The sequence below is a fragment of the Pseudomonas sp. HY7a-MNA-CIBAN-0227 genome, assembly GCF_040310325.1.
GTDB lineage: Bacteria > Pseudomonadota > Gammaproteobacteria > Pseudomonadales > Pseudomonadaceae > Aquipseudomonas.
In genome coordinates this window covers 230,687-284,261 of sequence record NZ_JBEOPT010000001.1, presented here as the reverse complement: position 1 = coordinate 284,261, position 53,575 = coordinate 230,687, and the positions used below count along the sequence as shown (strand labels likewise).

The window sequence follows — 53,575 nt, the reverse complement described above, 5'->3', positions numbered from 1 at the left end:
GATGATCGAACAGATCATGCAACTGGCCGAAACCCGCTTGAAGAAGCTCGACCTGCGCCGCCGGGAAACCGTGCCGGCGTCGGAGTTGATCCTCGGCATGCAGTGCGGCGGCAGCGATGCGTTTTCCGGCATCACCGCCAACCCGGCCCTGGGTTACGCCTCGGACCTGCTGTTGCGGGCGGGGGCGACGGTGATGTTTTCCGAAGTCACCGAAGTGCGCGACGCCATCTACTTGTTGACCTCCCGCGCCGAAAGCCAGGACGTAGCCCTGGAGTTGGTGCGGGAAATGGACTGGTACGACCGTTACCTGGCCAAAGGCGAGGCCGACCGCAGTGCCAACACCACGCCGGGCAACAAGAAGGGCGGGTTGTCGAATATTGTCGAGAAGTCTTTGGGCTCCATCGTCAAGTCCGGCAGCAGCGCCATCAACGGCGTGCTCGGCCCGGGGGAGCGCTTTAAGCGCCGTGGGCTGATCTTTTGCGCGACGCCGGCCAGTGACTTTGTCTGTGGCACCTTGCAACTGGCGGCGGGGATGAACCTGCATGTGTTTACCACTGGTCGCGGCACGCCCTATGGGCTGGCGATGGCGCCGGTGGTGAAGGTTTCGACCCGTACCGAACTGGCTCAGCGCTGGCCGGACTTGATCGATATCGATGCGGGGCGGATTGCTACTGGTCGCGCGACGATTGAGGAATTGGGCTGGGAGTTGTTCCACTTCTATCTGGACGTGGCCAGCGGCAAGAAGCAGACCTGGGCCGAGCGGCACAAACTGTATAACGACATTACCTTGTTCAATCCAGCGCCTATTACCTGACGATTGTTCCCACGCAGGGCGTGGGAACATCAGGGTGAAAGTGGCTTATCATTAGCCACCTACTGACGCTCGCTTAAGGTTCTCCCCGGCATGCTGGCTATCTTCTTCGCAACCCTCGCCATCACCGCGCCGGTGTTTGCCATGCTGTTCCTCGGTGTGCTGCTCAAGCGCATTAACTGGATCAATGACAACTTTATCCATACGGCCTCGTCCCTGGTGTTCAACGTCACCATGCCTGCGTTGCTGTTCCTCGGTATTCTCCATGCCGACCTGCACTCGGCGCTTAAACCCGGATTGTTGATTTACTTCGCCATCGCCACCGTGTTGAGTTTTGCCTTGGCCTGGAGCTGGGCGATCTTTCGTTGCCCACGGGAAGACCGTGGCATCTATGCCCAGGGCGCGTTTCGTGGCAACAACGGAGTAATTGGCCTGGCACTGGCAGCCAGCATGTACGGTGACTACGGGATTTCCCTAGGGGCGATCCTCGCGGCACTGGTGATCTTGTTCTACAACACCTTGTCCACCATCGTCCTGGCGGTCTACAGCCCGGTGATCAAATCCGACCCGTGGAGCATCTGCAAGAGCGTGGTGGCCAATCCCTTGATCATCAGCGTGATCGTCGCGGCTCCCTTTGCCTACTTCCAGATCGGCTTGCCCGGCTGGCTGGAAACCTCCGGCCAATACCTGGCAGACATGACCTTGCCTCTGGCATTGATCTGCATTGGCGGTACCTTGTCGTTGGCGGCTCTGCGCAAAAGCGGTGACATGGCGTTGAGCGCCAGCCTGCTGAAGATGATCGTCCTGCCAGTGCTGGCAACCCTCGGTGCCTGGCTGTGCGGGTTCCGTGGGCCGGAGCTGGGGATTCTGTTCCTGTACTTCGGTGCCCCGACGGCGGCGGCCAGCTTTGTTATGGCCCGCGCAGCGCAGGGCAATCATGAACTGGCAGCGGCGATTATTGTGATCACCACGCTGATGGCGGCGGTGACCACCAATATCGGAATCTTCGTGTTGCAGGCGGGTGGCTGGGTGTAGGCGCGAGCTTGCGCGCACCTACACTGGATTTTGCTGGTAACTGTCGATCACTTCCTGCGCCGCCCGAAACGCATCAACCGCCGCCGGTACGCCGGCATACACCGCGCAATGCAGCAGCGCCTCGCGAATCTCTTCTACCGTGCAGCCATTGTTCAGCGCGCCACGTACGTGGCCTTTAAGTTCTTGCGGGCACTTGAGGGCAGTCAGGGCGGCGAGAGTGATCAGGCTGCGGGTTTTCAGCGGCAAGCCTTCGCGATTCCAGACGCTGCCCCAGGCGTGTTCGTTGACGAAGTCCTGCAGCGGCTGAGTGAAGTCGGTGGCATTGCCCAGGGCGCGGTCGACGAAGGCATCGCCCATCACCTGACGGCGCATTTCCACGCCTGGTTTTTTTTGATCGGTCATTACGATTCCCTCTTGTGTTGGCGGCGCCAGGCTCGCAGCGAGGTGAAAAACACAAAGGCCACCAGCGCCGGCAGGACGTAATACAGCATCAGTTGTTCCAGCTTATTGGCCAGGGGCATGCCGGTAGTGAACGACACCATATGCAGCCCATACGCCAGGTACAGCGCGAGTAGCAGCAAACCTTCGGCCCGGGTGATCCGGTAGCCGGAATAGAATACTGGAAGGCACAATACGACGACGCCGAGCATCACTGGCAGGTCGAAGTCCAGGGCATTGGGTGAGACCGATAGGGCAGAGGGTGCGACGAGGGCGGTAAAGCCCAGCACGCCCAGCAGGTTGAACAGGTTGCTGCCGATCACGTTGCCCACCGCAATTTCACGTTCACCGCGCAGGGCGGCAATCAGCGAAGTTGCCAGGCAGGGCAACGAGGTGCTGACGCCGACGATGGTCAGGCCGATGACCCGCTCGGAGAGGCCAAGGTCGCTGGCCACATCTACTGCCGCGCGCAGCAGAAGGTGCCCGGCGAACACCAGCAACACGAGCCCGCCGATCATCCACAGCAAGCTGCTCAGCCACGGTGCCTGTACCACCGTGTCACGGGTGCGAGGGCGGCGTGAATGGCGGGTCTGGTACAGCAACAGGCCAAGGTAGGCCACCAGCGCCGTCAGCAGCATCAGGCCATCAACAGGTGTCAGCTCTTCATTGGCGGCGAGGACGAACACCAGCAGTCCAGCAAAGATCATCACCGGGATGTCCAGGCGCACCAGTTGCCGGGACACTCGCAGGGGAATGATTAGCGCCGAGAGGCCGAGGGTGACGAGGATGTTGAAGATGCTGCTGCCGATCACGCTGCCCACGGCGATGTCGGTGTTGCCAGCCAGGGTGGCTTGCAGGCTGACGGCCATTTGCGGCGCGCTGCTGCCGAAAGCGACGATGCTCAAGCCGATGATCAGCGGTCGCACCTTGAGGCCGGCAGCCAGCCGCACGGAAGTGCGCACCAGGATTTCGGCACCGGCAATCAGCAGCACCAGGCCGCTGATGAGTTCGATCATGCTTAAGGACGAGAGAGCGGTTAATCCGGAAATGGTCAGGGCTCCCTCGGTCAGTCGTTCAGGGCTTGCACGCGAACGCGCGCGGTCCCGCTGCGCAGCATACCCAACTGCTCGGCGGCTTTGCGTGAAAGATCAATCAGGCGGCCACGGGTGTGTGGGCCACGGTCGTTGATGCGGACCACGACGCTTTTATCGTTACTGAGGTTGGTGACCTGCACCCGCGTGCCAAAGGGCAGGCGAGGATGGGCAGCAGTCAGGGCATTCTGGTTGAAGGGTTCACCGCTGGCGGTGCGTTTGCCGTGGTGTTTGGCGCCGTAATAGGAGGCGGTGCCGGTTTCGTCGTAGCCGTTGGGGTCGATGAGGCCGCTGGCGCAACCGGTGAGCAGAGAGAACAGGGCCCAGAGGCCGAGTAGACGCTTCATTCAAGATGTCCCCGAAATTAATGCGGGAACCGACTTGTGTGGGATCTGGCTTGCCTGCGATAGCATCACCTCAGTGTCTTTGACAGACCGAGGCGTTTGCATCGCGGGCAAGCCAGATCCCACACAAGCCGGTTCCTACAGAGAGGCCGCCGCTATCAGCCTTCGAGTTTGCTTTTCAGCAGTTCGTTGACCTGTTGCGGGTTGGCCTTGCCTTTGGAGGCTTTCATCGCCTGGCCGACAAAGAAGCCGAACATTTTGCCGCGCTTGGCTTCATCCGCCGCACGGTATTGTTCGACCTGTTCGGTGTTGGCTGCCAGCATCTCGTCGAGCACCGCCGAGATCGCGCCGCTGTCAGTCACTTGCTTGAGGCCGCGCTTATCGATGATCTCGTCAGCGCTGCCTTCGCCTGCGGCCATGGCTTCAAACACGGTCTTGGCGATTTTGCCGGAGATGGTGTTGTCCTTTATCCGCAGCAACATGCCGCCCAATTGCTCGGCTGAGACTGGAGCTTCGTCGATTTCCAGGCCCTGTTTGTTCAACAGGCTGCCCAGCTCAACCATCACCCAGTTAGCCGCCAGCTTGGCGTCGCTGGCGATGCTTACCACTTTCTCGAAGTAGTTCGCTTGCTCGCGGCTTGAAGCCAGCACGCTGGCGTCGTAGACCGACAGGCCGAACTGTTCCTGGAAGCGCTCGCGTTTTTGCGGTGGCAACTCCGGCAGGGTCGCGCGGATGTCCGTGAGGAATGAATCCTCGATGATCACCGGCAACAGGTCTGGATCGGGGAAGTAACGGTAGTCGTTGGCTTCCTCCTTGCTGCGCATGGAGCGGGTTTCGTCTTTGCTCGGGTCGTACAGGCGGGTCTGCTGGATCACCTTGCCGCCGTCTTCGATCAGTTCGATCTGACGACGTACTTCGGTGTTGATCGCCTTCTCGATGAAACGGAACGAGTTGACGTTCTTGATCTCGCAGCGGGTGCCGTACTCGGCCTGACCTTTTGGACGGATCGACACGTTGCAGTCACAACGCAACGAGCCTTCGGCCATGTTGCCGTCGCAGATGCCCAGGTAGCGCACCAGTGCGTGGACCGCCTTGACGTATGCCACGGCTTCCTTGGCGCTGCGCATGTCTGGCTCGGAGACGATTTCCAGCAGTGGCGTGCCAGCACGGTTCAGGTCGATGCCGGTAGCGCCATTGAACTCTTCATGCAGGCTTTTGCCGGCATCTTCTTCCAGGTGCGCGCGCGTGATGCCGACGCGTTTGACTGTGCCGTCTTCCATCGGGATGTCCAGGTGGCCCTTGCCGACAATCGGCAATTCCATCTGGCTGATCTGGTAGCCCTTGGGCAGGTCCGGGTAGAAGTAGTTCTTGCGGGCGAATACGTTGTGCTGACCGATCTCGGCATCAATTGCCAGGCCGAACATCACCGCCATGCGCACCGCTTCCTGGTTCAGCACCGGCAACACGCCGGGCATGCCCAGGTCTACCAGGCTGGCCTGGGTATTGGGCCCTGCGCCGAACGTGGTGGCGCTGCCGGAGAAAATCTTTGATTGGGTGGCGAGCTGGGTATGAATCTCCAGCCCGATCACGACTTCCCATTGCATAGTGTTCTCCTCAGAAGCCAGTAGGGGTGCGAGTGTGCCAGTCAGTGTTCAACTGGTACTGGTGCGCCACATTGAGCAGGCGGCCTTCCTGGAAATACGGGGCGAGCAATTGCACGCCGACCGGCAGACCGTCGACGAAACCTGCTGGCATGGACAAGCCCGGCAGACCCGCGAGGTTGGCAGTGATGGTGTAGAAGTCTTCCAGATACGCGGCAATTGGGTCGTCGTTCTTGGCGCCGATCTTCCATGCCGGGTTGGGCGTGGTTGGGCCGAGAATCACATCGACTTCTTCAAACGCAGCCATGAAATCGTTCTTGACCAGGCGGCGGATTTTTTGCGCCTTGAGGTAGTACGCGTCGTAGTAGCCGGCTGACAGAGCGTAGGCGCCGACCATGATCCGGCGCTGTACTTCGGCGCCGAAACCTTCGCCACGGGAGCGCTTATAAAGGTCGGTGAGGTCTTTCGGGTCTTCGCAGCGATAACCGAAGCGTACGCCGTCGAACCGCGACAGGTTGGAGGAAGCTTCTGCCGGGGCAATCACGTAATAAGCAGCAATCGCATGCTGGTTGTTAGGCAGGCTGATTTCCTTGATCACTGCGCCGAGCTTTTCCAGCTCCTTGACGCTGTTGTGCACCAGTTCAGCGATGCGCGGGTCGAGGCCGGCGCTGAAATACTCTTTCGGCACGCCAATGCGCAGGCCTTTGATCGAGGTATTGAGGCTGGCACTGTAGTCCGGCACCGGTTCATCGATGCTGGTGGAGTCCTGCGCATCGAAGCCTGCCATGCCTTGTAACAATATTGCGCAGTCTTCGGCAGTGCGCGCCAAAGGACCGCCCTGATCGAGACTGGAGGCGTAGGCAATCATGCCCCAGCGGGAAACACGACCGTAGGTCGGTTTCAGTCCGGTGAGGTTGGTGAACGCTGCCGGCTGGCGGATCGATCCGCCGGTATCGGTGGCCGTGGCGGCAGGTATCAGACGAGCTGCAACTGCCGCAGCCGAACCACCGGATGAACCACCGGGCACGTGTTCCAGGTTCCACGGGTTTTTCACCGCGCCGTAGTAGCTCGACTCGTTGGCCGAACCCATGGCGAATTCGTCCATGTTGGTCTTGCCCAGGGTTACAGACCCGGCAGCGGCCAGCTTGGCGACCACGGTGGCGTCGTAGGGCGCCTTGAAGTTGTCGAGCATCTTGGAGCCGCAGCTGGTGCGAATACCCAAGGTGCAGAACAAGTCCTTGTGGGCAATCGGTGCGCCCAGCAGGGCGCCATTTTCACCGTTGGCGCGACGGGCGTCGGCGGCTTTGGCCTGGCTCAGGGCCAGTTCTTCGGTGAGGCTGATGAAGCTGTTGACCTTTGGATCGAGCTCGGCGATACGGGCCAGTAGGGTCTTGGTCAGCTCTTCGGATGAAAACTTTTTATCGGCGAGACCGCGGGCGATCTCGGCCAGAGTCAATTGATGCATTGCAGGCTCTTTCCCTTTAGTCGATGACTTTCGGAACCAGATACAGGCCGTTTTCGACCGCTGGTGCGATGGACTGGTAGGCCTCGCGATGATTGCATTCGGTCACGACGTCAGCGCGCAGGCGCTGGCTGGCTTCCAGTGGGTGAGCCAGGGGCTCGATGCCGTCGGTATTGACGGCCTGCATTTGGTCAACCAGCCCGAGAATGCTGTTCAGGGCTGCGGTGGTCTGTGGAAGATCGGCTTCATTAAGGCCCAGGCAGGCCAAATGAGCGATTTTTTCCACGTCGGAGCGTTCAAGCGCCATGGGATTCTCCAGTGGAAAACAGAACGGAAGCTATCCGTGTGTTAGATTGTCGGAACACTACCGCATTTCTACGGTCATATGGCCGCGATTGTGGGGGTTGGTGCACAGAAAGTCGGCTAATTTAACATATTGGCGCCTTGCCCAAAATCCCTGTCGTTGTTAGAGTTTGCCGCACTTTTTTACCCACGCGTTGCCTAGGGTCCCTTTCCCATGTTCAAGAAACTGCGTGGCATGTTTTCCAGCGATCTTTCCATCGACCTGGGCACTGCCAACACCCTTATTTACGTGCGCGAGCGCGGTATCGTCCTGAATGAGCCATCGGTTGTGGCCATTCGGACCCATGGTAATCAGAAAAGTGTCGTTGCCGTCGGCACCGAGGCCAAGCGCATGCTCGGCCGTACACCAGGCAATATTGCTGCCATTCGTCCTATGAAGGATGGTGTGATTGCCGACTTCAGCGTCTGCGAGAAGATGCTGCAGTACTTCATTAACAAGGTTCACGAAAACAGCTTTCTGCAGCCCAGCCCTCGTGTGCTGATCTGCGTTCCGTGCAAATCCACCCAGGTGGAGCGTCGTGCCATCCGTGAATCGGCCCTTGGTGCCGGTGCTCGTGAAGTGTTCTTGATCGAAGAGCCTATGGCTGCTGCGATCGGTGCCGGCCTGCCGGTTGAAGAAGCTCGCGGTTCGATGGTGGTGGATATCGGTGGCGGCACCACTGAAATCGCCCTGATTTCCCTCAATGGTGTGGTGTATGCCGAATCCGTGCGGGTTGGCGGCGATCGCTTCGACGAAGCGATCATCACCTACGTGCGTCGCAACTACGGCAGCCTGATCGGCGAATCGACCGCCGAGCGCATCAAACAGGAAATCGGCACCGCTTATCCGGGCGGCGAAGTTCGCGAAGTTGATGTTCGCGGTCGCAACCTGGCCGAAGGCGTTCCACGTGCCTTCACCCTGAACTCCAATGAAGTGCTGGAGGCTCTGCAAGAGTCCCTGGCCACCATCGTTCAGGCTGTGAAGAGCGCCCTGGAGCAATCGCCGCCGGAACTGGCTTCCGATATCGCCGAGCGTGGCCTGGTACTGACCGGTGGTGGCGCCTTGTTGCGCGACCTCGACAAGTTGCTGGCCCAGGAAACCGGTTTGCCGGTGATCGTCGCCGAAGACCCGTTGACCTGCGTCGCTCGTGGCGGTGGCCGTGCACTGGAAATGATGGATAAACACACCATGGACCTGCTCTCCAGCGAATAAGATTCCCTGGATCGTTCATGCTTCGCCCGCAGGCAGCACTTTGCAGTGCTGCCTGTTGGCGTTTATCTTCTTCAATCTGCATCCAGGCCGGTTTGATGCCGTATGAATAAAGTAAACATTTGCCTGGGAGGAGCGGCCTATTAAACCGCTTTTCGCCAAGGGTCCCTCGTTGGGCGTGCGCCTGTTGGTGCTGGTCGTGCTATCGGTCGCGCTGATGGTGGTCGATGCCCGCTTCACACTGCTCAAGCCAGTGCGTAGTCAGATGTCGCTGGTTTTGATGCAGTCCTACTGGATCACTGACCTGCCGCAACGGCTATGGCAAGGTGTGGCCAGCCAGTTTGGCAGCCGGACCGAACTGGTCGCCGAGAACGAAAAACTCAAAACTGAAAACCTGCTGCTGCAAGGGCGCATGCAAAAGCTCGCGGCTCTGACGGAGCAGAACGTTCGGCTGCGCGAGTTGCTCAACTCTTCCGCGCTGGTCAACGAGAAGGTCGAAGTGGCCGAGTTGATCGGCATGGACCCCAACCCCTTCACCCATCGCATCATCATCAACAAGGGTGAGCGCGACGGCGTGGTTCTTGGCCAGCCGGTGCTCGATGCCCGTGGTTTGATGGGCCAGGTGGTGGAGTTGATGCCGTACACCTCCCGGGTACTTTTGCTCACAGATACGACCCACAGCATTCCGGTACAAGTTAACCGCAATGGCCTGCGGGCGATTGCCAGCGGTACCGGTAACCCGGAACGCCTGGAATTGCGTCATGTAGCGGATACCGCCGATATCAAGGAAGGCGACCTGTTGGTCAGTTCCGGCCTGGGTCAGCGTTTCCCTGCGGGCTATCCCGTGGCGACGGTCAAGGAAGTGATCCACGACTCCGGCCAGCCGTTCGCCATTGTCCGCGCCGTGCCCACAGCCGCGTTGAACCGCAGCCGCTACCTGCTGCTGGTGTTCAGCGACAACCGCACCGCGGAAGAGCGCGCTAACGAGGCCGCCCAGGCTCAGGAAGCGCAAGACAAGCAAAACGCTGTCACGCCGATCATTCCTGCGACGGTGCCTAAACCGGCTGTGCCTGGCACGCCTGCGGCGATACCGGCTGCTGCCGCGCCAGTGGCAACCCCGGCCAACCCCGTGGTTCCCGGTTCGCGTCCCGCCAAGCCACCTGTGACACCCCCCGCAGCCAAACCACCGGCTGCGGCTCCTGCAACCACTCGGCAGAGGGCACAATAATGGCCGGCACTCACTCTAGTAATGGCTGGATCGTCTGGCTGACCTTCGCCGTTGGCCTGTTGCTCAGCGTTTCACCGCTGCCGCAATTCATGGAAATCCTGCGCCCGCTATGGTTGGCATTGCTGCTGGCATTCTGGTCGCTGGCGATGCCTCACAAGGTTGGCATGGTCACGGCAATGTGCCTGGGGCTGGCGGAAGACGTACTGTATGGCACGCTGCTCGGCCAGAACGCCCTGATCCTGACCCTGATTACCTTCCTGGTGTTGTCGTTGCAGCAGCGCTTGCGAATGTTCCCGATGTGGCAGCAGTGCCTGGTGATCCTGGTGATCTTCGGCCTGGCCCAACTGGTGCAATTGTGGCTCAGCGCCCTGACCGGCAACCGCCAACCAACGCTGGCGCTGGTGCTGCCGGCCTTGGTCAGTGCCTTGCTCTGGCCCTGGATCAGCTTTGGCCTGCGTGGCTTGAGTCGCCGCTATAAAATCAATTGAACGGATCGCGAGGCTCTGCCTGGTTATCGAACCCTACAGGGAGAGTCTGGAATGAACTCGCTTTATCTGGCATCCGGCTCACCTCGGCGGCGTGAACTGCTGGCACAAATCGGTGTGCCTTTCACTGTAGTCAGTGCCGCTATTGATGAAACTCCCCTGACAGATGAATTGCCTGCGTCCTACGTCGAACGCTTGGCTCGTGGCAAGGCTGCGGCGGGCTTGGCTGCGTTGGCGGATGCTTCGGGCGCCTGTGTACTGGGTGCCGATACGGCAGTGGTCCTCGACGGCCGGATACTCGGCAAACCGCTGGATCAGGCCGACGCCCTGGCCATGTTGCTGGCTCTTTCTGATCGTGAACATGAAGTCCTCACCGCCATCGCCCTGCTGGATGATCAGTGTTGCGAAACGCGGCTGGTCAGCAGTCGCGTGCGCTTTCGCCAGATCTCAGCGCAGGAAGCCACCACTTACTGGCACAGCGGCGAACCTCAGGACAAGGCCGGCGGCTATGCTATCCAAGGGTTGGCGGCTGTGTTTGTGGCTGGACTCAATGGCAGTTATTCCGCCGTCGTCGGTTTGCCCGTATGCGAAACCTTCGAGGTGCTGGGCCATTTCGGCATACCCTGTTGGCAAAATCTTAGCGCGTGCTAAACGCCTACCCCAGCGCCAAACCCAAGCGATCGGCCACTATTGTGAAAACGCCTGAACGAGACCCAGCCATGAGTGAAGAGATTCTGATCAATATCACGCCGATGGAATCGCGCGTGGCGGTGGTAGAAAACGGTGTTCTGCAAGAAGTGCATGTCGAGCGCACCCAGAAGCGCGGGATCGTTGGCAATATCTATAAAGGCAAGGTCGTGCGGGTGTTGCCGGGCATGCAGGCGGCGTTCGTCGACATCGGCCTGGACCGTGCGGCGTTTATCCATGCCTCGGAAATCTCTCTGCGCGAAGGCCCGGCTGTCGAAAGCATCAGCGCCTTGGTGCATGAAGGGCAAAGCCTGGTGGTACAAGTCACCAAGGACCCGATCGGCTCCAAGGGCGCGCGCCTGACCACCCAGTTGTCGATTCCCTCACGTTATCTGGTGTACATGCCACGCACTGCCCACGTGGGAATCTCCCTGAAAATCGAAGATGAAGGCGAGCGTGAGCGTCTGAAAAGGGTCGTCAGCGACTGCGTTGCCCTGGAAGGTATCAAGGAGGCTGGTGGCTTTATCCTGCGTACCGCTGCGGAGGGTGCCGGTGCTGATGAAATTCTCATGGATATCCGCTACCTGCGCCGTCTTTGGGATCAGATCGCTGCCCAGATCAAGACGATTGGCGCGCCGAGTGTCATCTATGAAGACCTCGGCCTGGCGCTGCGTACTCTGCGAGATTTGGTCAGCCCAAAGATCGAGAAAATTCGGATCGATTCGCGGGAAACCTTCCAGCGCACCACGCAATTTGTCGCTGAGTTGATGCCGGAAATTGCCGACCGCCTGGAGCACTACCCAGGCGAGCGGCCGATTTTCGACCTGTATGGCGTCGAGGACGAAATCCAGAAAGCCCTGGAACGCAAGGTGCCGCTCAAGTCTGGGGGCTACCTGGTGGTAGACCCGGCGGAAGCCATGAGCACCATCGACGTCAACACTGGGGCTTTTGTCGGCCATCGCAACCTTGAAGAAACCATCTTTAAGACCAACCTCGAAGCGGCCACCGCCATCGCCCGCCAACTGCGTCTGCGCAATCTTGGCGGGATCATCATCATCGACTTCATCGACATGGAAGATGAAGAGCATCAGCGCCAAGTATTGCGCACTCTGGAAAAACAGCTGGAGCGCGACCACGCCAAGACCAACATCATCGGTATCACCGAGTTGGGCCTGGTGCAGATGACCCGCAAGCGCACCCGCGAAAGCCTTGAACAAGTGCTGTGTGAGCCGTGCAGCAGTTGCCAGGGGCGCGGCAAGTTGAAAACCCCGGAAACGGTTTGCTACGAGATTTTTCGGGAAATCTTACGAGAGGCGCGGGCCTATCAGGCCGAAGGCTATAGAGTTCTGGCTAACCAGAAGGTGGTTGATCGGCTGCTGGACGAAGAGTCAGGCAACGTTGCGGAGCTGGAAGGCTTTATTGGCCGCACGATTCGCTTTCAGGTTGAAACCATGTACTCCCAGGAACAATACGACGTGGTGTTGCTCTGATCCGCTGTGCTGCTTTTCCATTTGATCGTTTTTTACGAGACCGACAGACCTTGATCTGTCGTCCGACTATTGTCTTGAGGGTCGCCTGACATGGAGCGTCTGATACGCTTTTTTGCCGCATTGACCCGCTGGGGCCTCGGCCTGTGTGCCTTGCTGCTGGTACTGGCGGCGGTCTACGTCAGCCTGGGCCGTGAATTGACGCCCCTGGTGGCCGAATACCGTGGCGAAATCGAAGCCAAGGCCCGTGCCGCCGTTGATATGCCCTTGAGCATCGGCAGCCTGGAAGGGCGCTGGAGCGGCTTTGCGCCGGTATTGTTCGCCCATGACGTGATGGTTGGCGAAGGCAGCAGTGCCTTGCGCCTGGATCAGGTGCAAGTGGTACCCGACCTCTGGGCCAGCCTGTTGGCGCGGGAAGTGCGCATCGCCAACCTGGAAGTCAGCGGCCTGCAGGTCAGCGTGAAAGAGGACAAGGACGGCCACTGGGCACTGCAAGGCTTGCCGATGCAGGACGGTCAGCCTCTGGAACCAGAGCAACTGCTCAAACGTATGCAGGTGGTAGCGCAAGTGTCACTGCTCGACAGCCAGGTGACCTTGCAGCCCTTCGATCAGGCGCCGTTGACCCTGACTTACGTTGGTGTGAGCCTGAAAACTGGCGCTACGCGACAACGCTTGGAAGCCCGTTTGACGTTACCGGACGGTCAGCCTCTGGCGCTAAGTTTGCGTACCCGAATCCGGGCCAGCCAATGGAAGGACGGTGAAGTCCAGGCTTACTTGAGTTTGCCGCAAAGTGATTGGGCTCGCTGGATTCCGGCCAAACTGACCCAGCAATGGAAACTCAGTGAGTTGAAGGCAGGTGGCGAGTTCTGGCTGACCTGGAACAAGGGCACCATACAAAGCGCAGTCGCGCGCCTCAATGCTCCGCAACTAAAGGGTCGTTACGCCGAGCGCAAGCCCGCCCATATTGAGAACCTTGCGCTCACAGCTTACCTGCAGCGTAGTGACAGTGGCCTCAAGGTGGTCTTCGATTCGCTGGCGATGAACCTGGGGGACACCCGCTGGGAAACCCGCCTGAAATTGCAGCAGACATTGGCCTCTGGCAGCGCCCAGGAAGTCTGGAACCTGCAGGCAGATCGCCTGGACCTTACGCCTATTACCCCTTTGCTCAATGCCCTGGTACCGTTACCGGAGGGTGTGGCCGCAGCGGTCGAACACCTGAAGGCTACCGGGATGCTGCGCAATGTCCTGGCAGATTATCGACCCCAGGACACCACTGATCAGCAGGTCAGTTTTGCCGCCAACCTTGATCGAGTCGGTTTCGATGCCTATTTCGGCGCGCCGGCTGCCCGCAACGTCACCGGTAGCATCAGCGGCGATTTGGGGAAGGGCGAGTTACGCATGGACAGCAAGGACTTTTCCCTGCACCTGTTTCCGATTTTTGCCAAGCCCTGGCAGTACATTCAGGCCAACGCTCGCCTGACCTGGACGCTGGATAAAGACGGCTTCACCCTGATTGCGCCGTACATCAAGGTGCTGGGGGAAGAAGGCAAGGTTGCCGCCGACTTCCTGATTCGCCTGCGTTTCGACCACAGCCAGGAAGACTATATGGACCTGCGGGTCGGCATGGTCGATGGCGACGGGCGTTTCACACCCAAGTACTTGCCAGCTGTGTTGAGTCCGGCCCTGGATGAATGGCTGCGTACGGCGATTCTCAAGGGCGCGGTGGACGAAGGTTTCTTCCAGTATCAAGGCTCGCTGGACCACGATGCCTTGGCCGCCTCGCGCAATATCAGTTTGTTCTTCAAGGTGCACGACGCCGAACTGGCGTTCCAGCCGGGCTGGCCCCATGTCGGCAAGGTTGCTGGTGAAGTGTTTGTCGAGGAGACCGGTGTTCGCATCCTGGCCAGCAAGGGCCAGTTGCTCGACACCAAGGTCAAGGATATCTACGTCAATATTCCCCATGCCCCCAGCGGCCAGGACAGTCATCTGCTGCTCACCGGCGGGTTTGCCGGTGGCTTGGGCGATGGCCTGAAAATCCTCCAGGAAGCGCCAATCGGCACGGCTTCGACTTTTGCTGGCTGGAAAGGCGACGGTGACCTGCAGGGCAAGCTGGACCTGGATATTCCCCTGGCCAAGGGTGCAGAGCCGAAAATCGTAGTGGACTTCAAAACTGACAAGGCGCGCCTGCAGCTGGCCGAGCCAGTCCTGGATCTGAGCCAGCTCAAGGGGGATTTCCGCTTTGACAGCGCCAAGGGTTTGAGCGGCCAGAACATCACTGCTCAAGCCTTCGACCGGCCGATCACTGCGCAAATTTTTGCCGATGGCAAGCCGGGGAACATCAGCACCCGGGTAACAGCCAAGGGACAGGTGACGGTGAAGAGGCTCGCCGACTGGCTGAAGGTCAGTCAGCCGCTGCCGGTTTCCGGTGATATCCCTTATCAACTGCAACTCAACCTGGACGGTGCTGACAGTCAACTGATGGTCAGCTCCAATCTCAAGGGGGTGGCGGTGGAATTGCCGGCCCCGTTCGGCATGCCCGCCAGCCAGGGCCGTGACAGTGCGTTCCGCATGACTTTGCAGGGGGCGGAGCGTCGTTACTGGTTTGATTATGGCGAGCTGGCGAACTTTACCTTTGCCGCGCCGGCCGACAAGTTTGTCGAAGGTCGTGGCGAATTGTTCCTTGGCGATGGTGATGCGCTGTTGCCCGGCGGCAAAGGGTTGCGCATTCGGGGAGTGTTGTCGGAGCTGGATATCGACCCCTGGAAAAAACTGGTGGACCGCTACGCCGGCAATGATCCAGGCGGCAGCGCCAAGCAGTTGTTGAACGGGGCAGACTTCAAGATCGGCAAGTTGACCGGTTTTGGCACCCAGTTCGATCAGGTCAATTTGCAGTTGGACCGCAACCCAGCCACCTGGGCCATGCGGTTCGACAGCCAGCAAGCCAAAGGCACCGTGGGTCTGCCGGATGCCAAGGGTGCGCCGATTGCGATTAATCTGCAGTACGTGCGCTTGCCTGCGGTCGATCCCTCAGTGCAGGCCGATGAAAACGCACCAGATCCGCTGGCGGACGTTGATCCCAAGAACATCCCGGCGCTGGATATCGCCATCGATCAGTTGTTCCAGGGCCCGGATTTGATTGGTGCCTGGTCGTTGAAGATTCGCCCGACCGCCAAAGGCATGGCGTTCAACAGCCTGGACCTTGGCCTCAAGGGCATGCAGCTCAAAGGTGCCGGTGGTTGGGAAGGCGCGGCTGGCGCCAGCAGCAGTTGGTACAAGGGCCGGCTGGACGGCAAGAACATTGCCGATGTACTCAAGGGTTGGGGCTTTGCGCCGACCGTGACCAGCGAGGATTTCCATCTGGACGTCGATGGCCGCTGGCCAGGCTCACCCGCCTGGGTCGGCCCCAAGCGTTTCTCCGGCAGCCTGGACGCGAGCTTTCGCAAAGGCCAGTTCGTTGAAGTGGAGGGCGGCGCGCAGGCGCTGCGGGTGTTTGGTCTGTTGAACTTCAACTCGATTGGCCGGCGTTTGCGCCTGGACTTCTCGGACTTGCTCGGCAAGGGCCTGAGCTACGACCGGGTCAAAGGTTTGTTGGCCGCCAGTGACGGTGTTTTTGTCACCCGTGAGCCGATCATCCTGACCGGCCCTTCAAGCAACCTGGAGCTCAACGGCACCCTGGACCTGGTGTCGGATCGCGTCGCTGCCAAGCTGCTGGTGACCTTGCCGGTGACCAACAACCTGCCGATTGCCGCATTGATCGTCGGCGCGCCGGCCATTGGCGGCGCGCTGTTCCTGATCGACAAGCTGATTGGTGATCGGGTCTCACGTTTTGCCAGTGTGCAATACAAGGTCGAAGGCCCTTGGAAGGACCCGAAAATCAGCTTCGACAAGCCATTTGAAAAACCAAACTGAGTACCCGTGGAGTAGCATGGCCCCATGCTTTTTATGGAGTGTCGGTCCATGTCCCTTGCGGTAATTCAAATGGTCAGCCAGAGCGACATACTGGTCAACCTGGCCCAGGCCCGGCGTCTGCTGGAGCAGGCGGCGGCTGGCGGTGCACGGCTCGCGGTGTTGCCGGAGAACTTTGCCGCCATGGGCCGTCGCGATGTCGCCGATATCGGCCGCGCCGAAGCCTTGGGCGAAGGTCCTATCCTGCCATGGTTGAAACAGGCCGCCCGTGACCTCACCTTATGGATAGTGGCTGGCACTTTACCGTTGCCGCCGCTGGATCAGCCGGGCGCCAAGTCCAATGCCTGCTCGTTGCTGATCGATGATCACGGCGAGATCATAGCCCGCTATGACAAGCTGCACCTGTTCGATGTTGACGTGGCGGATGCCCGTGGACGTTATCGCGAATCCGATGACTATGCTTACGGTGGCCAGGTGGTGGTGGCGGATACGCCAGTGGGGCGCCTGGGATTGACGGTTTGCTATGACTTGCGTTTCCCGGAGCTGTACAGCGAATTGCGTGCAGCGGGCGCTGAGTTGATTACTGCACCGTCGGCATTTACTGCGGTGACCGGTGCGGCACACTGGGATGTGCTGATTCGCGCCCGAGCCATTGAAACCCAGTGCTACCTGCTGGCGGCGGCGCAGGGCGGCGTGCATCCAGGACCACGGGAAACCTTTGGCCACGCAGCAATTGTCGACCCTTGGGGGCGAGTGCTGACGCAACAAAATCAAGGCGAAGCGGTGTTGTTGGCCGAACGCGATAGCAGTGAACAGGCGTCGATACGGGCGCGCATGCCGGTGGCGGGCCACCGGCGCTTTTTCTCGCAGGGCGCGCAGCGACCTGCTTCAGAACGATGAATTTAAGGCCAAACCTATGAGCGAGTTGTTGTCCTCAGTCAGTGAACACCTCCTGGCGCCCGGTGGCGTGACCATCGAAAGCTTGCAAACCGTGCTGGGCGACCTGGCAGGTCCTGGTATCGATGCCGCCGACCTGTATTTCCAGGGCCAGATCTCCGAGTCCTGGGCCCTGGAAGATGGCATCGTCAAGGACGGCAGCTTCAGCCTCGACCAAGGTGTGGGCGTGCGTGCGCAATCGGGCGAGAAAACCGGGTTTGCCTACAGCAACGCTATCACCCTTGAAGCCCTCGGCCTTGCCGCCCGCGCCGCGCGTTCGATCTCCCGCGCCGGCCAGAACGGGACCGTTCAGGCATTCAGCACCCAGGACGTGACGCAACTGTATGGCCCGGATAACCCGCTGGAAGTGATCAGCCGCGCAGAAAAGGTTGAGTTGCTCAAGCGTGTAGATGCCGCGACCCGTGCCCTGGACCCGCGTATCCAGCAAGTGACCGTGAGCATGGCCGGTGTCTGGGAACGGATTCTGGTGGCTTCCACCGACGGCAGCCTGGCGGCGGATGTGCGGCCGCTGGTGCGTTTCAACGTCAGTGTGATCGTCGAGCAGAACGGTCGTCGCGAGCGCGGCGGACATGGCGGCGGCGGGCGTACGGATTATCGTTATTTTCTCACTGAAGACCGCGCCATGGGCTATGCCCGTGAAGCGCTGCGTCAGGCGCTGGTCAATCTGGAAGCTATTCCGGCACCCGCCGGCACCTTGCCGGTGGTACTGGGTTCCGGCTGGTCGGGAGTGTTGCTTCACGAAGCGGTGGGCCACGGCCTGGAAGGTGACTTCAACCGCAAGGGCAGTTCGGCCTACAGCGGGCGTATGGGCGAGATGGTTGCGTCCAAGCTTTGCACTATCGTCGATGACGGCACACTAGCCGGGCGTCGCGGTTCGCTGAGCATCGACGACGAAGGCACGCCTACCCAATGCACCACGTTGATCGAAAACGGTGTGCTCAAGGGCTATATGCAAGACAAGCTCAATGCCCGCCTGATGGGCGTGGCCCGCACCGGCAACGGCCGTCGCGAGTCCTACGCGCACTTGCCAATGCCGCGCATGACCAATACCTACATGCTCGCTGGCGAAAGCGACCCGGCGGAAATCATCGCCTCGGTGAAGCGCGGTATTTACTGCGCTAACCTCGGCGGCGGTCAGGTGGACATCACCAGCGGCAAGTTTGTGTTCTCCACCAGCGAGGCGTACTTGATCGAAAACGGCAAGATCACCGTGCCGGTCAAGGGTGCAACGTTGATTGGTAACGGTCCGGAAGCCATGAGCAAGGTGTCGATGGTCGGTAATGACTTGGCGCTGGACAGCGGGGTAGGGACGTGCGGCAAGGATGGGCAGTCGGTGCCGGTGGGTGTTGGCCAGCCAACCCTGAAGATTGATGCGATCACCGTGGGTGGCACGGGGTCGTAAGAAGGGAGCTTCGGGTGGCGAAGGCCGCCACCCGGGGAAGAGGATCAGCGCAGGCCGCGTTGAGTCTCGTCCAGCTCACGGATGTACTTGAAGATTTTACGGCCGGAAGCCGGTGGCTTGCTTTGCGCCAATTCGTGCTGGGCCTGACGGATCAGGGAGCGCAGTTGCTGACGGTCCGCATCGGGATACTCGATGACGAACTTCTCCAGGACACCGTCATCGCCTGCGATCAGGCGATCACGCCAGCGTTCCAGGTTGTGGAAGCGTTCGTTGTACTGGCGAGTGGAGTTATCCAGTTGATCGAGCAAGCTCAGAATGGCGTCAGTGTCCTGGTCGCGCATCAGTTTGCCGATGAACATAAGGTGCCGTTTACGCGCGATATTCGCGGTGTGCTTGGGCGCATCGGTCAAAGCCCGGCGCAGAGCGTCGGTCAATGGCAGTTTTGCCAGCAAGTCAGGCTTGAGTGTTGTAAGGCGCTCGCCGAGGCCAACCAGAGCATGCAGCTCACGTTTGACCTGGGTTTTGCTTTTCTCCCCATCGAGGGAGTCGTCGTAAGAATCAACCATGGTGGCAGTCCGCAAAGAAACGCCGCCATGATAACCAGTCGGGGGCCGCTTGTCCGGCCCGGTCGCTCGAAGGCCTTAACCGAAAGCAGAATTTGAGTGGAGAAAACCATGAGTGCAGCCCAAAGCGTCGGTCCACAAGCATTACCGGCACTGCAGGAACAAGTCGAGCAGATCATTGCCGAGGCCAAGCGCCAGGGCGCCAGTGCCTGTGAAGTGGCGGTGTCCCTGGAGCAGGGGCTGTCGACGTCGGTGCGTCAGCGGGAAGTGGAAACCGTTGAATTCAATCGCGACCAAGGGTTTGGCATCACCTTGTATGTGGGCCAGCGCAAAGGCTCGGCCAGTACATCCGCCAGCGGCCCGGAGGCGATTCGCGAAACCGTTGCGGCTGCCCTGGCCATCGCCAAACACACTTCGGAAGACGAAGCCTCGGGCCTGGCCGATGCTGCCTTGATGGCTCGGGACCTGAAAGATTTCGATCTGTTTCACGCCTGGGACATCACCCCGGAGCAGGCCATTGAGCAGGCGTTGACCTGCGAAGCGGCGGCGTTTGATACCGACAGCCGGATCAAGAACGCCGACGGTACTACCTTGAGTACCCACCAAGGCTGCCGTGTGTATGGCAATAGTCATGGTTTTATCGGTGGTTATGCGTCCACGCGCCACAGTCTTAGCTGCGTGATGATCGCAGAAGCCGATGGTCAGATGCAGCGCGACTACTGGTACGACGTGAACCGTCGGGGCGAGTTGCTGGCTGATCCGGCAAGCATCGGCCAGCGTGCAGCACAGCGGGCCGCGAGTCGTCTGGGCGCACGTCCGGTGCCGACTTGCGAAGTGCCGGTGCTGTTTTCCGCAGAATTGGCTGGCGGTTTGTTCGGCAGCTTTCTGGGGGCGATTTCCGGTGGCAACTTGTATCGCAAGTCGTCGTTTCTTGAAGGCGCGATTGGCCAGAAGCTGTTCCCGGAATGGTTGACCCTGGATGAGCGTCCTCATTTGATGGGCGCCATGGGCAGTTCAGCGTTCGATGGCGATGGCCTGGCCACCTATGCCAAGCCATTCGTCGAGAAAGGTGAGTTGGTCTCCTACGTGTTGGGTACTTACGGCGGGCGCAAGCTTGGCCTGCCAAGCACGGCCAACTCCGGAGGAGTTCACAATCTGTTTGTGACCCATGGCGACGAAGACCAGGCTGCGCTGTTGCGGCGCATGGGACGTGGACTGTTGGTCACTGAATTGATGGGCCATGGTTTGAATATGGTCACCGGCGATTACTCCCGTGGCGCGGCGGGTTTCTGGGTAGAAAACGGCGAAATTCAATTCGCCGTCCAGGAAGTGACCATTGCCGGCAATATGCGCGACATGTTCAAGCAGATTGTCGCGGTGGGAAATGATCTGGAACTGCGCAGCAACATTCGCACGGGCTCGGTGTTGATCGAGCGGATGACGGTCGCCGGCAGCTAAGCCTGCGACGCTTGAAAAAAGCGCGCCCCCATTGGGAGGCGCGCTTTTTTTGTGCCTGCAATACGGAAGGATTAGACGCTGCGCTTGTTTTGATTCTCGATATCATTTAATAATAAATATCATTACCGAATGAGCGTGGATCATGATTTCTGTCCTGCATGAGGATCCCTACCTGGAAAGCTGGCGCTGGATGAGTCGTCAGATTCGTTGCGGTCTCGATCCTGATGAGCCGCGCCTGATCGAACACTATCTGAACGAAGGCCGATACCTGGCCTGTTGTACGGCGACTCATCCCTGGACCATTGCTGAAACCTCATTGCGCCTGCTGCTGGACACCGCCGCCGACATCGCCTTGCCCTGGCACTGGCGATCCATGTGCCTGGATCAGGCCTGGCGCCCGCTGCGTGACCTGGAAAACCTTTCTCACTGTGCCTGCCGCCTCAAGCGCTGGCAGACCTTTGCCTGGCAATTGGCGACCTGCGAGTTGCTGCCGTCTATTTCTCACTCCGACTTGGTGCAAGGATCTTCCGATGAGTAACACCCGTATCGAACGTGACAGCATGGGCGAACTGCAAGTCCCGGCCGAGGCGTTGTATGGCGCGCAAACCCAGCGTGCGGTAAACAACTTCCCTATCAGCCACCAACGCATGCCTGCGCAGTTTATTCGCGCGCTCATCCTGGCCAAGGCCGCTGCCGCCAGGGCCAACGTTGATCTCAAGCAGATAAGCGAATCCCAAGGCAAGGCCATCGTCGATGCTGCCCTTGGCTTGCTCGAGGGTGACTTCATGCAGCACTTCCCGGTGGATATTTTTCAGACCGGCTCCGGCACCAGCTCCAATATGAATGCCAACGAAGTGATCGCGACCCTTGCCAGCCGCCTGCTCGGCGAGCCGGTCAATCCCAATGATCACGTCAACTGTGGGCAAAGCAGCAACGACATCATCCCCACTACCATTCACGTCAGCGCAGCCCTGGTGTTGCATGAACAAACGCTGCCGGCGCTGCTGCACCTGGTGCAAGTGATCGAGCACAAGGCCCAGGAGGTCCATCCCTTCGTCAAGACCGGCCGTACCCACCTGATGGACGCCATGCCGGTGCGCATGAGCCAGGTGCTCAATGGTTGGGCGCAGCAGCTCAAGGCGAATGTCGGCCACTTGCAGGATTTGCTGCCGAGTTTGCAGGCACTGGCCCAAGGCGGCACCGCAGTGGGCACCGGAATCAACGCGCACCCTGAGTTTGCTGCACGCTTCAGCCAGCAACTTAGCCGTTTGACTGAAGTTCAGTTCACTCCCGGCAAGAACTTGTTTGCCTTGATTGGCTCCCAAGACACCGCCGTCGCCGTCTCCGGACAACTGAAAACCACCGCCGTGTCGCTGATGAAGATCGCCAACGACCTGCGCTGGATGAACTCCGGCCCCTTGGCCGGCCTCGGCGAAATCGAGCTGGAAGGCCTGCAGCCAGGCTCCTCGATTATGCCGGGCAAGGTCAACCCGGTGATCCCTGAGGCCACGGCAATGGTTGCCGCCCAAGTGATCGGTAACGACATGGTTATTACGGTCGCCGGCCAGTCCGGCAATTTCGAACTGAACGTGATGTTGCCGATCATCGCCCAGAACCTGCTCAGCAGCCTTGAGCTGTTGGCCAACGCCAGCCGTCTGCTAGCGGACAAGGCCATCGCCAGCTTCAAGGTCAACGAGGCCAAGCTCAAGGAAGCGCTGTCGCGCAACCCGATTCTGGTCACGGCACTCAACCCGATCATTGGTTACCAAAAAGCCGCTGAAATTGCCAAGAAGGCCTATCAACAAGGCCGGCCGGTGATTGACGTGGCGCTCGAACACACCGATTTGCCTCGCAGCCAACTGGAAATCCTCTTGGATCCGGAAAAGCTCACGGCCGGCGGCGTGTAATTACCGACTCTGCTTTGGAGGCTCTCCATGGAGCACTGGAAACGCACGATCGAAAGGGCTAATCACTGCTTTATGCAAGGCGAACTGGTGGATGCTCGCGAGCATTACCTGCAAGCCCTGGCCTTGGCCCAAGTGTTGTTCGAGCGCTGGGGCGATGCCGACGAAGCGGTGGCGGCTTGTGTCATTTCCCATCACAACCTGGCGGATCTGCACCTGCGCCTGAACCAGCCGGAGGAGAGCGCGGAGTACCTCTGCGCGATCCATCAGCGCCTGTTGCAGGCCATGCAGGACACTCGCCTGACCCCGCAGTTGCGGGAAGCGGCGCTACGTCAGAGCAGCAAAACCTACGTCGAACTGTTGAATTTCATCAGCGATCACGGCGAGTACCCACGTACCCATCGTTTGCTGGGCAGCAATACGGCGCAACCGGATGCGTCGACCCGCAACAGCCCTTTTTATGGAGCACATTGATATGTCCTACACCTTGCCTGCCTTGCCTTACGCCTACGATGCCCTGGAACCGCATATCGATGCGCAAACCATGGAGATTCACTACACCAAACACCACCAGACCTACATCAATAATCTCAATGCCGCAGTTGAGGGCACTGAGTGGGCGGGCTGGCCAGTGGAAAAACTGGTCTCCAGCGTCCAGCAATTGCCGGAAAAGTTGCGTGCTGCCGTGATCAATCAGGGCGGGGGACATGCTAACCACTCGCTGTTCTGGGCGGTGATGTCGCCCAAGGGCGGCGGTAAGCCAGGCGGCGCGCTGGGCAAGGCCATCGATGAGCAGTTGGGTGGTTTTGACAGTTTCAAGGAGGCGTTTACCAAGGCTGCGTTGACCCGTTTCGGCAGTGGCTGGGCCTGGTTGAGCGTGACTCCGCAAAAGACCCTGGTAGTGGAAAGCAGCGGCAACCAGGACAGCCCGCTGATGAATGGCAATACGCCGATCCTCGGCCTGGACGTTTGGGAGCACGCTTACTACTTGCTGTACCAAAACCGCCGTCCCGAATATATCAACGCCTTCTATAGTGTTATCAACTGGCCGGAAGTTTCTGAGCGTTACCAGGCTGCGCTTGCTTAACGCTCTTTTCATAACAGGATCTAGATCTAAGGCCGACTATGGGCACTGAAACACTGGCGATCAGCAGCGTGCGAATGTTCCGTTATGCGTTTGGCTCGCTGTTGCTGTTGGCGGGAATTGCATTGCTGGTGGCTCAAGGGCTGGCCTGGCTGGATCTGGAACCGCGTATCCTGCGCGCCCTGCAAGGCGGGGCCATCTGTGCCCTGGGCACGGCGCTGGGCGCGGTGCCGGTATTGGTGATCCGTCGGATGCCGCTGGCGGTGAGTGATACGTTGCTGGGTTTCGGCGCCGGCGTGATGTTGGCCGCGACGGCGTTCTCGCTGATCGTGCCCGGCATCGCTGCTGCCGAAAACCTCGGGCTGACACCTTGGGCCGCCAGTGGTCTGATCAGCTTTGGCATCATGCTGGGCGCTTTCGGGCTGTTTCTGGTGGATCGCAAGGTTTCCGGTACCAGCGCGGAAACGCTGGTGGGCACGCCGGAAAAACCGGTAATCGCGCCGCGTATCTGGCTGTTCGTATTCGCCATCATCGCCCATAACATTCCCGAAGGCATGGCGGTGGGGGTTTCGGCAGGTGGCGGCATGCCAGACGCCGACAGCCTGGCCATGGGCATCGCCCTGCAGGACGTACCGGAAGGGCTGGTGATTGCACTGGTGCTGGCCGGGGCAGGGATGTCGCGGGTCAAGGCGTTCCTGATTGGTGCGGCATCCGGGTTGGTAGAGCCGGTATTCGCGGTGCTCTGCGCTTGGCTGGTGAGCCTGGCTGAGGTGCTATTGCCGTTGGGCTTGGCGCTGGCCGCGGGGGCGATGCTATTGGTGGTGACTCACGAAGTGATTCCCGAATCGCGGCGCAATGGCCATGACAAGCTCGCCAGTTTGGGGCTGTGTATTGGGTTTTGTTTGATGATGGTGATGGATACAGCGTTGGGGTGAAGTGAGGATCTGTGGCGAGGGAGCTTGCCCCCTCGTCAGTGGGGCTTACTCGCCCTCGTCAAAGTAGTTATTGATCAACTTCACCAGCGCATCCAGAGCTTCTTGCTCCTGCTCGCCTTGCGTCTTCAGATGAATCATGGTGCCTTTGCCCGCAGCCAGCATCATCATCGCCATGATGCTTTTGCCGTCGACCGTGGATTCCGGGGTACGCCCGACCCTGATCTGGCAGGGAAACTGCCCCGCGACGCCGACGAACTTGGCCGAGGCCCGGGCGTGTAAGCCCAGTTTGTTGATGATTTCAATTTCCAGAGCGGGCATCGCGGGGGTGTTCCTTTCAGCTAAGGTCGCGGTGGCGAACCTGGACGTTCTTGAGGGTTTGCTGCAAAACCTGGCCGAGGCGCTCGGTCAGGTACACAGAGCGGTGGTGCCCGCCGGTGCAGCCAATGGCGATGGTGACATAGGCTCGGTTGCTGGCGGCAAAGCGCGGCAGCCATTTGAGCAGGTAGCTGGAAATGTCCTGGAACATATCCTCGACATCCGGTTGCGCCGCCAGATACTCGGCTACGGGTTGGTCGAGTCCCGACTGATCACGTAGTTCCGGCTTCCAGTACGGGTTGGGCAGGCAGCGCACGTCGAACACCAGGTCGGCGTCCACTGGCATGCCCCGCTTGAAGCCAAAAGACTCCACTAGGAACGCCGTGCCAGGTTCTGGCTGGTTCAACAGGCGCAACTTGATGGTATCGCGCAGTTGATACAGGTTCAGGCTGGTGGTGTTGATCTTCAGGTCGGCCAGGTCAATGATCGGCCCCAGCAGCTTGGTTTCGTCTTCGATGGCTTCTGCCAGCGAGCGGTTGGCGCTGCTCAGAGGGTGACGACGACGAGTTTCTGAAAAACGCTTGAGTAGGGTTTCTTCGTCTGCATCCAGGTACAACACGTCGCAATGAATGTGTTTGCCGCGCACCTCCTCAAGCAATTCCGGGAATCGCGTTAGGTGGCTGGGCAGGTTGCGGGCGTCGATGGATACAGCGACCAGCGGCTGTGCCAGTTCGGTGTGGATCAACGCGCGCTCAGCCAGTTCAGGCAGCAAACCGGCCGGCAGGTTGTCGATGCAATAGAAGCCATTGTCCTCAAGCACATTGAGGGCAGTACTTTTACCTGAGCCGGAGCGGCCGCTGACGATGATCAAACGCATGATTACTGCCCGTTCTGCTCTTCCAGGACGACCTGATACAACGCTTCATTACTGGAGGCGCTACGCAGTTTTTCGCGTACTTCTTTGCGGTCGAGCATGCTGGCGATCTGCCGGAGCAGTTCCAGGTGCGCATCGGTGGCCGCTTCCGGGACCAGCAGAACGAACAGCAGGTCTACCGGGGCACCGTCGATGGCGTCGAAATCGATAGGAGCGTCCAGGTGCAGCAAGGCGCTGACTGGAGACTCGCAACCTTTAAGGCGGCAATGGGGGATGGCGATGCCGTTACCAAAACCGGTCGAACCCAGTTTTTCACGGGCAATCAGCGCCTCAAAGACATCTTGCGTCTTCAGATTAGGCACTTCGCGGCCGATCAGATTGGCAATTTGTTCGAGGGCGCGCTTTTTACTGCCGCCCGGCACGTTCATGAGGGAACGGCCGGGGGTCAGGATATTTTCGAGTCGGATCATGGGTTGGGAGTGTTAACGACCGGTTGCGCCCTGGAGGAGGCTCTGGGTCTTTTCCTTATGCTTTTTGAGTTGGCGATCCAGCTTGTCAGTCAGCAGGTCAATGGCGGCATACATGTCTGAATGCTCGGCATTGGCGACGACTTCCCCGCCGGGGATATGCAGGGTGGCTTCGATTTTCTGCAGCAGCTTCTCGACGGTCATCGTGACTTGCACGTTGGTTATCTTGTCGAAATGCCGTTCCAATCGGTCGAGTTTTTCGCCGATGTAGGTGCGCAGGGGGTCGGTAACTTCCAGTTGGTGTCCACTGATGTTGACTTGCATACAGCTTCTCCTTCGTTGCCAGTGCATAAAGCGGCAGGCAGAAATGCCTGCCACTGGAACGCTGTGGCTAGCCCGTCACATCAAACGCTTACGCTCGCTGGAAGGCGCGATCCCAAGGGACTCGCGGTACTTGGCGACGGTTCGACGGGCTACCTGAATGCCTTGTGCCTCCAGTAAACCAGCGATCTTGCTGTCACTCAACGGCTTTTTCTGATTTTCCGCGGCAACCAGTTTTTTGATGATCGCGCGGATCGCCGTGGACGAGCATTCGCCGCCTTCGGAAGTACTTACATGACTGGAGAAAAAGTATTTCAGCTCATAAATACCCCGTGGGGTATGCATAAACTTCTGCGTGGTCACCCGGGAAATCGTCGATTCATGCATGCCTACTGCCTCGGCAATGTCATGCAGGACCAGCGGTTTCATCGCTTCATCGCCATATTCCAGGAAGCCGCGCTGGTGCTCGACGATCTGGGTGGCGACTTTCATCAGGGTTTCATTACGGCTTTGCAGGCTCTTGATGAACCAGCGGGCTTCCTGTAACTGGTTGCGCATGAAGGTGTTATCGGCGCTGGTGTCGGCCCGACGGACAAAACCTGCGTATTGCGGGTTGACCCGCAGGCGTGGCACCGATTCCTGGTTCAGCTCCACCAGCCAGCGCTCGTTGTCCTTGCGCACGATCACATCGGGAACGACGTATTCGGCTTCGCCGGACTCGATTTGCGAGCCAGGGCGAGGGTTGAGGCTTTGCACCAGCTCGATGATCTGGCGCAGGTCATCTTCCTTGAGCTTCATGCGCCGCATCAGCTGGCTGTAGTCGCGGCTGCCCAGCAGGTCTATGTAGTCGGTGACCAGGCGTTGTGCCTCGGTCAGCCACGGCGTCTTGGTGGGCAACTGACGCAGTTGCAGCAGCAGGCATTCGCTGAGGGTGCGGGCGCCGATACCGGCCGGTTCGAACTGCTGGATACGGTGCAGGACGGCTTCGATTTCGTCCAGTTCGATATCCAGTTCCGGGTCGAAGGCCTCAAGGATTTCCTCAAGTGTCTCGTCCAGGTAGCCCTGATTGTTGATGCAGTCGATCAGGGTCACGGCGATCAGTCGATCGGTGTCGGACATCGGCGCCAAGTTCAGTTGCCACAGCAAGTGGCTCTGCAGGCTCTCGCCGACGGAGGTGCGGGTGGTGAAGTCCCACTCGTCATCGTCATTGCTGGGCAGGCTGCTGGTGCTGGTCTGGTAGACGTCTTCCCAAGCGGTGTCCACCGGAAGTTCATTGGGAATGCGCTCATTCCACTCGCCTTCCTCAAGGTTATCCACCGTAGGGGCGGTTTCCTGGTAGGACGGCTCCTGGACATCGGCGTTGGGTTTTTGCTCGGTGTTGTCGGTCGGCAGGTCGGCATTATCGAAGTCGTCGCCTTCTTCCTGGCGTTCGAGCATCGGATTGGACTCCAGGGCCTCCTGGATTTCCTGTTGCAGGTCCAGGGTTGACAATTGGAGCAGGCGGATGGCCTGTTGCAGCTGCGGTGTCATCGTCAGCTGCTGGCCCATTCTCAGAACTAGCGATGGTTTCATGGCAGGGGCTTAACACCTTATTCGCCGGCGCAATGCGCCATCCACGACAGGGCGCGTGAGCGCCAAACATAAGCAAATTATATGCCTGATATCGGGGGCTTTGCCTAGAGCGCGGTAACAATAAAAATATTGAGATTTTTATTGACGCTCGCGCTCCTTGGCGAATGGCCAGGTATCACAGTACTTACAGGCGGAATTCGTGGCCCAGGTAAACTTCCTTGACCAGTTCGTTGGCCAGGATAGTTGCGGAGTCACCTTCGGCAATCAGTTGCCCGTCGTTGACGATATAGGCGGTTTCGCAGATATCGAGGGTTTCGCGCACGTTGTGGTCGGTGATCAATACACCGATCCCTTTGGCCTTGAGGTGGTGGATGATCTGCTTGATGTCGCCGACCGAGATCGGGTCGACACCGGCGAAGGGTTCGTCCAGCAGGATGAACTTCGGCGCAGTGGCCAGGGCGCGGGCGATTTCCACACGACGACGTTCGCCACCGGACAGGCTCATGCCAAGGTTGTCGCGAATGTGGTTGATGTGGAATTCCTGCAGCAGGCTTTCCAGCTCTTTCTTGCGTGCGGCGCGGTCGAGTTCCTTGCGGGTTTCGAGGATCGCCATGATGTTGTCGGCTACCGACAGTTTGCGGAAGATCGACGCCTCCTGGGGGAGATAGCCGATACCAGCCTGGGCACGGCCGTGCATGGGCTGGTGGCTGACGTCCAGGTCGTCGATCAGTACGCGACCCTGATCCGCCTGGACCAGCCCGACAATCATGTAGAAACAGGTGGTCTTGCCGGCACCGTTGGGGCCAAGCAGGCCGACGATCTGGCCGCTGTCGATCGATAGGCTGACATCGCGCACGACCTGACGGCCTTTATAGGCCTTGGCCAGATGCTGGGCTTTCAGGGTTGCCATTACTCGGCCTTCTTCTTCGGCTGGATAACCATGTCGATGCGTGGACGTGGCGTAGTGACCTTGCTGCCATTGGCGCGACCAGCTTGAGCGATCTGGGTCTTGGTGTCGTAGATGATTTTCTCGCCTTCGGTAGAGTTGCCGTCGCTGCTCAGAACCTTGGCGCGGTCGATCAATACGATGCGATTTTGTTGGGCGTGATATTGGATCGTCACGCCGTAGCCCTTGATGGGGGCCGGGTCCGTAGCTTTCTGTTGTTGCTCGAAATAGGCCAGGTTGCCCACCGAAGTCACTACGTCTATCTCACCAGCAGGGTTGCGGGTCAGCGTCACGGTGTTGCCGGTGATTTTCATCGAGCCTTGAGTGATGATCACATCACCCTTGTAGGTTGCGACACCTTGCTTGTCATCCAACTGAGCGTCGTCAGCCTGAATGTGGATTGGCTGTTCGCTATCGTTCGGCAGAGCCCAGGCGCTCACGCTTCCCAGTGCTGCGCCCAGACCGAGCAAAATAGGGAGGGTTTTAACGAGCCTCATACTGTCCTCTTACGTTCGATAGCAGGTGTATCCTGCTTTCTTTCAAATACGCTTTCATTCCCTTGCCAGTCGATACACCGCCAGCGCCGTCGATTCTAACGTCTTGCTCGGTCTGCGCATATTGCTTCTGAGGGAATACGGTCATGCGACTGCTGGTAATAATGGTCTCGCGGTCCTTGGCGTCGGTGCGAGCTACGCGCACCGAGTCGATCAGTTCGACTTCGGTACCGTCAGGATTGACTTCGCCGCGCTTGCTGGTGACGTGCCAGGGGAATTCGGTGCCGCGATACAGGTTCAGGTCCGGGTTGGTCAACAATGTGACCTCGGTGGCCTTCAGGTGTTCGACCTTGTCCGAGGTCATCTCGTACTGCACCTTGCCATCGGGCAGGAACTGCACGCTGTGGGCGTTGATGGCGTAATAGTCGATAGCGCCCTCGTCGACCTGCGCTGCAGGCTGGTCGAGGAAGCGCTCCGGGCTGATATTCCAGTAGCCGACCGCCAGGAACAGCGCGGTGATGGCTGCGAATACCAGGAGATTTCGAATCTTTTTGCTCAGCATAGATAGCTCTATAGGTAGGCGGCGTGGGCCGCTTCAAGGCTGCCCTGGGCGCGCAGGATCAACTCGCAGAACTCGCGTGCGGCGCCTTCGCCACCGCGGGCCTGGGTGACGCCATGGGCATGCTCGCGAACAAATGCTGCGGCATTGGCCACCGCCATGCCCAGGCCGACCCGACGAATCACCGGCAGGTCAGGCAAGTCGTCGCCCAAGTAGGCAACCTGCTCATAGCTTAGGTTGAGTTGGCCAAGAAGTTCGTCCAAGACCACCAGTTTATCCTCACGGCCTTGATAGAGGTGAGGAATACCCAGGTTTTGTGCGCGGCGTTCCACAACGGGCGTCTTGCGACCACTAATAATGGCTGTTTGCACGCCTGCTGCCATCAGCATCTTGATGCCCTGGCCGTCGAGGGTGTTGAACGTCTTGAATTCGCTGCCGTCTTCGAGGAAATAAAGGCGGCCATCGGTCAGCACGCCGTCGACGTCGAAAATTGCCAGCTTGATGGCTTTGCCCCGTTGCAAAAGGTCGGTGCTCATTTACATCACTCCTGCGCGCAGCAAATCATGCATGTTCAAGGCGCCAACCGGGTGATCGTCGCCATCGACCACCACCAGGGCGCCAATCTTGTGGTCTTCCATGATCTTCAGGGCTTCGGCTGCGAGCATTTCGGCGCGGGCGGTCTTGCCATGAGGAGTCATTACCTCGTCGATGGTCGCGGTGTGGATATCAATGGTGCGGTCCAGGGTGCGGCGCAGGTCGCCGTCGGTGAAAATCCCGGCCAGGCGTCCATCGACTTCCAGGATGACGGTCATGCCCAGGCCCTTGCGGGTCATTTCCATCAGCGCGTCCTTGAGCAAGGTACCGCGCGGCACATTTGGCAACTCGTCGCCGGCGTGCATGACGTTTTCCACTTTCAGCAGCAGGCGACGGCCCAGCGCACCACCTGGATGGGAAAATGCGAAGTCTTCGGCGGTAAAGCCGCGCGCTTCCAACAGTGCCACGGCCAGTGCATCACCCATGACCAGGGCGGCGGTGGTGGACGACGTCGGCGCCAGGTTCAGCGGGCAGGCTTCGTGGGTGACGTGTACGTTCAGGTTTACCTCGGCAGCCTTGGCCAGCGTCGAATCCGGGTTGCCGGTAACGCTGATCAGCTTGATACCCAGGCGCTTGATCAGCGGCAGCAAGGTGACGATTTCGTTGGTGGTGCCGGAATTGGACAGGGCCAGGATGATGTCGTCCCGGGTGATCATGCCCATGTCGCCATGGCTGGCTTCGGCCGGGTGCACGAAAAATGAGGTGGTCCCGGTACTCGCCAGGGTCGCGGCGATCTTGTTGCCGACGTGGCCTGACTTGCCCATGCCAACCACGACAACGCGGCCTTTGCTGGCCAGAATCATCTCGCAGGCGCGTACGAAATCTGCGTCGATATGGGTCAGCAAGCCTTCTACGGCTTCCAGTTCGAGACGGATGGTGCGTTGTGCGGATTGAATAAGGTCGCTGGATTGGCTCATGTCTGAAATCGTATAGCCTGACGAAAAGTCGGCGATTATAGCGGGAATGCGCAATTCCCTCACGCAAGTTCGTTAGGCTTTGTTCCGGCCGGGATGTGTGGCCGCTCTCAAATACGTTTTTTTAGCTGTCCTGTTTCTGAACAAGCTCTGTTCCGGCCTTGGGCGCTCTGTGTCAGCAGTGATATAGTTCGCCGCCAGTTCGGTCCGCACAGCCCATGTGTCTATCTGTCGCAAGCAGTTGTCCCAAACATGGCGTCTGAGTGAGAGGCTGCATTCCAAGGAGTTTAGATGAGTGCCGATAACGCTTACGCGGTCGAGCTGAAGGGCCTTTCCTTCAAGCGCGGTACGCGCAGCATCTTCAATAACGTAGATATTCGCATTCCCCGCGGCAAAGTCACGGGCATCATGGGGCCTTCCGGTTGCGGCAAGACCACCTTGCTGCGCCTGATGGGTATGCAATTACGACCCAGCGCAGGCGAGGTCTGGGTCAATGGCCAGAACCTGCCGACGTTGTCGCGCAGCGATCTGTTCGATGCCCGCAAGCACATGGGCGTGTTGTTTCAGAGCGGCGCGTTATTCACCGACCTGGATGTATTCGAAAACGTCGCGTTCCCGCTGCGGGTGCATACCCAGCTGTCCGATGAAATGATTCGTGACATTGTGTTGCTGAAACTGCAGGCCGTTGGGCTGCGCGGTGCTATCGACCTAATGCCCGACGAGCTCTCCGGCGGTATGAAGCGTCGGGTCGCCCTGGCTCGCGCCATTGCGCTGGACCCGCAGATTCTCATGTACGACGAACCATTCGTCGGCCAGGACCCGATTGCCATGGGTGTGCTGGTACGCCTGATCCGCTTGCTTAACGATGCCCTGGGTATCACCAGCATCGTTGTGTCCCACGATCTGGCCGAAACCGCGAGTATTGCCGACTATCTTTATGTAGTAGGCGATGGCCAGGTGCTGGGGCAGGGCACGCCTGAAGAGCTGATGAACGCTGACAACCCGCGTATTCGCCAATTCATGACCGGCGATCCCGATGGCCCGGTGGCTTTTCATTTTCCGGCAGCGGACTACCGCTCAGATCTTCTGGGGAAGCGCTGATGCGCAAGACATCTTTAACCGAAAAGGTTCGCCTTTTCGGCCGTTCCGGCATCGACATTGTCGAAGTACTCGGCCGTTCGACGATTTTTCTGTTTCACTCCTTGCTCGGTCGCGGCGGTATCGGCGGCAGCTTTGGCCTGTTGATCAAGCAACTGCACTCCGTGGGCGTGATGTCCCTGGTGATCATTGTGGTCTCCGGCATGTTCATCGGCATGGTGCTGGCATTGCAAGGCTTCAGCATTCTTTCCAGCTACGGTTCCGAACAGGCGGTGGGGCAGATGGTTGCCCTGACATTGTTGCGTGAGCTGGGGCCGGTGGTCACTGCGCTGCTGTTTGCCGGTCGCGCCGGTTCTGCGCTGACCGCAGAAATCGGCAACATGAAAGCCACCGAGCAGCTGTCCAGCCTGGAAATGATCGGCGTGGACCCCCTCAAATACATTGTTGCCCCGCGCCTGTGGGCTGGCTTCATTTCCCTACCTCTGCTGGCAATGATTTTCAGCGTGGTCGGCATCTGGGGCGGTTCGTGGGTGGCGGTGGACTGGCTGGGAGTCTATGAGGGCTCCTACTGGGCCAACATGCAAAACAGCGTGACCTTCAGCGGTGACGTGCTCAATGGGCTAATCAAGAGCATCGTCTTCGCCTTTGTTGTGACCTGGATCGCCGTATTCCAAGGCTACGACTGTGAGCCCACTTCAGAAGGGATCAGTCGCGCCACCACCAAGACTGTTGTGTACGCCTCGCTGGCGGTACTGGGCCTTGACTTCATTTTGACTGCTTTGATGTTTGGAGATTTCTGATGCAAAACCGCACTGTGGAGATCGGTGTCGGCCTTTTCTTGCTGGCTGGCATCCTGGCTTTACTGCTGCTCGCCCTGCGAGTCAGCGGCCTTTCGGCTAGCCCTGCTGCCGATACCTATAAACTTTACGCCTACTTCGACAATATCGCCGGTTTGACTGTCAGATCTAAAGTGACCATGGCCGGGGTGACCATCGGCAAGGTCACGGCTATCGATCTGGACCGCGACAGCTTCACCGGCCGCGTGACGATGCAACTGGAAAAGCGCGTAGATAATCTACCGACTGACTCCACTGCCTCTATTCTCACGGCGGGTCTGCTGGGCGAAAAGTACATCGGTATCAGCGTGGGCGGGGAAGAAGCCTTGCTCAAGAATGGTTCGACCATTCACGACACACAGTCGTCGCTGGTGCTGGAGGACTTGATCGGTAAATTCCTGCTTAATACGGTTAGTAAAGACGCCAAATGAGGAGTTTGTTCATGATCTCTACCTTGCGACGTGGCCTGTTAGTGCTGCTGGCAGCCTTGCCGTTGATGGCTGGTGCCGCTGTGGCTGCGCCTTCCGCGCACGACATCGTCCTGGACACCACCACCCGTTTGCTGGCAGACCTTGCCACCAACAAAGAAAAGTACAAGCAAAGCCCAAGCGAGTTCTACGACGCCCTCAACGGCATCGTCGGCCCGGTGGTGGACGCCGACGGCATCTCCCGCAGCATCATGACGGTCAAGTACTCGCGCAAGGCCACGCCCGCGCAAATGCAGACCTTCCAGGACAACTTCAAGCGCAGCCTGATGCAGTTCTACGGCAACGCATTGCTGGAATATAACAACCAGGGCATCGTTGTTTCCCCGGCCAAGGATGAGTCCGGTAACCGTACCAGCGTGGACATGCAGGTCAAGGGCAACAACGGTTCGGTCTACCCGGTTTCCTACACTCTTGAGAAGATCAACGGTGAATGGAAAGTGCGCAACGTGATCATCAACGGCATCAACATCGGCAAACTGTTCCGTGACCAGTTCGCGGACGCGATGCAGCGCAATGGCAACGACCTGGACAAAACCATCAATGGTTGGGCCGGTGAAGTGGCCAAGGCCAAGGAAGTGACCGAAAAAGCCTCTGAAGAGAAGGCCCAATGAGCGAGTCGGCTGTCCGTCTCGGCGAGGCCGGCGAGCTGCTCTTGAGCGGCGTACTGGATTACCTCACTGGGCCTGGCCTGCGCAAGCAGGGCCAGGCGCTGATCAATGCCAGCACCGCGTCTGCATTGGTGCTGGATTGCTCGTCAGTGGTGAAGTCCAGCAGCGTTGGTCTGTCGTTGCTGCTGTGCTTCATACGTGATGCCGCCGCGGTCAACAAAGCTGTCAGTATTCGTGCATTGCCCGAAGATATGCGTGAAATTGCTCAGGTTTCGGGTTTGACTGAGCTGTTGGCGCATCCTTAATACACATTATTAAAGAAGCCCCCCGTCAGAGTCCTGCTATGCGGGGTTCGCAGGCGCGGGGCTTTTTTGTATGATGTCCGACCCGCGCGCACTGGGCGCCGATAGAGGTTGAGCATGCAGGCCGTAGAAGTGAAGAGCTTCCTTGAAGGAAAGCTGCCAGATACGAAGGTGGAAGTTGAAGGCGAAGGCTGCAACTTCCAGCTGAACGTAATTAGCGATGAACTGGCGGCATTGAGCCCGGTCAAGCGTCAGCAGCAGATCTATGCCCATTTGAACCCATGGATCACCGATGGCAGCATCCATGCGGTCACTATGAAATTTTTCAGCCGCGCGGCCTGGGCCGAGCGCACCTGAGCCCCTAGGCGTCGAGATTCTTATGGATAAATTGATTATTACCGGTGGTATTCGTCTTGATGGCGAAATCCGTATCTCCGGGGCAAAAAACTCTGCCTTGCCAATCCTCGCAGCTACGTTGTTGTGCGATGGCCCGGTCACCGTGGCCAACCTGCCGCACCTGCACGACATCACCACCATGATCGAGCTGTTCGGTCGCATGGGCATCGAGCCGGTGATCGACGAAAAGCTGTCGGTCGAAATCGACCCGCGCACCATCAAGACCCTGATCGCCCCGTACGAGCTGGTGAAAACCATGCGCGCCTCGATTCTGGTACTTGGTCCTATGGTTGCCCGTTTCGGCGAAGCCGAAGTGGCCCTGCCTGGCGGTTGCGCCATTGGCTCGCGTCCGGTGGACCTGCACATCCGTGGCCTTGAAGCCATGGGCGCAACCATCGACGTCGAAGGCGGCTACATCAAGGCCAAGGCGCCGGAAGGCGGCCTGCGTGGTGCCAACTTCTTCTTCGATACCGTCAGCGTGACCGGTACCGAGAACATCATGATGGCCGCCGCACTGGCCACTGGCCGCAGCGTGCTGCAAAACGCCGCGCGCGAGCCGGAAGTGGTCGACTTGGCCAACTTCCTGATTGCCATGGGCGCCAACATCACCGGCGCCGGCACCGACACCATCACCATCGAAGGCGTGAAGCGCCTGCACCCGGCCACCTACAAGGTCATGCCGGACCGAATCGAGACCGGTACCTACCTGGTCGCTGCCGCCGTTACCGGTGGTCGCGTCAAGGTCAAGGACACTGATCCGACCATCCTTGAAGCTGTCCTGGAAAAACTCAAGGAAGCGGGCGCTGAAATCACCACCGGCGACGACTGGATTGAGCTGAACATGCACGGCAAGCGGCCCAAGGCCGTCAACGTGCGGACCGCTCCGTACCCGGCGTTCCCGACCGACATGCAGGCGCAGTTCGTTTCCCTGAACGCAATTGCCGAAGGCACCGGTGCGGTTATCGAGACCATCTTCGAAAACCGTTTCATGCACGTGTATGAACTGCACCGCATGGGCGCCAAGATTCAGGTCGAAGGCAACACTGCCATCGTCACCGGTATCGAGAAGCTCAAGGGCGCGCCAGTAATGGCCACCGATCTGCGCGCTTCCGCCAGCCTGGTGATCTCGGCTCTGTGCGCTGAAGGCGACACCCTGATCGATCGCATCTACCACATCGACCGTGGTTACGAGTGCATCGAAGAGAAGCTGCAGATGCTCGGCGCGAAGATCCGCCGCGTACCGGGCTAGTTGCTGCAAGGGCACAGGGAGGTGCCCACGGTTTTGTTTTAAGTCGAGGTCTGTAAAGGCCTCGATCTGTGTCTGGCGCCGCTTGCGACCGGACAGCAATTGCCTGATGAAGGACTGACGTTTCCCATGTTGACCATCGCACTGTCCAAGGGCCGCATCCTTGACGACACTTTGCCGCTTCTGGCTGAAGCGGGCATCGTGCCGACCGAGAATCCGGACAAAAGTCGCAAGTTGATCATTCCCACGACCCAGGCTGACGTACGCCTGCTGATCGTGCGCGCCACTGACGTACCGACCTACGTTGAGCATGGTGCCGCTGATCTCGGCGTGGCCGGTAAAGACGTGCTTATGGAATACGGTGGCCAGGGCCTGTACGAGCCACTGGACCTGCGCATTGCCTTGTGCAAACTGATGACTGCTGGCCGTGTTGGCGACGTCGAGCCCAAGGGCCGCCTGCGGGTGGCGACCAAGTTCGTCAACGTTGCCAAGCGCTACTACGCCGAACAAGGCCGCCAGGTCGACATCATCAAGCTCTACGGCTCGATGGAACTGGCGCCGCTGATTGGTCTGGCGGACAAGATCATCGATGTGGTCGACACCGGTAATACCCTTCGTGCCAATGGCCTGGAGCCCCAGGACTTCATCGCCGATATCAGCTCCCGGCTGATCGTCAACAAAGCCTCGATGAAAATGCAGCACGCCCGTATCCAGGCGTTGATCGACACCCTGCGCAAGGCAGTGGAGTCTCGACACCGCGGTTGACTCACCCGCGTAGCTGAAAAGCTACGCCCGTCTATCCGCCTCATAGCCAGAATTCTCAGGTGCCCAAGCGGATCGACTGCTAACTTTCGGCGCCTGAGCACTTTTGTCAATCCTATGAGGCCCTCGCTATGACCACGTCCACTGCAATTGCCCGACTCAACGCTGCCGATCCGGATTTCGCCCATCATCTGGATCATCTGCTGAGCTGGGAAAGTGTGTCCGACGAATCGGTCAACCAGCGGGTGCTCGACATCATCAAGGCCGTGCGCGAACGCGGTGATGCGGCGCTGGTGGATTTCACTCGTCAGTTCGATGGTTTGGACGTCGCCTCCATGGCCGACCTGATCCTGCCCCGCGAACGCTTGGAACTGGCCTTGACCCGCATCACCGAACCCCAGCGCGAAGCCCTGGAAGTGGCAGCGGCGCGGGTGCGCAGCTACCACGAAAAACAGAAGCAGGACTCCTGGAGCTACACCGAGGCCGATGGCACGGTGCTGGGCCAGAAGGTCACCCCCCTGGACCGTGCCGGCCTGTACGTACCGGGCGGTAAAGCATCCTATCCATCATCGGTGCTGATGAACGCCATTCCGGCCAAGGTTGCTGGCGTTATCGAAGTGGTCATGGTGGTGCCAACCCCTCGTGGTGAAATCAACGAACTGGTGCTGGCCGCTGCCTGCATCGCCGGCGTTGACCGGGTGTTCACCATCGGCGGCGCCCAAGCGGTCGCAGCGCTGGCGTACGGCACCGAAAGCGTGCCGAAGGTCGACAAGGTGGTCGGCCCCGGCAACATCTATGTCGCCACTGCCAAGCGCCACGTGTTTGGCCAGGTCGGTATCGACATGATCGCCGGCCCTTCGGAAATCCTCGTGGTGTGCGACGGCCAGACTGATCCGGACTGGATCGCCATGGACTTGTTCTCCCAGGCCGAGCACGACGAAGACGCCCAGGCGATCCTGGTCAGCCCCGATGCCGAATTCCTCGACAAGGTCGCCGCCAGCATTGCCAAGTTGCTGCCGACCATGGAACGTGCCGAGATCATCGAAAAATCGATCAATGGCCGTGGTGCTCTGATCCTGGTTCGTGACATGGAGCAGGCCATCGAAGTGGCCAATCGCATCGCCCCGGAACACCTGGAGCTATCCGTAGCCGACCCACAAGCCTGGCTGCCGTTGATTCGTCACGCCGGCGCGATCTTCATGGGTCGCCACACGAGCGAAGCCCTGGGCGACTACTGCGCCGGTCCCAACCACGTGTTGCCGACGTCCGGTACCGCGCGGTTCTCGTCGCCGCTGGGTGTGTATGACTTCCAGAAGCGTTCGTCGATCATCTTCTGTTCGCCCCAAGGCGCCTCTGAACTGGGCAAGACTGCCTCGGTGCTGGCGCGCGGTGAGTCGCTGACGGCCCACGCCCGCAGTGCTGAATACCGCATCGTTGACGACAAGAAAGGGAACTGAGAAATGAGCAAGTTTTGGAGCCCGTTCGTCAAGAACCTGGTGCCCTATGTGCCTGGTGAACAACCGAAGCTGGCCAAGTTGGTTAAGCTCAACACCAATGAAAACCCTTATGGCCCATCGCCCAAGGCGCTGGCGGCCATGCAAGGCGAGTTGAACGACAACCTGCGTTTGTACCCGGACCCCAATGGCGACCTGCTCAAGCAGGCTGTTGCGCAGTATTACGGTGTGCAAACGGCACAGGTGTTCCTGGGTAATGGTTCCGATGAAGTTCTGGCCCATATCTTTCACGGTTTGTTCCTGCACGATCAGCCGCTGCTGTTTCCGGACATCAGCTACAGCTTCTACCCGGTGTACTGCGGCCTCTACGGCATTACCTTCGACGCGGTGCCACTGGATGAACAGTTCCAGATCCGTGCTGCGGACTACGCCAAGCCTAACGGCGGAATCATCTTCCCCAACCCGAACGCGCCCACCGGTTGCGTGATGGCGCTGGACGCTGTGGAGCAGATCCTCAAGGCTAGCCCGGACTCAGTGGTAGTGGTCGATGAAGCCTATATCGACTTTGGCGGCGAAACTGCCATCAGCCTGGTGGACCGTTACCCAAATCTGCTGGTGACCCAGACCCTGTCCAAGTCGCGCTCCCTGGCAGGATTGCGCGTGGGCCTGGCAGTGGGCCATCCGGACCTGATCGAGGCGCTGGAGCGAGTCAAGAACAGCTTCAACTCCTACCCGCTGGATCGCTTGGCGATTGTCGGGGCGGCGGCGGCATTCGAGGATCGAGAGTACTTCGAGAAGACGTGCCGTCTGGTAATCGACAGTCGTGACAAGGTGGTCGGGCAGTTGCAGGCGAAAGGTTTTGAGGTGTTGCCGTCGGCAGCGAACTTCATCTTTGCCCGACACCCACAACACGACGCGGCCGGTTTGGCTGCGAAGTTGCGCGAGCAAGGGGTGATTGTGCGGCACTTCAAGCAGGAGCGGATTGCCCAGTTCCTGCGCATCAGCATCGGTACGCCCGAGCAGAACCAGGCGTTGATCGACGGGCTGGGCGAGCTCTAAGGGATTTAAGAGCGTTATGTGGCGAGGGAGCAAGCTCTCTCGCCACGGGGAGCACAGCCGAAAGTTGTGCCTTACAGCAACGGCTCATCCGGCTTTTTGTTCTTCCAGCCATCATTTCCCGGCAGCAGCAGATTCAACCCCATTGCCACTACCGCACACAGGGCGATGCCCTTGAGGCCGAAGTCGTCCGGGCCAGTCCCAGTGCCGATCAACACGCCACCAATCCCGAACACCAGGGTCACCGAAACAATCACCAGATTGCGCGCTTCCCCCAAGTCGATCTTGTGACGAATCAGGGTGTTCATCCCCACTGCGGCAATCGAGCCGAACAGCAGGCATAGAATCCCGCCCATCACCGGTACCGGGATGCTTTGCAGCAGCGCGCCGAACTTGCCGACAAAAGCCAGGGTGATGGCAAACACCGCCGCCCAGGTCATGATTTTCGGGTTGTAGTTCTTGGTCAGCATCACTGCGCCCGTTACTTCGGCGTAGGTGGTGTTGGGCGGGCCGCCGAGCATGCCGGCAGCGGTGGTGGCGATACCGTCGCCCAGCAGCGTGCGATGCAGGCCGGGTTTTTTCAGGTAGTCGCGACCGGTAACGCTGCCCACGGCAATCACGCCGCCGATGTGCTCAATGGCAGGCGCCAACGCCACGGGGACGATAAATAGAATCGCCTGCCAATTGAACTCTGGCGCCGTGAAGTGGGGCAGGGCGAACCAGGGTGCGGCGGCAATCTTGGCCGTGTCGACCACGCCAAAGTAGAACGCCATGGCAAAACCCACCAGCACGCCGGAGATGATCGGCACCAGGCGGAAAATGCCTTTGCCAAAGACCGCCACGATCAACGTGGTCAGCAGCGCCGGCATCGAGATCAGCATCGCCGTCTGGTAATGAATCAGCTCGGCACCATCACTGCCTTTACCCATCGCCATGTTCGCGGCAATCGGCGCCATGGCCAGTCCGATGGAAATGATCACCGGGCCGATCACCACCGGCGGCAGCAGACGGTCGATGAAACCGGTGCCCTTGATCTTCACCGCAGCGCCCAGGAAGGTATAAACGAAGCCGGCGGCCATCACCCCGCCCATGGTTGCCGCTAGGCCGAACTGCTCCTTGGCGAGAATGATCGGGGTGATAAAGGCAAAGCTCGACGCCAGGAACACCGGCACTTGCCGTCCTGTGACTACCTGGAACAGCAACGTGCCCAGGCCTGCGGTAAACAGCGCAACGTTTGGATCAAGACCTGTGATCAGAGGCATCAACACCAGCGCACCAAATGCCACGAAGAGCATCTGTGCGCCAGACAGGATCTGGCGCCAAAGCGGGTCGTTGAATTCATCCTGCATGATCACGCGTCCTTCTGCTTGGTACCGAAGATCTTGTCGCCGGCATCGCCCAGGCCCGGAATGATGTAGCCGTGCTCGTTCAGGCGCTCATCGATGGAGGCGGTGTAGATCACCACGTCCGGGTGCGCTTTCTCGACGGCGGCGATGCCTTCGGGAGCAGCAACCAGCACCATGGCGCGGATGTCTTTGCAGCCGGCTTTCTTCAGCAGGTTGATGGTGGCAACCATGGAACTGCCGGTGGCGAGCATCGGGTCGATGATCATCGCCAGGCGTTCGTCGATTTCCGGCACCAGTTTTTCCAGGTAGGTGTGGGCCTGCAGGGTTTCTTCATTGCGGGCCACGCCTACGGCGCTGACCTTGGCGCCCGGGATCAGGCTCAGCACGCCTTCAAGCATGCCGATACCGGCGCGCAGGATCGGGACCACGGTAATTTTCTTGCCGGCGATCTTCTCGACCTGGACGGGACCGCACCAACCGTCAACCTCGTAGGTTTCCAGGGGCAAATCTTTAGTCGCTTCGTAGGTGAGCAACGCTCCGACTTCCTGAGCAAGCTCACGGAAGTTCTTCGTGCTAATGTCGGCGCGGCGCATAAGGCCAAGTTTGTGTCGGATCAGCGGATGGCGGATCTCACGGATGGGCATGGGGAAGGGCTCCGGCGGCGGGCAAAAAAACCGGATTAGATTAATCTATCTGAGGGTGTTGTCCTATAGACATCTGGCACATTAGTCCATAAAGGCTTGAACGTTGCGTCCCAGAAGCGTACCTTCGCCCGCTTTTCTTGCCACAGTACCCTTGGAGAGCGCCATGTCCGCTGATCTCGAGCATATCCGTCAAATCATGCGAGAGGCTGACTGCCTGTACACCGAGTCGCAAGTCGAAGAGGCGATCGCCAAGGTCGGCGAAAAGATCACTCGGGAAATGGCCGACACCAACCCGGTGGTGTTCTGTGTAATGAACGGCGGTCTGATTTTCGCCGGAAAATTGCTCACTCATCTGAAGTTTCCCCTGGAAGCGTCCTACCTGCACGCCACCCGCTATCGTAATGAAACCACTGGTGGCGACCTGTTCTGGAAGGCCAAGCCGGAAGTCTCGCTGGTCGACCGCGATGTGCTGATCGTTGACGATATCCTTGATGAAGGCCACACCCTGGGCGCGATCATCGACTTCTGCAAGCACGCTGGCGCCCGCGCTGTACACACCGCCGTACTGATCGACAAGGACCACGACCGCAAGGCTCGTCCAGACCTGAAAGCCGATTACATGGGCCTGCCGTGCATCGACCGTTACCTCTTCGGTTACGGCATGGACTACAAGGGTTACTGGCGCAATGCTGCGGGCATCTACGCCGTCAAGGGGATGTAATCGATGGTCAGCTTTCTCGATCAATCACTGTTTGCCGAGTTGGCCGAGAAAGCATCCGCCAGCCCCCGTGGCCGTCACCATCACAACTTCCACCAGATGGACGAGCCGTGCCACCGCATGGCGGTGGGCATGCAGCCAAGCACCTACGTGCCACCGCATCGTCACTTGAGTGCCGACAAGGCGGAAACCCTGTTGGTGCTCAAGGGCTGCCTGGGTTTGTTGATTTTCAGCGAGACCGGCGAGGTGCTGGCCAAGCGTGTCATGCAGGCCGGTGGCGAGTGCCAGGGCGTCGATTTGCCGCCGGGGGTGTTCCATGGGCTAGTGGTGCTGGAGCCTGACTCGCTGATGTTCGAATGCAAGGCCGGGCCTTATCGGCCGGTGGGCGAAGGCGAGCTGGCGACCTGGGCACCCCGTGAAGGCGATCCCGAGGTGCCTGCCTATCAGCGCTGGATGCTTGCCCAGTTCGATTGAGCTACAGTGCTGGGCCATCTTCCACGGAGCGGCCCATGAGCCTTTTGATCCGCAGTTGCGCCATCCTGGCGCTGATCGTCAGCCTGCCTCTGGCCGCGGCTCCAGCGCCGATGCACAGCCAATTTCTGCCACCTGATGACCTGACGCTGCGCGGCGAGAGTCCCGAGCAGCAGCAACTGCTGCAAGTTACCGAGTATTCGGTGGTGGTGGGCAACCAGCGTCAATCCAATCAGCAGCCGATTCCGGTGACATCACCGTTGTTGGTACGCCTCAAGGGCAAATCCCTGAACAAGGGTGCGAGCATCAGCCAGGTGATCCTTAACTTTGACGGCGAAAGCAAGAGCCTGAAAAAACCGGCCTTCGACGGTAAAAGCAAAACTCTGACCCTGTATTACCCATTGGCTCAGTACCGGGTGATCATCGACTTGCTGCGTAATGAAACCCTGTATGTGCAGTTTTTAAGCTATGCCAACGGCCATATCTGGGCGGATTTGCACACCGGGGCGGTGCGCTCAAGGTAAGAGCGCAGGTAAACTGCTCACCCCGTGTAAATGTCTGCAAGCTGGAGTCAGCAATGCGTAAAGATAAGAAGCAATTGATTGGTGATGAAATCGGCGATGAGCAGATCAAGCTGTTCCTGGATTTTGAACCGGTCGATGCCACTTCGCCTTCCCACCACAAACTGATCAAAGCCTACCGTGGCCTGCGCATCGACGACTTCGAGCGGTTCCTGGTTTTTTTCAAAGAGGCGAGCCTGGACCTGGACGGTAAGGATGAGCACGGCTTGACCTTCGTTGAAGTGATCAAGGACCAGCGCAACGCTGCCGAGTACATGGAACTGATCGACAAAGCTCGCGGCTGATTTTGCCTGGCGAAAAAAAAACGCCCCGTTCTCACTATGGAGAACGGGGCGTTTTTTATGAGCGGGCTTTAAGCGTAGCTTTCGGTCTCGCTGCTTTGCTCAACCAGTTCCAGGCTGATGTTGTTCTGCGCGTTGATCTTGCGATACAGCGCAGCATCGGTTTCCAGGATTTTCTCCCGGGCCGGGAAGATTTCCGAAAGCTTGGTGGCCCACTCACCGGACGCCTTGTCCGGGAAGCAGCGTTCGATCAGGTCGAGCATGATCGAAACGGTGACCGACGCGCCTGGAGAAGCGCCCAGCAGTGCCGCCAGTGAGCCATCCTTGGCCGCTACCAACTCGGTGCCAAATTGCAGCACGCCGCCTTTTTTCGGGTCTTTCTTGATGATCTGTACCCGTTGGCCGGCCACTTCCAGGCGCCAGTCTTCGGCTTTCGCCTCAGGGTAGAAGCGGCGCAGGGATTCCAGGCGCTGTTCCATGGATTGCATGACTTCGCTGACCAGGTACTTGGTCAGGTCCATGTTGTCCCGGGCCACGGCCAGCATCGGACCGATGTTGCCGGCGCGAACCGACATTGGCAGGTCGAGGAAGGAGCCGTGCTTGAGGAACTTGGTGGTGAAACCGGCGTATGGCCCGAACAGCAGGGATTTCTTGCCGTCGACCACGCGGGTGTCCAGGTGCGGCACCGACATCGGTGGCGAACCCACTGCCGCCTGGCTGTAGACTTTGGCCTGGTGGTGCTTGACCACTTCCGGGTTGTCGCAACGCAGCCACTGACCACTGACCGGAAAGCCACCGAAGCCTTTGCTTTCTTCGATGCCCGAGGCTTGCAACAGCGGCAGTGCCGCGCCACCGGCACCAAGGAATACGAACTTGGCGTCGACGTCACGGGAGTTGCCGCTGTTGACGTCCTTGATGCTCACGGTCCATCCGGCGCTGTTGCGCTTGAGGCCGGTAACACGCTTACTGTACTTGACCTGGGCATCGGCCGAGCTGGTCAGGTGCGCCAGCAACTGATTGGTCAGGGCGCCAAAGTTGACGTCGGTGCCGTTCAGTACGCGGGTAGCAGCGATTTTTTCGTCAAGCGGGCGGCCGGGCATCATCAGCGGCATCCATTCGGCCATCTGCGCACGGTCTTCGGTGTAATGCATGTCCGCGAAGGCGTGGTGCTGGCTGAGGGTTTCAAAGCGCTTCTTGAGGAACGACACGCCTTTTTCGCCCTGCACGAAACTCAGGTGCGGAACTGCACTGATAAAGGACTTGGACGAGCCAAAGGTGCCTTTTTTGGTCAGGTACGCCCAGAACTGCTTCGACACCTCGAACTGGGTGTTGATATGCACGGCCTTCTTGATGTCGATCGAACCGTCTTGAGCCTGGGGTGTGTAGTTCAACTCACACAGCCCGGCGTGACCGGTCCCGGCGTTGTTCCACGGGTTGGAACTTTCCGCGGCACCCGAATCCATCAGCTCAACGACTTCCAGCTTGAGGCCGGGGTCGAGCTCTTTGAGTAGTACGGCGAGGGTGGCACTCATGATGCCTGCCCCTACCAGTACTACGTCGACTGCTTCGTTATGCGCCATTTAACGCGTCTCCAAAATCTGCAGCACAAAATTGACGGCATGGCTGCCAGGAGTGACGGGGCGGTTCATATGATGCCCCAGGTTACCCATGGTCAGGATCGCCATGTCCGCTTCGCAATTTTTCGCATCTCTTTACAACATCGGCGCACACTGCCTATCGGGCCTTATCTGCATATGAACGCATTTAAGGGCGCCTGTGGCAATTCGACTTATGGTCAAGTACGTCCGATCGTGCAACCAAATCCGTAGCGGACAGGCTTCAAGCTCCAGTTCTTGAGGAGTACTCGGTCCTGTGTGGTTGGGCAGTGCCAGACGCTGATGGTGCTTGTACAAACGCAAAACTATTCATTTGCTCGCCACACTCTTGTGAAGTTGTGAAAACCCGTTTTTTTCACGCTCTTTTGAAGACGTGAACCTCAAAAAAGGGCTGCCCCAGTCTGGCACCTGGCCCGAAATCACTGCCGACAAGCGGCATAACGGGCAAACAACTCAAGTGGCCGAGCGCAATGGCAGCTCTGGCAGATTGGGTAAAGGAGGTGGTTTTGCAGAAAAACAGCAAGCACGCCAGCTTCACTTAATCTGTGTGGGCGGCTCTCTGTGGGCGGTGCGGGGGAGCTAATACAGGAGCATTAGCGATGCTGCGAGGCCCGATCAGGAGACGTCCTTATAATCGGGGGGAGATTGTAGCGAAGAAGTGCGGGTAAATGGTCGTGTTTTATGACTTTTATTAGCCGTTCGGTCAGGCGGTCAACGGCTGTCGCTGCAATGACCTTGAAATACGTGGGCTCAAACGTGCTCGTGCGGGCAAGGGGTGATGCATCCAGCTCAAGCGAATTTCTTCGACTTCGACCCAGCCATTGCCCACGGGGGGCAGGCTGCACTGCTTGAAAGCCTGGCAGCGGCCTTGTTGATCGAGCAGGGCAAAGTGCCGGTGAGCGGGTTTGCGCATGAACAACGACCAGAAAAAGTGCATGGCGATCAACCTCCTGTGAGTTGAGGCCAAGGTTGCCTGCAAGGCATGACGCCAGCGTGTAACCGCTGTGACATATCAGTGACACCGAACCGCTACAAGCCCGTCGGGTCTGAGTTGTAACTGGTGCTAGTTCAAGGACATGGCGCACCGCTATACTGCCGGCCTGTCGGTACCTGATTTCTGGAGAGAAACGCATGTTGCAACGCCTGTTGTTCGGTTTGATCACTGTGACCAGTTTGACCCTGGTTGGCTGCGCCCACAGCCCGCAACAACTGAGCCCGCAGCCGAAAATCACCAGCCAGCTGGCAGCTGTCGGCCATGGCCAGCCGGTGTCGGTGCGTGTGGTCGATGGTCGTCCGTCGCCTACCCTGGGCACTCGTGGTGGCCTGTACCCGGAAACCAGCGCCATTACGGTGACCGGTGCTGATGTGCTGCCCAAGCTGCAAGCCCAGGCTGAAGCGGCGGTACGCCTGCTGGGTTTCACCCCTACCAGCAATTCCCCGGGCGCGCCGCAATTGACCGTGACTTTGGCTGAGCTGAAATACCAGTCGCCTAAAGAGGGGCTGTATGTGACCGAAGCCACCATCGCCGCGACCTTCCGCTCCGACGTGTCCGCCGGCAGCCGTCGTTATAGCGGCCGTTATGGCGCTTCCCTGGATCAGCGCTTCGGCATGGCGCCGAATCAGGACACCAACACCAAGCTGGTCAGCGACGTGTTGAGCGATGCCCTGACGCGCCTGTTCAAGGACCCGAGCATCGGGCAGATCCTCAGCTCGCAGTAATTGCTTCAAAAAAAACCGGGCTCAGTGATGAGCCCGGTTTTTTATTGCCTGTAACTGTCACGCAGCTGTTTCGACGTAAAAGTCGAGCACACTCACCCCAGTCAGCAAATCCAGCTCCGGCAGGTCGGCATGCTGATGCCCGCCGAGGGCGCAATACACCAGCCAGTGGCGGTCCTGCACATTGAACGCCAGGCCGTCGACCAGCGCCTCTTGCTCGTCGTTTTGAGGCATCAGATACAGCCTATCCTGGTTTTGCGCGTGCAACATGACAAGCTCCCGGGCGTTCGAAGGGCAACAGCGTGGCTTGTTAAGGTGACGTTCAGGTGACGGTGTAAATTACTCGATACATTAGCCGTCAATGGAGGAGGGAGTTGGCAGGCGCAGGCTGCGCATATCGTTCAGGTTTGTATCTGAATGGATACCAATACACTGTTACACCGAGGTTTGTGATGGTGCTGCCTGCAATACTGATCAATGCGTTTGCCCTGTTGCTGGCTTGCCCCGGTGCATGTCTGCTGTTCATCACCCGTCTGCGGGAGCAACGAGCGATGGCCAATCTCGCCGCGCAGAGCGAGGAGCGGGCTATCGACCAGCCGATGCTGTTTTTGGACGTGAGGACCGAGCGTGTCCACCGTCTTTCCTACCGGCTCGGTTTTGCCGGCCTTGGGCTTGCGCTGCTGGTTTCCTGGTTCAGTACCCGCCTGTAGAAGCCGGCGTACTCGCGAAGAACCTGAGGGCACCGCGCTAAACCAGGAAACCCTCGTTATCGTTAACGACTTTCGCGAGTAAGAACTAGGCGTCCCCTCGCTCCTACAGTGGGTCGGGTTTACAGGGGGATGCCGGCTTTGACTCGGTATTGATTACGTACCGGTGTCGCGTACTGCAGCACCAGATACGGCCGATGCTCGCTTGGGCACGCATTCAATCGACGCTCCCACTCCGCTTTCGCCTTGGCCAGTTCATCTGTCGGGAACATCTCGGCAGCTGCCGGTACCTGTAATAGCGGGTCGGTATCGCACCACTGGGCATACGCCAGGTAATGCACCGGAAACAACCGATAACCGCCCAGAATCTGCCGATCCATCTCGATAGCCAGCAGTTTGGTGTCTTCGAAGCGTTCGGTGATCGGCGAGGCGAAGTTGACGTGGACCCGGCCCTTGTAGCCGGTAATGCCCAAGGCGATGCTCCCATCGTCCTCGCCCATCGCCTTGCTGTAGGTGCCGGTGGTGGCGCGGATGTACAGTTCGCGGGCCTTGGCCGAATCGCACGGGTCGTATTCGTAGCTGATGGACACCGGCGTCAGGTTCAGCGACTGAATGACCTCGGCGAACGGCTCGTCCTTGCGGCTCATGTGGAACATCTTGAGGATCGCTGACTCGGTGCGATCATCCCCGTCCTTGGCGCGACCTTCGGCCTGGGCGATCCAAATCGACTCGCAGTCGTTGCGGATCGAGTGGTTGATATAGGCCGACAGCAACTGATACGCCGCCATCTTCTCGCGCCGCCCAGCGATTGAACGGTGCACGATAAAGCTCTTGTTCAGGCGCATCAGGTCGCTGACAAACGGCTTTTGCAGCAGGTTGTCGCCAATGGCAATGCGCGGCGTCGGCAGGCCGGCGTGGTATATCGCGTAGTTGACGAAGGCCGGGTCCATCACGATATCGCGATGGTTGGCCAAAAACAGGTAGGCGCTGCCAGACTTGAACTGCTCGACACCGGTATAGGTCACGCCGTCGGTCGCGCGATCTATAGTGTGGTCGACGTAGAGTTCGACTTTGTCCTGCAGTGTGGCGACGGTGGTCACGCTGGCGAACTCACGGCGCAGTTTGTAAGCGATTATCGGCTTGAGCAGCCAGCCAAAGGCGCCGGCAAAGCGCGGGAAGCGAAAGTGGGTCAGGATGTCCAGAAAGGCCTTGTCACTGAACAGCCGTGCCAGCACTGCCGGGACTTCGCTGTCGTTGTAAGGTCGGATGGTATCGAATTCGCCCATCATGCTCTCTTGTTAGAAACGGCTAGGGTAAGTAAAAGGTTTGGATCGATAAGTGACAGGGCGCGGTCTGAACAATGGGATCAAACGACAATAGCCCTGCAAATAGACCGGCGATTATACGCACAAGTCACTTGGGAGACCGCGATGCTGGAAACTGAAGTCTACGATTGTCCTTATTGTGGTGAAGCGGTCGAGGCGATACTGGATTTGTCCGGTGGCGATCAGACCTATATTGAAGACTGTCCGGTGTGCTGCCGGCCCATTACTTTCGTACTGCAGATCCACGATGGTGAATGGATGCTCGAAGTGCGCAGCGAAAACGAATAATGCGTCGCGAGAAGGAATAAAAAGGTACGCCATGCAGCGAATCTACGAACCGGAAAACCTGATGGAAGGCGAATTGCTCCAGGGCATGCTCGCCAGTGAAGGCATCAAGGCCCACCTGGTGGGGCGTGACTTGCTGGGCGGCACCGGCGAGTTGCCGATCTATGGCCTGCTGGCCCTGGCAGTGGAGGACGAACAGGCCGCTTACGCCCGGGAGTTGATCACCGCCTACAACGGCGCGCTGCCGATGCCCGGCGATGAACCCGACAGCTTCCCCGACGTGCTGGTCTGTTAGGCTGTTGGCCGGTTTACCCAAGAGTCGTGTTGCCCCATGTGTGGACGTTATGCCCTGTTTCGCTGGAACCCTGCCTTTGCTGCCTTGCCGGGCTTCCCGGCCGATCAAAAGGCCCAGTGGAACATTTCCCCCAATGATTCGGTGCTGATCCAGCGCGCGGCCAACGGTCAACACGAGCTGGCGCGGGCGCGCTGGGGCCTGACTCCGCCGTGGCTGACCGACTTGTCCCGCACGCCGGCCCATGCCCGCGCGGAAACCCTGGCGGAGCAGCCAATGTTTCGCGAGGCCTTTCGCCAGCGTCGTTGCCTGTTGCCGGCCAATGGTTTCTACGAATGGCGTGGTACCCAGCGTAAACGACCGTACTGGCTGACGCCGGGAGAGGGTTCGACGCTGTTTTTCGCCGCTATCTGGGAAGCTTATCCGGTGCAGGAGCAGGTGTGGCTGAGCGCGGCGGTGGTGACGCAGGCGGCGTCGAATCAGCGTCGGCCGTTGATTCTCGATGCGGCGGGGCAAGAAGCGTGGCTAAACCCCGAGACCCCGCTGCACGTTTTGCAGGCTTTACTGGCCAGCGAACCCGCTGCGCTGCGCGAGCGGGTACTGGCCAATATGGTGAATGATCCCAAGCTTAATGGGCCGGAGTGTCTGACGCCGGGTTGATCCTGGATTTTTGTGGTGCAAGCACCCGCTTCATCGCAGGCGCTCGACGGCTGCTATGGGAAATAGCAGGGCTACACGATGTGTAGATACCTGTGCTGTCATGGGGCTGGCCGGTTATGAGTTTTTTGCGACGTTGTGGGAAGTATCCGAAATTTAACGGTTAAACGTCTGGTGTATCTGGCGCCGATACAATTCCCCGCCTACGATACGCGCCATGTTTTCAGGGAGCGTGTTCATGAAGAAATCATTGGTGGTATGTACATTGGGTGCAGCGTTGCTGCTCGCCGGTTGTCAGTCGGTTAACACCACCAGCGGCGGCGCCGTGGGTGTGGAGCGCAAGCAGTACATGTTCAGCATGTTGTCGAGCCAGGAAGTCGACCAGATGTATGCCCAGTCTTACCAGCAGACGCTGGGTGAGGCGAGCGGCGAAGGCATGGTGGACAAGACCAGTGCCAACGCCAAGCGCGTACAGGCTATTGCCACTCGCCTGATTGCCCAGGCGCCCACCTTCCGGCCCGATGCGGCCCAGTGGAAGTGGGAGGTGAACCTGATCAAGAGCGACGAGATTAACGCCAACTGCGGACCTGGCGGGAAGATCTTTGTCTACAGTGGTTTGATCGACAGCCTCAAGCTGACCGACGACGAACTGGCGGCGGTGATGGGCCATGAAATTGCCCATGCCTTGCGCGAGCACGGCCGCGAAGCCATGTCCAAGGCCTACGGCATTGAAATGGCCAAGCAGGGCGCTGGCGCGTTGTTTGGTTTGGGTCAGGACAGCCTGGCGCTGGCCGATACCGTGGCCAACTACGGCATGACCTTGCCTAACAGTCGCGGCAATGAAAACGAAGCTGACCTGATCGGCCTGGAACTGGCCGCCCGTGCCGGTTACAACCCGAACGCCGCCATCACGCTGTGGAACAAAATGGCCAAGGCTTCGCAAGGCTCGTCACCTGAGTTCATGAGCACTCACCCCGCCTCCGAAAGCCGGATCGCCTCGCTGCAGGCGGCGATCCCCAAGGTGATGCCGCTTTACAAGCCGCAGTAAGTTTCAAGCTGCAAGCTGCAAGTCAGAAGCAAACAGCTTGCAGCTAGACCCACCCACTACTCTGCATGGCCTTGTAAACCGCCACAATTGCCAGAATGAAAAACGCCGAAGCTGCCAGGCGCCGAATCAAGGTCAACGGCAGTTTCTCTGCCGCAAAATTTCCTGCCAGAACCACCGGTACGTTGGCAATCAACATGCCCAGGGTGGTGCCGATAATCACCAGCCACAGCTCAGGGTATTGCGCCGCCAGCATCACCGTGGCGATTTGTGTCTTGTCGCCCATTTCCGCTAGGAAGAACGCAATCAGCGTGGTCAGGAACGGTCCGAACTTGCGGGAGGTACTGGCTTCGTCATCGTCGAGCTTGTCCGGCACCAAGGTCCATAGGGCTGTGGCGCAAAAGCTCGCGGCGAGGATCCAGTGCAACATTGCATCCGAGAAGAAAGTGCTGAACCAGGCGCCCACGGCACCGGCGGCGGCATGGTTGGCCAGGGTCGCGGCGACGATGCCGGCGATGATCGGCCAGGGCTTGCGAAAGCGTGCGGCAAGAATGAGGGCGAGCAGTTGCGTCTTGTCGCCAATTTCGGCCAAGGCAACGATTGCGGTAGGAACGAGAAGTGAATCCAGCATCAGGTAGGCTTCCAGGGGCGGGTCGACACGGCTATGACACGTACAGCCTTCCCGCCCCGGGTAAGGTGTTCGTGTCATAGGTCTTGTCAAACCCCGGTCCGTCTGTGCGGACTCCTGGGTCGCATACGCCATGGCCTGTTGACCAAGTATGTTGACGTATGCCGGACGAGCATGGCGCTCGTGGGAGACTACTCCCCTAGGACGGAGCGGATTCTGCCTCGGCAAAATCCATTCGGCAAGCCTTCTTTTTCAAACGCCCGTTAGCCGCGCTTGGCGCGGTAGATACGAAAACCCTGGCCTTCGGCCTTGATCGCACACACGCCAAGATGCTCTTCGATCAGCGGTTGGTACTTCAGGAAGCTGTTGGCGACTAACCGGAGTTCGCCGCCTTTTGCCAGATGTTTGGCTGCTTTTTGTAGCAAGTTCTCGGTGGCATGATAGTCGGTGTGCACGCCGACATGGAACGGCGGGTTGCTCAAGATTGCGTTCAAACCCATCGGTGCTGCGTCGATGCCATCGCCGGTCAACACCTCGGCTTCCAGGCCATTGGCGGCCAGGGTCAGGCGACTGCTGGCGGCGGCGAAGGCGTCGACGTCCAGCAGCGTGACGGTGTTGTGAGGATAGCGGCGCTTGACCGCAGCCCCAAGCACCCCAGCACCACAGCCGAAGTCCAGCAAATGTCCGCTCGGCAATTTATCCAGGTGCTCCAGCAGCAGCGCGGTGCCGCGATCCAGGCGCCCATGGCTGAACACGCCCGGCAAGCTGACCACCTTGAGTGGCCCTTCGGCCAGCGGTACCTCAAACACCTGGGCCAGGCTCTCCAGCTCAACCGCTTGCGGGGCGTTGGCCACCGTGACTTGCCACAGCTGGCAGTGCCGCGCGTTGTCGAGCTTGCGGGGTTTGCCGAACGGGTTCAATTGCTTGGCGGCGCTTTCAATACCGCCGCGTTTTTCCCCCACCAGATACACCTCGGCGCCGGGCAGGCGCGCAGCCACGGCGTTAAGGATGTAATCGGTCAGCTCCTTGGACTTGGGCAGGAACACCACCGCCGAGTCGAATGAACGCTGGGGCACATTCACGCCGAAATGGCTGCGCTCGGCGAAACGCGCATCCAGTGCGGCCTGATCACCGGCATGCCAGCACCAGCCATGGGCATTGGGCAGGTGACCGAGCAAGTCGTCGGCGGGCAAGCCGGCCAGCAGCAAGTCACCCTGAAAAAGTTTGGCCTGACGAAGCAGTACTTCACTGCGCGGATCCATGGTCTGCTCCTTGAAAAGGGGCGCAGTTTAGCAACTGACGACGCGCTGCGGTGCGCCACTGAAAAACCCCTGGGCGTTTTCCGTCAATTGGCCAACGATTCGTTGCCGTGCTTCACGGCTGCCCCACGCGCAGTGTGGCGTGACGATTAGCCGTGGAATGTCGCCAGCCAGTAATGGATTGCCCACCGTCGGCGGTTCCACGCTCAGCACATCGGTAGCCGCACCGCTTAGATGACCGTTGCGCAGGGCGTCGGCCAGGGCTTGCTCGT

General features: G+C 59.2%; 62 protein-coding genes and 1 riboswitch (2 of these 63 cut by a window edge). Of the genes, 36 read left to right on the top strand and 26 right to left on the bottom strand.

What is annotated here, in order from left to right:
* Window positions 1-814: the 3' portion of a galactarate dehydratase gene (garD, locus tag AAEZ06_RS01340; protein WP_149410865.1), read on the top strand. 740 nt of this gene lie to the left of the window's left edge; 814 of the gene's 1,554 nt are visible here — the last part of the coding sequence; its start codon lies beyond the left edge, outside the window; it ends in the stop codon at window positions 812-814.
* A 90-nt stretch (window positions 815-904) separates the two neighbouring features.
* Complete coding sequence (locus AAEZ06_RS01335) at window positions 905-1,846, top strand: AEC family transporter (RefSeq protein ID WP_149410866.1); 942 nt, start codon at window positions 905-907, stop codon at window positions 1,844-1,846.
* Window positions 1,847-1,864: 18 nt separating this feature from the next.
* On the opposite strand, the gene AAEZ06_RS01330 is transcribed toward AAEZ06_RS01335, so the two are convergent.
* From AAEZ06_RS01330 to gatC, 6 genes are all read right to left on the bottom strand, one after another.
* Entirely contained in the window at window positions 1,865-2,248 is a 384-nt protein-coding gene (locus AAEZ06_RS01330; protein WP_149410867.1) for a carboxymuconolactone decarboxylase family protein, read from the bottom strand.
* Complete coding sequence (locus AAEZ06_RS01325; RefSeq protein ID WP_149410868.1) at window positions 2,248-3,300, bottom strand: calcium/sodium antiporter; 1,053 nt, start codon at window positions 3,298-3,300, stop codon at window positions 2,248-2,250. The genes AAEZ06_RS01330 and AAEZ06_RS01325 overlap by 1 nt, the downstream gene beginning before the upstream one ends.
* Before the next feature lie 50 nt (window positions 3,301-3,350).
* A complete protein-coding gene (locus AAEZ06_RS01320) occupies window positions 3,351-3,722 on the bottom strand; it encodes a septal ring lytic transglycosylase RlpA family protein (protein WP_149410869.1) in 372 nt (123 codons plus the stop codon).
* A 155-nt stretch (window positions 3,723-3,877) separates the two neighbouring features.
* Window positions 3,878-5,323 (bottom strand): Asp-tRNA(Asn)/Glu-tRNA(Gln) amidotransferase subunit GatB, encoded by a 1,446-nt coding sequence (gene gatB / locus AAEZ06_RS01315; RefSeq protein ID WP_149410870.1) that lies wholly within the window; start codon window positions 5,321-5,323, stop codon window positions 3,878-3,880.
* A gap of 10 nt (window positions 5,324-5,333) precedes the next feature.
* Window positions 5,334-6,785, bottom strand: a complete 1,452-nt coding sequence (gene gatA, locus AAEZ06_RS01310; protein WP_149410871.1) for an Asp-tRNA(Asn)/Glu-tRNA(Gln) amidotransferase subunit GatA — start codon at window positions 6,783-6,785, stop codon at window positions 5,334-5,336.
* Window positions 6,786-6,801: 16 nt separating this feature from the next.
* Complete coding sequence (gatC, locus tag AAEZ06_RS01305) at window positions 6,802-7,089, bottom strand: Asp-tRNA(Asn)/Glu-tRNA(Gln) amidotransferase subunit GatC (protein WP_133099893.1); 288 nt, start codon at window positions 7,087-7,089, stop codon at window positions 6,802-6,804.
* A gap of 210 nt (window positions 7,090-7,299) precedes the next feature.
* On the opposite strand from gatC, the gene mreB reads away from it, so the two are divergent.
* The 8 genes from mreB (at window position 7,300) to tldD (ending at window position 18,486) form a co-directional block, all read left to right on the top strand.
* Window positions 7,300-8,337 (top strand): rod shape-determining protein MreB, encoded by a 1,038-nt coding sequence (gene mreB / locus AAEZ06_RS01300; protein WP_002555108.1) that lies wholly within the window; start codon window positions 7,300-7,302, stop codon window positions 8,335-8,337.
* 139 nt (window positions 8,338-8,476) lie between these two features.
* Window positions 8,477-9,562, top strand: a complete 1,086-nt coding sequence (mreC, locus tag AAEZ06_RS01295) for a rod shape-determining protein MreC (RefSeq protein WP_149410872.1) — start codon at window positions 8,477-8,479, stop codon at window positions 9,560-9,562.
* Window positions 9,562-10,050, top strand: a complete 489-nt coding sequence (gene mreD, locus AAEZ06_RS01290) for a rod shape-determining protein MreD (RefSeq protein WP_149410873.1) — start codon at window positions 9,562-9,564, stop codon at window positions 10,048-10,050. Before mreC ends, mreD begins: the two co-directional genes overlap by 1 nt.
* A 51-nt stretch (window positions 10,051-10,101) precedes the next feature.
* On the top strand, window positions 10,102-10,698 hold the full coding sequence (locus tag AAEZ06_RS01285) for a Maf family protein (protein ID WP_149410874.1): 597 nt from the start codon (window positions 10,102-10,104) through the stop codon (window positions 10,696-10,698).
* A gap of 68 nt (window positions 10,699-10,766) precedes the next feature.
* On the top strand, window positions 10,767-12,224 hold the full coding sequence (gene rng, locus AAEZ06_RS01280; RefSeq protein ID WP_133099889.1) for a ribonuclease G: 1,458 nt from the start codon (window positions 10,767-10,769) through the stop codon (window positions 12,222-12,224).
* Window positions 12,225-12,314: 90 nt separating this feature from the next.
* On the top strand, window positions 12,315-16,130 hold the full coding sequence (locus AAEZ06_RS01275) for a YhdP family protein (RefSeq protein WP_149410875.1): 3,816 nt from the start codon (window positions 12,315-12,317) through the stop codon (window positions 16,128-16,130).
* Window positions 16,131-16,178: 48 nt separating this feature from the next.
* Entirely contained in the window at window positions 16,179-17,027 is an 849-nt protein-coding gene (locus AAEZ06_RS01270; protein ID WP_350612524.1) for a carbon-nitrogen hydrolase family protein, read from the top strand.
* A gap of 16 nt (window positions 17,028-17,043) precedes the next feature.
* Window positions 17,044-18,486, top strand: a complete 1,443-nt coding sequence (gene tldD / locus AAEZ06_RS01265; protein WP_350612522.1) for a metalloprotease TldD — start codon at window positions 17,044-17,046, stop codon at window positions 18,484-18,486.
* A 44-nt stretch (window positions 18,487-18,530) separates the two neighbouring features.
* Here tldD and yjgA read toward each other — a convergent pair whose 3' ends face one another.
* Window positions 18,531-19,052: a ribosome biogenesis factor YjgA gene (gene yjgA / locus AAEZ06_RS01260; protein ID WP_149410878.1), complete on the bottom strand. Its 522-nt coding sequence runs from the start codon at window positions 19,050-19,052 to the stop codon at window positions 18,531-18,533.
* A 108-nt stretch (window positions 19,053-19,160) separates the two neighbouring features.
* Between yjgA and pmbA the strand changes: the two genes are divergently transcribed.
* From pmbA to AAEZ06_RS01230, 6 genes are all read left to right on the top strand, one after another.
* Window positions 19,161-20,507, top strand: coding sequence for a metalloprotease PmbA (gene pmbA / locus AAEZ06_RS01255; protein WP_149410879.1), 1,347 nt, complete (start codon window positions 19,161-19,163; stop codon window positions 20,505-20,507).
* Window positions 20,508-20,649: 142 nt separating this feature from the next.
* On the top strand, window positions 20,650-21,045 hold the full coding sequence (locus AAEZ06_RS01250; protein ID WP_350612520.1) for a FagA protein: 396 nt from the start codon (window positions 20,650-20,652) through the stop codon (window positions 21,043-21,045).
* Window positions 21,038-22,414, top strand: a complete 1,377-nt coding sequence (locus tag AAEZ06_RS01245) for a class II fumarate hydratase (RefSeq protein ID WP_350612518.1) — start codon at window positions 21,038-21,040, stop codon at window positions 22,412-22,414. The genes AAEZ06_RS01250 and AAEZ06_RS01245 overlap by 8 nt, the downstream gene beginning before the upstream one ends.
* Before the next feature lie 27 nt (window positions 22,415-22,441).
* Window positions 22,442-22,885, top strand: a complete 444-nt coding sequence (locus tag AAEZ06_RS01240; protein WP_149410882.1) for a DUF2753 family protein — start codon at window positions 22,442-22,444, stop codon at window positions 22,883-22,885.
* 1 nt (window position 22,886) lies between these two features.
* Entirely contained in the window at window positions 22,887-23,498 is a 612-nt protein-coding gene (locus AAEZ06_RS01235; protein ID WP_149410883.1) for a superoxide dismutase, read from the top strand.
* A gap of 38 nt (window positions 23,499-23,536) precedes the next feature.
* The gene (locus AAEZ06_RS01230) at window positions 23,537-24,430 is read left to right on the top strand and encodes a ZIP family metal transporter (protein ID WP_149410884.1); all 894 of its coding nucleotides are present in this window, start codon (window positions 23,537-23,539) and stop codon (window positions 24,428-24,430) included.
* A 45-nt stretch (window positions 24,431-24,475) separates the two neighbouring features.
* On the opposite strand, the gene AAEZ06_RS01225 is transcribed toward AAEZ06_RS01230, so the two are convergent.
* From AAEZ06_RS01225 to AAEZ06_RS01180, 10 genes are all read right to left on the bottom strand, one after another.
* The gene (locus AAEZ06_RS01225; protein WP_133099878.1) at window positions 24,476-24,748 is read right to left on the bottom strand and encodes an HPr family phosphocarrier protein; all 273 of its coding nucleotides are present in this window, start codon (window positions 24,746-24,748) and stop codon (window positions 24,476-24,478) included.
* Between the two features lie 16 nt (window positions 24,749-24,764).
* Window positions 24,765-25,622 (bottom strand): RNase adapter RapZ, encoded by an 858-nt coding sequence (gene rapZ / locus AAEZ06_RS01220; protein WP_149410885.1) that lies wholly within the window; start codon window positions 25,620-25,622, stop codon window positions 24,765-24,767.
* A gap of 2 nt (window positions 25,623-25,624) precedes the next feature.
* Window positions 25,625-26,089, bottom strand: a complete 465-nt coding sequence (ptsN, locus tag AAEZ06_RS01215; protein WP_149410886.1) for a PTS IIA-like nitrogen regulatory protein PtsN — start codon at window positions 26,087-26,089, stop codon at window positions 25,625-25,627.
* A gap of 12 nt (window positions 26,090-26,101) precedes the next feature.
* The gene (hpf, locus tag AAEZ06_RS01210) at window positions 26,102-26,410 is read right to left on the bottom strand and encodes a ribosome hibernation-promoting factor, HPF/YfiA family (RefSeq protein WP_133099875.1); all 309 of its coding nucleotides are present in this window, start codon (window positions 26,408-26,410) and stop codon (window positions 26,102-26,104) included.
* A gap of 75 nt (window positions 26,411-26,485) precedes the next feature.
* A complete protein-coding gene (locus AAEZ06_RS01205) occupies window positions 26,486-27,979 on the bottom strand; it encodes an RNA polymerase factor sigma-54 (protein ID WP_149410887.1) in 1,494 nt (497 codons plus the stop codon).
* A 184-nt stretch (window positions 27,980-28,163) separates the two neighbouring features.
* Window positions 28,164-28,889, bottom strand: a complete 726-nt coding sequence (lptB, locus tag AAEZ06_RS01200; RefSeq protein WP_149410888.1) for an LPS export ABC transporter ATP-binding protein — start codon at window positions 28,887-28,889, stop codon at window positions 28,164-28,166.
* The gene (lptA, locus tag AAEZ06_RS01195; RefSeq protein WP_133099872.1) at window positions 28,889-29,422 is read right to left on the bottom strand and encodes a lipopolysaccharide transport periplasmic protein LptA; all 534 of its coding nucleotides are present in this window, start codon (window positions 29,420-29,422) and stop codon (window positions 28,889-28,891) included. Before lptA ends, lptB begins: the two co-directional genes overlap by 1 nt.
* Window positions 29,409-29,981 carry an LPS export ABC transporter periplasmic protein LptC gene (lptC, locus tag AAEZ06_RS01190; protein WP_149410889.1) on the bottom strand — a complete coding sequence of 191 codons (573 nt, stop codon included), beginning with the start codon at window positions 29,979-29,981 and terminating at the stop codon, window positions 29,409-29,411. Before lptC ends, lptA begins: the two co-directional genes overlap by 14 nt.
* An 8-nt stretch (window positions 29,982-29,989) precedes the next feature.
* A complete protein-coding gene (locus tag AAEZ06_RS01185; protein ID WP_149410890.1) occupies window positions 29,990-30,514 on the bottom strand; it encodes a KdsC family phosphatase in 525 nt (174 codons plus the stop codon).
* Window positions 30,515-31,489, bottom strand: a complete 975-nt coding sequence (locus AAEZ06_RS01180; protein ID WP_149410891.1) for a KpsF/GutQ family sugar-phosphate isomerase — start codon at window positions 31,487-31,489, stop codon at window positions 30,515-30,517. It abuts the gene before it with no gap.
* 288 nt (window positions 31,490-31,777) lie between these two features.
* Between AAEZ06_RS01180 and AAEZ06_RS01175 the strand changes: the two genes are divergently transcribed.
* From AAEZ06_RS01175 to hisC, 10 genes are all read left to right on the top strand, one after another.
* Window positions 31,778-32,587: an ATP-binding cassette domain-containing protein gene (locus AAEZ06_RS01175; protein ID WP_149410892.1), complete on the top strand. Its 810-nt coding sequence runs from the start codon at window positions 31,778-31,780 to the stop codon at window positions 32,585-32,587.
* Complete coding sequence (gene mlaE / locus AAEZ06_RS01170) at window positions 32,587-33,384, top strand: lipid asymmetry maintenance ABC transporter permease subunit MlaE (RefSeq protein WP_149410893.1); 798 nt, start codon at window positions 32,587-32,589, stop codon at window positions 33,382-33,384. Before AAEZ06_RS01175 ends, mlaE begins: the two co-directional genes overlap by 1 nt.
* Complete coding sequence (gene mlaD, locus AAEZ06_RS01165; protein WP_133099866.1) at window positions 33,384-33,851, top strand: outer membrane lipid asymmetry maintenance protein MlaD; 468 nt, start codon at window positions 33,384-33,386, stop codon at window positions 33,849-33,851. The genes mlaE and mlaD overlap by 1 nt, the downstream gene beginning before the upstream one ends.
* A gap of 11 nt (window positions 33,852-33,862) precedes the next feature.
* Window positions 33,863-34,519, top strand: coding sequence for an MlaC/ttg2D family ABC transporter substrate-binding protein (locus AAEZ06_RS01160; protein WP_149410894.1), 657 nt, complete (start codon window positions 33,863-33,865; stop codon window positions 34,517-34,519).
* Window positions 34,516-34,821 (top strand): STAS domain-containing protein, encoded by a 306-nt coding sequence (locus AAEZ06_RS01155; RefSeq protein WP_149410895.1) that lies wholly within the window; start codon window positions 34,516-34,518, stop codon window positions 34,819-34,821. The genes AAEZ06_RS01160 and AAEZ06_RS01155 overlap by 4 nt, the downstream gene beginning before the upstream one ends.
* Before the next feature lie 114 nt (window positions 34,822-34,935).
* A complete protein-coding gene (locus AAEZ06_RS01150; protein WP_133099863.1) occupies window positions 34,936-35,175 on the top strand; it encodes a BolA family protein in 240 nt (79 codons plus the stop codon).
* Window positions 35,176-35,197: 22 nt separating this feature from the next.
* A complete protein-coding gene (gene murA / locus AAEZ06_RS01145) occupies window positions 35,198-36,463 on the top strand; it encodes a UDP-N-acetylglucosamine 1-carboxyvinyltransferase (protein ID WP_149410896.1) in 1,266 nt (421 codons plus the stop codon).
* A gap of 126 nt (window positions 36,464-36,589) precedes the next feature.
* On the top strand, window positions 36,590-37,225 hold the full coding sequence (gene hisG, locus AAEZ06_RS01140; protein WP_007901570.1) for an ATP phosphoribosyltransferase: 636 nt from the start codon (window positions 36,590-36,592) through the stop codon (window positions 37,223-37,225).
* Between the two features lie 128 nt (window positions 37,226-37,353).
* On the top strand, window positions 37,354-38,679 hold the full coding sequence (gene hisD / locus AAEZ06_RS01135; protein WP_149410898.1) for a histidinol dehydrogenase: 1,326 nt from the start codon (window positions 37,354-37,356) through the stop codon (window positions 38,677-38,679).
* Between the two features lie 3 nt (window positions 38,680-38,682).
* On the top strand, window positions 38,683-39,735 hold the full coding sequence (gene hisC / locus AAEZ06_RS01130; protein WP_149410899.1) for a histidinol-phosphate transaminase: 1,053 nt from the start codon (window positions 38,683-38,685) through the stop codon (window positions 39,733-39,735).
* 71 nt (window positions 39,736-39,806) lie between these two features.
* On the opposite strand, the gene AAEZ06_RS01125 is transcribed toward hisC, so the two are convergent.
* A complete protein-coding gene (locus AAEZ06_RS01125) occupies window positions 39,807-41,081 on the bottom strand; it encodes a uracil-xanthine permease family protein (protein WP_149410900.1) in 1,275 nt (424 codons plus the stop codon).
* Between the two features lie 2 nt (window positions 41,082-41,083).
* Window positions 41,084-41,722: a uracil phosphoribosyltransferase gene (gene upp, locus AAEZ06_RS01120; protein ID WP_133099858.1), complete on the bottom strand. Its 639-nt coding sequence runs from the start codon at window positions 41,720-41,722 to the stop codon at window positions 41,084-41,086.
* Between the two features lie 163 nt (window positions 41,723-41,885).
* Here upp and AAEZ06_RS01115 point away from each other — a divergent pair, with 163 nt between their 5' ends.
* The 4 genes from AAEZ06_RS01115 to AAEZ06_RS01100 are packed head-to-tail and all read left to right on the top strand — an operon-like array spanning window position 41,886 to window position 43,776.
* Entirely contained in the window at window positions 41,886-42,443 is a 558-nt protein-coding gene (locus AAEZ06_RS01115; protein WP_149410901.1) for a hypoxanthine-guanine phosphoribosyltransferase, read from the top strand.
* A gap of 3 nt (window positions 42,444-42,446) precedes the next feature.
* A complete protein-coding gene (locus AAEZ06_RS01110) occupies window positions 42,447-42,914 on the top strand; it encodes a WbuC family cupin fold metalloprotein (protein ID WP_149410902.1) in 468 nt (155 codons plus the stop codon).
* A 35-nt stretch (window positions 42,915-42,949) separates the two neighbouring features.
* Complete coding sequence (locus AAEZ06_RS01105; RefSeq protein WP_149410903.1) at window positions 42,950-43,435, top strand: hypothetical protein; 486 nt, start codon at window positions 42,950-42,952, stop codon at window positions 43,433-43,435.
* A gap of 53 nt (window positions 43,436-43,488) precedes the next feature.
* Window positions 43,489-43,776: a PA4642 family protein gene (locus AAEZ06_RS01100; protein WP_149410904.1), complete on the top strand. Its 288-nt coding sequence runs from the start codon at window positions 43,489-43,491 to the stop codon at window positions 43,774-43,776.
* A gap of 68 nt (window positions 43,777-43,844) precedes the next feature.
* Here AAEZ06_RS01100 and mqo read toward each other — a convergent pair whose 3' ends face one another.
* Together mqo and AAEZ06_RS01090 are read right to left on the bottom strand one after the other, a co-directional pair.
* Window positions 43,845-45,353 carry a malate dehydrogenase (quinone) gene (gene mqo / locus AAEZ06_RS01095; RefSeq protein ID WP_149410905.1) on the bottom strand — a complete coding sequence of 503 codons (1,509 nt, stop codon included), beginning with the start codon at window positions 45,351-45,353 and terminating at the stop codon, window positions 43,845-43,847.
* A 739-nt stretch (window positions 45,354-46,092) separates the two neighbouring features.
* Entirely contained in the window at window positions 46,093-46,326 is a 234-nt protein-coding gene (locus AAEZ06_RS01090; RefSeq protein ID WP_149410906.1) for a hypothetical protein, read from the bottom strand.
* 194 nt (window positions 46,327-46,520) lie between these two features.
* Here AAEZ06_RS01090 and AAEZ06_RS01085 point away from each other — a divergent pair, with 194 nt between their 5' ends.
* Window positions 46,521-47,108, top strand: coding sequence for a YajG family lipoprotein (locus AAEZ06_RS01085; protein WP_133099851.1), 588 nt, complete (start codon window positions 46,521-46,523; stop codon window positions 47,106-47,108).
* A gap of 57 nt (window positions 47,109-47,165) precedes the next feature.
* On the opposite strand, the gene AAEZ06_RS01080 is transcribed toward AAEZ06_RS01085, so the two are convergent.
* On the bottom strand, window positions 47,166-47,375 hold the full coding sequence (locus AAEZ06_RS01080) for a hypothetical protein (protein ID WP_149410907.1): 210 nt from the start codon (window positions 47,373-47,375) through the stop codon (window positions 47,166-47,168).
* A gap of 182 nt (window positions 47,376-47,557) precedes the next feature.
* Here AAEZ06_RS01080 and AAEZ06_RS01075 point away from each other — a divergent pair, with 182 nt between their 5' ends.
* Entirely contained in the window at window positions 47,558-47,815 is a 258-nt protein-coding gene (locus tag AAEZ06_RS01075; RefSeq protein ID WP_149410908.1) for a hypothetical protein, read from the top strand.
* Between the two features lie 119 nt (window positions 47,816-47,934).
* Here AAEZ06_RS01075 and AAEZ06_RS01070 read toward each other — a convergent pair whose 3' ends face one another.
* A complete protein-coding gene (locus tag AAEZ06_RS01070) occupies window positions 47,935-49,098 on the bottom strand; it encodes a 1-acyl-sn-glycerol-3-phosphate acyltransferase (RefSeq protein ID WP_178114380.1) in 1,164 nt (387 codons plus the stop codon).
* A 144-nt stretch (window positions 49,099-49,242) separates the two neighbouring features.
* Between AAEZ06_RS01070 and AAEZ06_RS01065 the strand changes: the two genes are divergently transcribed.
* The 4 genes from AAEZ06_RS01065 (at window position 49,243) to AAEZ06_RS01050 (ending at window position 51,419) form a co-directional block, all read left to right on the top strand.
* Window positions 49,243-49,425 (top strand): CPXCG motif-containing cysteine-rich protein, encoded by a 183-nt coding sequence (locus AAEZ06_RS01065; protein ID WP_149410910.1) that lies wholly within the window; start codon window positions 49,243-49,245, stop codon window positions 49,423-49,425.
* A 31-nt stretch (window positions 49,426-49,456) separates the two neighbouring features.
* Window positions 49,457-49,717, top strand: a complete 261-nt coding sequence (locus AAEZ06_RS01060; protein WP_149410911.1) for a putative signal transducing protein — start codon at window positions 49,457-49,459, stop codon at window positions 49,715-49,717.
* Between the two features lie 36 nt (window positions 49,718-49,753).
* Window positions 49,754-50,374 carry an SOS response-associated peptidase gene (locus AAEZ06_RS01055; RefSeq protein ID WP_350612503.1) on the top strand — a complete coding sequence of 207 codons (621 nt, stop codon included), beginning with the start codon at window positions 49,754-49,756 and terminating at the stop codon, window positions 50,372-50,374.
* A gap of 235 nt (window positions 50,375-50,609) precedes the next feature.
* On the top strand, window positions 50,610-51,419 hold the full coding sequence (locus AAEZ06_RS01050; RefSeq protein ID WP_350612501.1) for a M48 family metallopeptidase: 810 nt from the start codon (window positions 50,610-50,612) through the stop codon (window positions 51,417-51,419).
* A gap of 43 nt (window positions 51,420-51,462) precedes the next feature.
* On the opposite strand, the gene AAEZ06_RS01045 is transcribed toward AAEZ06_RS01050, so the two are convergent.
* The 3 genes from AAEZ06_RS01045 to AAEZ06_RS01035 all read right to left on the bottom strand — a co-directional run.
* Window positions 51,463-52,047 (bottom strand): TMEM165/GDT1 family protein, encoded by a 585-nt coding sequence (locus tag AAEZ06_RS01045; RefSeq protein WP_149410914.1) that lies wholly within the window; start codon window positions 52,045-52,047, stop codon window positions 51,463-51,465.
* A gap of 88 nt (window positions 52,048-52,135) precedes the next feature.
* Window positions 52,136-52,257, bottom strand: a riboswitch (yybP-ykoY riboswitch).
* Window positions 52,258-52,307: 50 nt separating this feature from the next.
* Complete coding sequence (locus AAEZ06_RS01040; RefSeq protein WP_149410915.1) at window positions 52,308-53,306, bottom strand: methyltransferase; 999 nt, start codon at window positions 53,304-53,306, stop codon at window positions 52,308-52,310.
* Window positions 53,307-53,333: 27 nt separating this feature from the next.
* Window positions 53,334-53,575, bottom strand: the 3' end of a protein-coding gene (locus AAEZ06_RS01035; protein ID WP_149410916.1) for a 2-hydroxyacid dehydrogenase. It continues 727 nt past the right edge of the window; the window shows 242 of its 969 coding nt (coding positions 728-969); the start codon falls outside the window, past its right edge — the gene reads right to left on this strand; the stop codon is at window positions 53,334-53,336.

Excerpts from the sequence above, each read along its gene's own strand:
- AAEZ06_RS01335 (WP_149410866.1), top strand. The coding sequence starts at position 905 with ATGCTGGCTATCTTCTTCGCAACCCTCGCCATCACCGCGCCGGTGTTT.
- AAEZ06_RS01330 (WP_149410867.1), bottom strand. The coding sequence starts at position 2,248 with ATGACCGATCAAAAAAAACCAGGCGTGGAAATGCGCCGTCAGGTGATG.
- AAEZ06_RS01325 (WP_149410868.1), bottom strand. The coding sequence starts at position 3,300 with ATGATCGAACTCATCAGCGGCCTGGTGCTGCTGATTGCCGGTGCCGAA.
- AAEZ06_RS01320 (WP_149410869.1), bottom strand. The coding sequence starts at position 3,722 with ATGAAGCGTCTACTCGGCCTCTGGGCCCTGTTCTCTCTGCTCACCGGT.
- gatB (WP_149410870.1), bottom strand. The coding sequence starts at position 5,323 with ATGCAATGGGAAGTCGTGATCGGGCTGGAGATTCATACCCAGCTCGCC.
- gatA (WP_149410871.1), bottom strand. The coding sequence starts at position 6,785 with ATGCATCAATTGACTCTGGCCGAGATCGCCCGCGGTCTCGCCGATAAA.
- gatC (WP_133099893.1), bottom strand. The coding sequence starts at position 7,089 with ATGGCGCTTGAACGCTCCGACGTGGAAAAAATCGCTCATTTGGCCTGC.
- mreB (WP_002555108.1), top strand. The coding sequence starts at position 7,300 with ATGTTCAAGAAACTGCGTGGCATGTTTTCCAGCGATCTTTCCATCGAC.
- mreD (WP_149410873.1), top strand. The coding sequence starts at position 9,562 with ATGGCCGGCACTCACTCTAGTAATGGCTGGATCGTCTGGCTGACCTTC.
- AAEZ06_RS01285 (WP_149410874.1), top strand. The coding sequence starts at position 10,102 with ATGAACTCGCTTTATCTGGCATCCGGCTCACCTCGGCGGCGTGAACTG.
- rng (WP_133099889.1), top strand. The coding sequence starts at position 10,767 with ATGAGTGAAGAGATTCTGATCAATATCACGCCGATGGAATCGCGCGTG.
- AAEZ06_RS01275 (WP_149410875.1), top strand. The coding sequence starts at position 12,315 with ATGGAGCGTCTGATACGCTTTTTTGCCGCATTGACCCGCTGGGGCCTC.
- AAEZ06_RS01270 (WP_350612524.1), top strand. The coding sequence starts at position 16,179 with ATGTCCCTTGCGGTAATTCAAATGGTCAGCCAGAGCGACATACTGGTC.
- tldD (WP_350612522.1), top strand. The coding sequence starts at position 17,044 with ATGAGCGAGTTGTTGTCCTCAGTCAGTGAACACCTCCTGGCGCCCGGT.
- yjgA (WP_149410878.1), bottom strand. The coding sequence starts at position 19,052 with ATGGTTGATTCTTACGACGACTCCCTCGATGGGGAGAAAAGCAAAACC.
- pmbA (WP_149410879.1), top strand. The coding sequence starts at position 19,161 with ATGAGTGCAGCCCAAAGCGTCGGTCCACAAGCATTACCGGCACTGCAG.
- AAEZ06_RS01250 (WP_350612520.1), top strand. The coding sequence starts at position 20,650 with ATGATTTCTGTCCTGCATGAGGATCCCTACCTGGAAAGCTGGCGCTGG.
- AAEZ06_RS01245 (WP_350612518.1), top strand. The coding sequence starts at position 21,038 with ATGAGTAACACCCGTATCGAACGTGACAGCATGGGCGAACTGCAAGTC.
- AAEZ06_RS01240 (WP_149410882.1), top strand. The coding sequence starts at position 22,442 with ATGGAGCACTGGAAACGCACGATCGAAAGGGCTAATCACTGCTTTATG.
- AAEZ06_RS01235 (WP_149410883.1), top strand. The coding sequence starts at position 22,887 with ATGTCCTACACCTTGCCTGCCTTGCCTTACGCCTACGATGCCCTGGAA.
- AAEZ06_RS01230 (WP_149410884.1), top strand. The coding sequence starts at position 23,537 with ATGGGCACTGAAACACTGGCGATCAGCAGCGTGCGAATGTTCCGTTAT.
- AAEZ06_RS01225 (WP_133099878.1), bottom strand. The coding sequence starts at position 24,748 with ATGCCCGCTCTGGAAATTGAAATCATCAACAAACTGGGCTTACACGCC.
- rapZ (WP_149410885.1), bottom strand. The coding sequence starts at position 25,622 with ATGCGTTTGATCATCGTCAGCGGCCGCTCCGGCTCAGGTAAAAGTACT.
- ptsN (WP_149410886.1), bottom strand. The coding sequence starts at position 26,089 with ATGATCCGACTCGAAAATATCCTGACCCCCGGCCGTTCCCTCATGAAC.
- hpf (WP_133099875.1), bottom strand. The coding sequence starts at position 26,410 with ATGCAAGTCAACATCAGTGGACACCAACTGGAAGTTACCGACCCCCTG.
- AAEZ06_RS01205 (WP_149410887.1), bottom strand. The coding sequence starts at position 27,979 with ATGAAACCATCGCTAGTTCTGAGAATGGGCCAGCAGCTGACGATGACA.
- lptB (WP_149410888.1), bottom strand. The coding sequence starts at position 28,889 with ATGGCAACCCTGAAAGCCCAGCATCTGGCCAAGGCCTATAAAGGCCGT.
- lptA (WP_133099872.1), bottom strand. The coding sequence starts at position 29,422 with ATGAGGCTCGTTAAAACCCTCCCTATTTTGCTCGGTCTGGGCGCAGCA.
- lptC (WP_149410889.1), bottom strand. The coding sequence starts at position 29,981 with ATGCTGAGCAAAAAGATTCGAAATCTCCTGGTATTCGCAGCCATCACC.
- AAEZ06_RS01185 (WP_149410890.1), bottom strand. The coding sequence starts at position 30,514 with ATGAGCACCGACCTTTTGCAACGGGGCAAAGCCATCAAGCTGGCAATT.
- AAEZ06_RS01180 (WP_149410891.1), bottom strand. The coding sequence starts at position 31,489 with ATGAGCCAATCCAGCGACCTTATTCAATCCGCACAACGCACCATCCGT.
- AAEZ06_RS01175 (WP_149410892.1), top strand. The coding sequence starts at position 31,778 with ATGAGTGCCGATAACGCTTACGCGGTCGAGCTGAAGGGCCTTTCCTTC.
- mlaE (WP_149410893.1), top strand. The coding sequence starts at position 32,587 with ATGCGCAAGACATCTTTAACCGAAAAGGTTCGCCTTTTCGGCCGTTCC.
- mlaD (WP_133099866.1), top strand. The coding sequence starts at position 33,384 with ATGCAAAACCGCACTGTGGAGATCGGTGTCGGCCTTTTCTTGCTGGCT.
- AAEZ06_RS01160 (WP_149410894.1), top strand. The coding sequence starts at position 33,863 with ATGATCTCTACCTTGCGACGTGGCCTGTTAGTGCTGCTGGCAGCCTTG.
- AAEZ06_RS01155 (WP_149410895.1), top strand. The coding sequence starts at position 34,516 with ATGAGCGAGTCGGCTGTCCGTCTCGGCGAGGCCGGCGAGCTGCTCTTG.
- AAEZ06_RS01150 (WP_133099863.1), top strand. The coding sequence starts at position 34,936 with ATGCAGGCCGTAGAAGTGAAGAGCTTCCTTGAAGGAAAGCTGCCAGAT.
- murA (WP_149410896.1), top strand. The coding sequence starts at position 35,198 with ATGGATAAATTGATTATTACCGGTGGTATTCGTCTTGATGGCGAAATC.
- hisG (WP_007901570.1), top strand. The coding sequence starts at position 36,590 with ATGTTGACCATCGCACTGTCCAAGGGCCGCATCCTTGACGACACTTTG.
- hisD (WP_149410898.1), top strand. The coding sequence starts at position 37,354 with ATGACCACGTCCACTGCAATTGCCCGACTCAACGCTGCCGATCCGGAT.
- hisC (WP_149410899.1), top strand. The coding sequence starts at position 38,683 with ATGAGCAAGTTTTGGAGCCCGTTCGTCAAGAACCTGGTGCCCTATGTG.
- AAEZ06_RS01125 (WP_149410900.1), bottom strand. The coding sequence starts at position 41,081 with ATGCAGGATGAATTCAACGACCCGCTTTGGCGCCAGATCCTGTCTGGC.
- upp (WP_133099858.1), bottom strand. The coding sequence starts at position 41,722 with ATGCCCATCCGTGAGATCCGCCATCCGCTGATCCGACACAAACTTGGC.
- AAEZ06_RS01115 (WP_149410901.1), top strand. The coding sequence starts at position 41,886 with ATGTCCGCTGATCTCGAGCATATCCGTCAAATCATGCGAGAGGCTGAC.
- AAEZ06_RS01110 (WP_149410902.1), top strand. The coding sequence starts at position 42,447 with ATGGTCAGCTTTCTCGATCAATCACTGTTTGCCGAGTTGGCCGAGAAA.
- AAEZ06_RS01105 (WP_149410903.1), top strand. The coding sequence starts at position 42,950 with ATGAGCCTTTTGATCCGCAGTTGCGCCATCCTGGCGCTGATCGTCAGC.
- AAEZ06_RS01100 (WP_149410904.1), top strand. The coding sequence starts at position 43,489 with ATGCGTAAAGATAAGAAGCAATTGATTGGTGATGAAATCGGCGATGAG.
- mqo (WP_149410905.1), bottom strand. The coding sequence starts at position 45,353 with ATGGCGCATAACGAAGCAGTCGACGTAGTACTGGTAGGGGCAGGCATC.
- AAEZ06_RS01090 (WP_149410906.1), bottom strand. The coding sequence starts at position 46,326 with ATGCACTTTTTCTGGTCGTTGTTCATGCGCAAACCCGCTCACCGGCAC.
- AAEZ06_RS01085 (WP_133099851.1), top strand. The coding sequence starts at position 46,521 with ATGTTGCAACGCCTGTTGTTCGGTTTGATCACTGTGACCAGTTTGACC.
- AAEZ06_RS01080 (WP_149410907.1), bottom strand. The coding sequence starts at position 47,375 with ATGTTGCACGCGCAAAACCAGGATAGGCTGTATCTGATGCCTCAAAAC.
- AAEZ06_RS01075 (WP_149410908.1), top strand. The coding sequence starts at position 47,558 with ATGGTGCTGCCTGCAATACTGATCAATGCGTTTGCCCTGTTGCTGGCT.
- AAEZ06_RS01070 (WP_178114380.1), bottom strand. The coding sequence starts at position 49,098 with ATGGGCGAATTCGATACCATCCGACCTTACAACGACAGCGAAGTCCCG.
- AAEZ06_RS01065 (WP_149410910.1), top strand. The coding sequence starts at position 49,243 with ATGCTGGAAACTGAAGTCTACGATTGTCCTTATTGTGGTGAAGCGGTC.
- AAEZ06_RS01060 (WP_149410911.1), top strand. The coding sequence starts at position 49,457 with ATGCAGCGAATCTACGAACCGGAAAACCTGATGGAAGGCGAATTGCTC.
- AAEZ06_RS01055 (WP_350612503.1), top strand. The coding sequence starts at position 49,754 with ATGTGTGGACGTTATGCCCTGTTTCGCTGGAACCCTGCCTTTGCTGCC.
- AAEZ06_RS01050 (WP_350612501.1), top strand. The coding sequence starts at position 50,610 with ATGAAGAAATCATTGGTGGTATGTACATTGGGTGCAGCGTTGCTGCTC.
- AAEZ06_RS01045 (WP_149410914.1), bottom strand. The coding sequence starts at position 52,047 with ATGCTGGATTCACTTCTCGTTCCTACCGCAATCGTTGCCTTGGCCGAA.
- AAEZ06_RS01040 (WP_149410915.1), bottom strand. The coding sequence starts at position 53,306 with ATGGATCCGCGCAGTGAAGTACTGCTTCGTCAGGCCAAACTTTTTCAG.